This is a genomic window from Synechococcus sp. MIT S9452 (assembly GCF_047304245.1).
Taxonomy (GTDB): Bacteria; Cyanobacteriota; Cyanobacteriia; order PCC-6307; family Cyanobiaceae; genus RCC307.
Genome location: NZ_CP138956.1, coordinates 109,990 through 162,482, shown reverse-complemented (window position 1 = coordinate 162,482; position 52,493 = coordinate 109,990). Strand labels below are relative to the sequence as shown.

Genomic DNA, 52,493 nt, shown 5'->3' with positions numbered 1-52,493 from the left:
GAGCTTGGGCACCAGGTCTGCGCCCAAGACATCAGCCCGGTGGGGCTAGGCAAAGCCGAGGAACTGGCGCAGCGACGGAGCGTCAACATCCACACCCTCTGCTGCGATCTAGCCGCGTTTCATCCCGAACCAGCCAGCCTTGATCTGATCGCAGCGATCTGGATGCACCTGGAGCCCGAGCTAAGGGCCACGGTGCTGCAACGGGCCGTTGAAGCCTTGCGGCCAGGGGGACACCTGCTGATCGAGGCCTATAGCCCCAAGCAGCTGGGATTCAGCAGCGGCGGGCCAACGCGGCGGGAGCTGTTGATCGATGCAGCCCAGCTGCAGCACGAGCTCGCAGCCTTGAAACCCTTGATCCTGCAAGAGGTCGAACGGGAGATCGCTGAAGGCAGCGCCCATCAGGGGCCTAGCGCCGTGGTGCAATTTTTCGGCCGCAAACCGTAGCGGTCGCTACCAAAAACTGCTATTCTTTTCCCACGTTGATCCCTAAGGGGATGCAGCTCGATTCCGGTCAGGCAACGGGGGCTGGAGCGCTGTCAAGAGAGTGATGAACATCCTCCATCTCGTCCGCAAGCAGGCCACCAAACAGCAGGCTCTGCACCAAGCACAAGTGTTGCTGGCCCGCCAGCAACACGGCGCTGCTTGATCCATCCAGCCCCGGCCCAGCCGGGGCTTTTTTTTGGGCCTAAAACTTGCGCAACTCCCGCGGTGGGCGCTGCTGCGCTGGGGCGGCCGGAGCCGCCGGAGCGGCTGCCGTGCCATTGCCCTGAGGCGGATCGCACTTGGGCTCTTTAATCGCCAAAAAAATCACCGCCAAGGCCAGCAACGCAATGGCTGCACTGTTCAGGTGGTTGCCCATGCTCACGGTGTAGCCATAACCAGCGGGTCTGCCAGATCACAACTGCGCAGGCTCTGCTCCCACAGCTGATCGGCGATCGCTTGGTGTTTGGCGCCGCTGGGCCATGGGACCCGCTTGGGGTAGCCGCGCATTTGCAACAGGCCATCGGGGCCGAAATAGTCCAAGGGCTCCACAGCGGGATCAGTGGCGGCGCGCAGGCTGGGCAGGGCACCCTGGGGGGCTGGCATCGCCAACCAAGCGGGCATGTTTTGCATGTTGGGGCTATGGCGTTGCAACTCCGTTGCCGTCACTCCCGGGTGAGCAGCGCAAGCCACCACCGATGAGCCGGCCCGTTTCAGGCGGCGCGCCAGGGCCTGAATGAAAAGCAAGTTGGCCAACTTGCTCTGCCCGTAGGCAGCCCATGGCTGGTAACCCCGGCGCTCGAAATTCAAATCGTCAAACACCATGCGGCCAAACAGGGCCGCACCGCTGGACACCGCAACAACCCGCGCCGCCGTTGCCGATTGCAGCAAAGGCAGCACTTGCAGCACCAGCGCGAAATGGCCCAGATGGTTGATGCCGAATTGCAGTTCAAAGCCATCGGCCGTGCGCCCCGCCGGCGGCACCATCACACCGGCATTGCAGATCAACAGATCGAGCTGCTGATGGGCCGCACGCAGCTGGGCGGCGGCAGCAGCAACGGAAGCGAGATCCGCCAGATCCAAAGGCAGCCACTCCACTGCCCCCTTGGGGGCTTCGACTTGGATGCGCTGGATGGCCTGTTGTGCCCGCTGCTCGTCGCGGCAGCCCAGCAGCACCTGAGCTCCCTTATGGGCCAGCTGCAGAGCAGCTTCATAACCAATTCCCGTATTGGCGCCTGTGACAAGGGCAAGCCGGCCGGCCTGATCAGCCATGGCATCAGCGGTCCAACGGGCCATCGCTCTGTCGCAAACCTCGTTGTCTTAGCGAACCCTTGCAGGGCCCTGACTTCATTCCTATTGGTGAGTTGAAGCACGCAGGCCGCCATGGGAGCTCAACAGCCACCGCTCTGGCGGGTGATCTTGGCTGGCCTGATTGGCAACGTCATGGAGTGGTACGACTTCGCCCTCTATGGCTACTTCGTTGGCATCTTTAGCGATCAGTTCTTTCCGTCCAGTGATCCCAACGCCTCGCTGATTGCCGCCTTTGGGGCCTTTGCCGCTGGCTTTCTGGTGCGCCCCCTCGGAGGTGTGGTGCTTGGACGCATCGGCGATCGGGTTGGCCGCCGCCAAGCCCTCACCCTCTCGGTGATGGCCATGGCGCTAGCCACGGTATTGATGGCGATCCTGCCCACCTACCAGCAGGTGGGCCTATGGGCACCGGTCGCCCTGGTGTTGCTTCGCATCCTCCAAGGACTCTCTGCGGGCGGGGAATACACCACCTCGATCGTGTTTCTGGCTGAGCATGCCCCGGCCAATCGCCGCGGCCTGGTCACCATCTGGGGACTGTGGGGATCGGTGTTGGGCATGCTGCTGGGCTCAGCTGCTGGGACGCTGCTCTCAAGCAGCCTGAGCGCTGCACAAATGCACAGCTGGGGCTGGCGTCTGCCCTTTGCCTTGGGTCTGATGGTGGCGCTCACCGGCTTCGTTCTGCGGCGGGGGCTGAATAGTGAAACGCCTCCGGCGGCTGGTTCCCGCCCCGTGCAGGCCTTGGCTCACCACAGCGGCGCCGTGCTGCGGGTTCTGCTGCTCAATGTCGCTAGCAGCGTTGCCTTCTACACGGCCTTTGTCTACGTCATCACCTACATCCAAAGCGAAGCAGGGCAAAGCGAAAGCGTTGCGCTGGCCCTCAACACCCGCGTGATGGGATTGCTGCTGATCTTTTACCCCATCGCCGCCTGGGTCTCGGATCGGCTGGGACGCAAGCCGCTAATTATCGCTGGCTCCCTGCTGCTGCTGCTCGCTGGCCTGCCGATTTTTGAGCTGCTGCACAGCGGCAATCCCACATGGATCAGCCGGGGCGAAATGCTGCTGATGCTGGCGGTGGCCCTGTTGGCCGGAGCCAAAAACCCAGCCAATGTCGAGTTGATGCCGCAAGCGGTGCGCTGCACAGGTTTGGCCTTGGCGTTCAATGTCGCTGAGGGGTACTTCGGTGGCACCACCCCACTGATCGCCAGCTGGCTGGTGAGCAGCAGTGGCAATCCGCTGCTGCCTGGCTACTGGGTTGCCTTCGCTGGAGCGATCACCTTGATCACCGCGCTGTGGTTCACCCCCGAAAGCTGCCGGCTCCCCTTGCAGCGTTTATGACAAAGAAGCCGCCGTTGAGCCTCCCATGAAGAAGTGGCTCCCAATCCTGGTGCTGGGGCTCACTCAATTCGTCATGGTGCTCGATGGCACGGTGATGAACGTCTCCATCACTGAGGTGGTGGGTGATCTGGGCACAACCACCAGCAACATGCAGCTGGCCATCGCCACCTTCACGCTGACGATGGCGGCGTTGATGCTGGCTGGCGCTGGCCTTGGCACGCGCCTTGGACTGCGGCGCACCTTTGTGATTGGCAATGTCATCTATGCCATCGGCTCATTAACCACCGCCTTCGCCCCTGGCTTTGCAGCCCTGTTTATCGGCTGGTCGTTGGTGGAGGGTTTAGGGGCTGCCCTGGTGGTGCCTGCCATCGCTGCCCTGGCGGCCGTGAATTACAGCGGCCGTGAGCGGGCCATGGCCTATGGCGTTCTCGGCGGCATTGCTGGAGCGGCTTCAGCCGCAGGCCCCCTGATTGGCGGCTGGATGACCACCTACCTCTCCTGGCGCTGGGTGTTTGGGTTTGAGACGCTCATCATCTTGCTGTTGGTGCTGCCCTTGCACCGGCGCATCGTTGACCAACGCCCAACGGCGGTTCAAGGGAGATTTGATTGGCTTGGCGTTCTGCTTTCAGCGCTGTCGATGGGGCTGATCGTGCTGGCTTTGGTCTCCGCCAGCACCTGGGGCTTAATTCAACCGATCAATCCACCGTTCACGCTCTGGGGGTTCTCACCAACGATGCCGATGGTGGTGGTGGGAGCCCTGGTGGCCTGGGGCTTCTTCAGTTGGCAGGAGCACTTGCAAACCCATGGCGGCGCCCCCTTGGTGGGACTGGATCTGCTGAGCCTGGCCAGCCTGCGCGCAGGCTTGGCCTCGCAACTGGTGCTCTATTTCATCGTCGCGGGAACGTTCTTTGTGATCCCGCTGTATCTACAAACCGTGCTCGAGCTCAACGCGCTGGAGTCGGGGATTCGCATGCTGCCGATGTCGGTGTGCCTGTTTTTGGTAGCCCTGATTGGCTCACGGCTAGCCCGCCGTCGTTCCCCGCGGCAATTGATCCGCGCGGGCCTTTTGATCGCCTGCGGGGGGCTGGTGTTGATGATCAGCGCCATCCGCCCCCAAGCCGACAGCATGCTGTTCAGCTTGGCCATGGCCTCGATCGGCATTGGCATCGGTCTGGCCATCTCCCAAATCGGCAACGTCAACCTCTCATCAGCCGATCAAAGCCGCAGCACCGAAATCGGTGGCATGCAAGGCACAGCGCAAAACCTGGGGGCCTCTCTTGGTGTTGCCATCGCTGGTACAGCCCTGTTCATTGCCCTCGGCAATCAGCTCACCACCACGGTGAACAACAATCCTTTGATCAATCCAGTGCTCAAGCAGGCCACTGAAGCGGCCCAAAAGAAGGGAATTCAAGTGGTAACGCCAGAACTGCTGGCCAGCCATTTGCAGCAGGCCGGTGTGCCCAACGACCAAATTCAGCTCATCTCAGAGGACTACACCAGCAGCAAGTTGCAGGCCCTGCGGCTTGGCCTGGGCCATGTTCTGGTGGCTGCCTTGTTGGGGCTTCCGCTCACGCGCGGGCTTCCCCGCCGTCCGCTTTAACAAAGCGCATGAGCCCCCAACTCAACCGACCCGCTTCACCACCTTCGACCCAGTGACCAAGGCCAGCATCCATCCGACTGAGGTAACCAGCGCTGATGCGGCCCACCAGATCATCATGTCGATGCCGTAGTTCCTGGCGCACACGGTCGTAATGGCGCACCAGCATCGGCGTCTTGTCTTGCCAGACCTCGCGAACCAAACCCACCGCCTCAGCCCACTGCAAGTAACGCTGCGGAGAGGCCAAATCTGGAAGATGAATGCGATCGAGAATCGGCTGCAGCAAATCCATGGCCACCCCATCAGCAGCCATGGGGTCGGTGAGCACAAAAATGCCGCCTGGCTTTAACAGCCTGGCCACCTCTTCAAGAACGCGCGCCCGATGACCAGAGTGGAGAATGGCATCTTGGCTCCAGATCAAATCAGCGCAGCCATCGGCCAAGGGAACCGACTCAAACGACGCATCGTGAACCGTGATGCGATCAGCGAGGCCCGCCTCGACGTTGAGCTGGCGATGGCGTTGGTTCTCGACGGCAGAAATGTTGATCGCCTGAACCTGCACCCCATAGGTCGCCGCCAGCAAACGCGAGGCACCGCCATAGCCCGAACCCAAATCCACAACACAGCCACCAGCCGGAACGGGGCCAGCCAACTCCAGCAACGCTGAAACAGTGCGTCGACTGGCCGTTGCGATGGCCTCGGTGGGGTTGTCGTATAAGCCGATATGGATATCCTCCCCGCCCCAGACCTCGGCATAAAAATGATCAGCATCCGCGCTGTCGTAGTAATCGGCGGCCACAGTCGCCGCAGCGGAGGTATTCGGAAGACTCACAGCGGCAGGCTCAAATCTGGGGTGGTTCGTCGTCGAAGCGGTAGGCCTTTTGCGCCACATGAACATAAAAGTCTGGGTTGTTATGGCTGTGCTCGTAATCGCCATAGCTGTTAATGGTCTGGAAGCCCACTTCTCCCATCAACCGGCGCACGTAGTCATAACGCAAGGGGAACATGTTGAGGTGATAGGTACTGCCATCGCTGAAGGAATAACGGAACCTCGCCAACCCATCATCAACATGCTCAGGCCCCACCTCAACATCGCTGCCGCAGTACACCGTGGCCTTGCCATTACCGACAGCTGAGCCGCCCTCAAGCAGGCGGTCGTAATTGCGATGATCAAGGATGAGCAGCCCATTGTGCTTGAGCACGGCGTAATACTCAGCCAAAGACTTGCGGCGATCACGCTCACGGAACAGATGGGTAAAGGAATTACCCAGACAAATCACAGCGTCGTATTGGCCATGGATATCGCGGTTTAAAAAGCGCCAGTCGGCTTGAGCAGTGCGCAGCAACAAGCCTTGATCCCGAGCGTTTTTAAAGGCTCGGGCCAACATGTTTGGACTGCCGTCGGCGCTCACAACATCAAACCCTTCCTGCAGCAAACGGATGGAATGAAAGCCAGTGCCGGTGGCCACATCCAGCACCCTTTTGGCCCCATGTTCGCGTAGCAGGCGAACAAAGAAGTCGCCTTCGGCTTTCGCCCTTGCCTGCCAATCGATTAAGCGATCCCAACGATCAGCAAACTGCTCAATGTATTCCTGCTGATAGTGATCTGTTTCACGAACTGTTTCAGGAAGATCACCAAATCGCTGAGCATCATCAGTGCTAGAGAACTTGGAATCGCGAACAAAAGTCATACCAAATTCAAGAAAATGAAACCACTTAAAAACAACAAAAGCACGTTAATGCTCGTCAGTTAAGCGGGGTTTCAGGCAACTGGTCCTCGCTTTAAAAAAAGCAAAACCAATTGCCCTCTTGAACACTAAAAAGAACAAAAGGGATTGTCAGCATCGACCTCCCCCTAGGTTGTGTTTCTACAGAAACGTCTAATGCCTCTGTTGCGCGTCGAAAATCTTTCGAAGTCGTTTGGGGCGCAGCCAGCCGTTCGCGGCGTCAGCTTGGAGATCAACCGTGGCGAGATTTTTGTCGTCATGGGGCTCTCTGGCTCGGGCAAGTCAACGTTGCTGCGCATGCTCAATGGCCTCATCCACCCCAGCCAGGGCGATGTTCAAGTCGACGGGCAATGGCTGTCACAACTCAGCGGGCAAGAGCTGCGCGAGCTCAGACGCAGCCAAATGGCCATGGTCTTCCAGTCGTTTGCGCTGTTCCCGAATCGAACAGCCCTCGAAAATGCCTGTTTTGGGCTGGAAATTGCAGGCGTGAGCGCAAGCCAACGCCGCGAACGGGCTCGCTTGGCCCTCGAACGTGTGGGCTTAGGGGAGGCTTTGCAGAAACGCCCCCATGAACTCTCCGGGGGTATGCAACAGCGGGTTGGCCTGGCACGCGCCTTGGCACTCGATCCCCCCATCCTGCTGATGGATGAAGCTTTCTCAGCCCTCGATCCATTAATCCGCCGGGAGATGCAAGACCTGCTGCTGGAGCTTCAACAACAACAGCGGCGCACCGTGATTTTCATCACTCATGACCTCGATGAGGCGGTGCATGTGGGAGACCGTGTGGCCTTGATGCACAGCGGTTCTCTACTGCAGTGCGGTAGCCCCAGAGAACTGCTGTGTCGTCCTGCCAGCGAGCAAGTGCGTCGCTTTTTCAACAGCGTTGACCCAACCGGTGTGCTCTGCCTGGCTGACCTGGAGCTCCAACCGATCAGCGGCGCTTCATCCCAATCCCTGCAACGGCTTCCATCGAGCACCCTGCTGCGCGAAGCGATCGACGTCGTTGCTCAAACGCAGGCCCCCTTGGCCGTGGAAGACGCGCAGGGGACTGTGATTGGCACGCTGGATTCGCAAGGGCTTTTGCGGGCGATGGTGAAGCCATGAGTGCCGTGCTGTCACAAGTTGGCCCCGTGGGGAGCGGTGCCGATTGGCTCGTGAGCTGGTTGCTGGACAACGGGGGTGGCGCCTTTGCCCTGATCCGGCAGCTGGTGGATGGGCTGCAGCAGGGGGTGAATGGGGTTTTGGCCGCTCCACCGCCTTGGCTCTTTGCTGTTGCCGTCGCAGCATTCGGGCTTTGGCGCATCAGCGGCGGTTTTGCCCTGTTCTGCCTGCTAGGGCTGAACCTGGTCTTATGGATGGGGTTGTGGTCACCGATGCTGGCCACATTGGCTTTGGTGATCTCCGCCTCCCTGTTGGCGTTGGCCTTGGGATTGCCGATCGGAATCCTGGCCGCGCGTCAGAGATTGGTGTGGAGATTGACCCGGCCGGTGCTGGATTTGATGCAAACGATGCCCGCCTTCGTTTATCTCATTCCCGCAGTGATGTTTTTCAGCACAGGGCAGGTGCCCGCCATCATTGCCACATTGATCTTTGCCATGCCTCCTGTGGTTCGCCTCACGGTGCTTGGCCTCAAACAAGTGCCCCAAGATCTTCTGGAGGCAGGACAAGCATTTGGCTGCAGCTCTTGGCAGTTGCTGCTCAAGGTGGAATTGCCGAGCGCCTTGCCCACCTTGATGGCCGGGGTCAATCAAACGATCATGTTGTCGCTCTCGATGGTGGTGATCACCTCGATGATTGGAGGAGGGGGTTTGGGAGATGTGGTCCTGCGGGGTATTCAGCAGCTGAATGTGGGGCTTGGCTTTGAAGGAGGCTTGGCCGTGGTGATTCTCGCGATCATTCTCGATCGGCTCAGCCAAAGCCTCGTGAAGGCTCCGCAACGACCATGAACCACTGGGATCGCTGGCGCCGGCGGGGCTTGCTGATGGGTGGATTAGCTCTCGCGAGCGCTTCGGTGCTGAGCATGATCCAGCTGAGCGCCAGCCAGAACGGCCCCATTAATCGAGGCACCATCGCCAATAGCGGCCCAGAGGGCGCAACGGGCAGCGAGATGATTCGGCTGGGGTGGACGGCTTGGGCGGATGCGGAATTGATCAGCCTGATGGCTCAAACCCTGATCCAAGAGCATTTCGATGTTCCAGTGGAACGGGTGATGGCCGACATCGGCATCCAGTTTCAATCCGTGGCACGGGGCGACCTCGATCTCATGCTGATGGCCTGGCTGCCGCGCACCCACAAGGAGTATTGGCAGAGAACCCGCGATCAGGTGCAGGATCTCGGGCCGATGTACACCGGCCGGCTCGGCCTGGTGGTGCCGGACTACGTGCCTGAAAGCGAGGTCGGCAGCGTTAGCGATCTCGCCAATCCAGAGATCGCAGCGCGATTCGGCAATCGCATCCAGGGCATTGATCCTGGCTCAGGGCTGAACCAAGCCAGCGAGGAGGCCCTTGAGGCTTATCAGCTCAACGACATGCAACTGGTTGCAGCCAATAGCTCCGCCATGGCGGCCGTGCTATCGCAGGCCATCAAGGAGGAACGCTGGACCGTCGCAGCGAGCTGGACTCCCCATTGGATGTTTGCCCGTCATCGGCTGCGTTTCCTCGAGGATCCCCTGGGCATTTATGGAGGCACTGAGCGCATTCATGCCGTTGCACGCCAAGGCTTTGATCGCCGTTATCCAGAGATTGCCGCTTTTTTGAGCCGTTTTGAACTCTCGGAAGATGAGCTTGCCGCCGTGATGCTTGAAGCCCAAGAGAGCTCACCGCAACAAGCTGTCGATCGCTTTTTGGCTGAGCACCCGGAACGGGTGAGCTATTGGCTCACTGGCACCATCAGCCGCTCAAGGCAGCGCCCGATCAACGATGTCGCTGATTTCACCGGCCCGGTGCATCGACATCACAGTGACGTTGATGGGCTTGCGCAAGGGGCTGCCTGAACGCACCGCAAAGCCATAGGTCTGGCTCGCTAGATCAAACGGCGCCAGCTGAAGATCGGTTTTGGGGTTTTGAGCGATGAAATAGCGCAGGGCCGGGCGGTCATAGATCACCCCTTCAGCCCGTTTCTGCTGCACCAAATCGATCGCTTGCTTGAGGTTGTCAGTCGCCACGGGCTTGGCCCCCATGCGATCGGCCCATAGCTCACTGGTGGTGCCGCGAACCACGGCAATCACAGCGCCGCGCAGCTGAGTTGGATTGGTGATCGGGGCTGTGCTGTTGCGAGCCAACGCAACAGTGAATGCTGAAGCCAAGCCAGCGGTAATCGAAGACACGGCGATGAGTGACACCACCATCCAAACCGCGGTGATGGCGCGCCCGGTCTTGGAGACCGGAGCGCGATCGCCATAACCAACGGTGGTGAGCGTCACCAGGGCAAACCACATGGCGTTGCCAAGGCCATGGAGGTATTGGCGCGGGAATTGCGAATGATTGGAGCGTCGCTCGGCAAGCCAAATCAAATTGCCGACCGCAAAGAGGGACAGCAGCAACACCCCTACGGAACTCAGCGCCGCCACCCCAACCAGTGGCCGCAGCCGCACCAGCAGGTTGGCGCGCTCGCGAAGCACCAACACAGCTTCTTCGGCGTAGAAGTAGGGCTGGGTGAAATCAAATCCAGGCTGGGCAACCCGCTGCGGGGTGATCGTGATGGGGCCAATGGCCACATCCAACGCTCCGGCCGCCAGAGCATCAAGGTTGGCTTGCGCATTGGGTTGCGGCACCAACTGGTAGTCGAGGTTGTTGATCCCTGCGATCTCGCGCCAGATCGTCAAGCTGATGCCGCCGAATTTGTCGCCTGAGCGCTCAACAAATGGGGCTTCGCCGCTGACACCCACCTTCAATGGCGCCGCCACGGCGACCGCCGTGATCAACAGCGACCACAGAGGAGCTGTAAACAGCAGCCGCACGAACCCCCGCAGCAAAGAACCCCCGTACGATCCATACCAGCGGCAGCAGCGTCAATGCCTGAGCCCCAAGACTGGCGAGAGGAGGACGAAGAACTCAGCGGCGGGCGCAGCCGCAAAGCGCAGGCAGGCCTGCAGCTGGGGGCCGGATTGGCCTTGATTGCCCTGCTGATACCACCAGTGCTGATGGTGCTGGCCTTGCTGGAGCAGGAAACACAACCGCCAAGACCTCAACCGCCAATCAACCCAAGCGCGCTGAGCTGAAGCGGGTATTGAGGACGCGAATGAGGCCTACCAGGATCACAACCGAAATCAAGCTCGACACAGACTCTTCGGAGAGGGATTCATGGTCTAAGGGCTCAGTCCGCAAACAACTGTGGCCATTGCCACAGCTTTGCTCGTCAAGGCTGGTTGATCTCCATACAGTGCGCCCATGGCTGATGCCCCCAATCCATTTGACCTGCGCAGCAAAGCCGGTTGGCGCGCCGTGATCGGCGTTGTTTATCTCCTGGTGGGTGGGGTGATGGTGGCCGTGATTTTGCGCAGCTGAGTTGATGACCTCCTCCCCTGAGCCCCGCTGGTTTGTGCTGGCCATGGCGAGCCGCTGGCCAGCTGCCATCGTGCTGGCCGCCTGGGCCATTGCTGTTGCTGCGATTCAGATTCTCAAGCAGCCGTTACCCGTTGCCTTACCGCAGCAAAAACCCTTCCCAGTGCGCCTGGTTGGTGGCGTCACCGTACGGCACATCGATCTGCCCGTCGTAAAAGTCTCCGCGTCAGAGCCATTGCCCGTCAGTGGCGAGGTCAGCGTTGAGAAAAGCGTTGCCGTTGAGGTGAACAGCTTCGACCAACCCATTGATGTGGGCAGCTTCGGGCAGGCTGTTCCCGTGACCCAAAACGAGCCGTTTGATGTCACAGGTGCCGTCACCGTCAAACAGATCCAGGGCAAGTTGGATGTGAAGGTCAATCCCCTCCCAGGCGGGCTACCACTCCCTTAAGAGACCGAGCATGGATGTCAGCAACCAACCGCCGGTGAGCTCAGATCGTTTGCAGCAGGCCTACGCCGCATTGATGGAGCGAGCCCCATCGGCCCTGTTTCGCAAAGCCCGCCAGCTTTATCTCAACAAGTATTGCCTCGATGGCCGCGAGCCCCAGGGGCCGCTCCGTCTTTACGTGCAACAGGAGAAGACCGAGGAACGCATCGAACCCTGCCTGGTGGAGCAAGAGCCGCGTCGCTTGGCGATCTACACCGTGCAGCCGATCACCCTGGCGCTCGTGCACTGGCAGCAACCCAACGCCGCTGAGCCTGTGGTTCAAGAGGCCTATCTGCAGCAATGGGGCCTGGGCGGCATCACCTTGCAACCGCAAAGCGAATCATGGTTCCGCCAAGGCGGGCACCAGGCGCTGCTGGCTGCACCCAGCGATCTGCTCTGGCGCAAGGAGAGCCTGCTGCCCGAGCTATCGAGGGAACAGGATTAAGTCTTCACCAGGAGACGGCGTTGACCTTGAAGTACGAAGGGGCGTCTTTCTGTTCAGCAGGCTTCTCAACGCTGATCAGATGGGCCTCATCGAGAACGGGCTGAGCAGCCTCCATCCGATTGGCCTCGGTCACCGAGGTGGTCGAGATGCCCATGACCAGCAGGCCGACACTGACGGGATCCATCGCCTCTTTAAGCAAGTTGACACCCTTGCGTCTAGCCACGAGACAGCTGGCACCTATTTCCTTTTCACGGAGAAAAAAGATTTGCCCAGTCACTGCCGCCTTGCCGCGGCAGTGGTAGCTTCCGCGCATCAACCCGAAAGCCATGACCTTGCGCCGGATGCTCTACTGCGCTGCGTTAATCCCGGCGCTGACGGCCTGTGGCGGCCCAGGCGGCGAGCAAGGCAGCGGCACAAGTGATTGCACGATCACCCTGGCCAGCCTGGAGCAGGTCAAGACCGGCATGGACCTCGCCCAAGTCGAAGCGATCCTGGGCGAAGGCAGCAAAGATTCCAGTTACACCGCAGCCGGTGAAGTCACCGACGGCTACACCTGGTGTGGCGATGTGGCGCGCGATTACCTCAATGCGCCGGTTGTTGAGGTCACCTTTGTCAACGGCAAAGTCGACATTGTTCAGCCCTACAACATTCCGGCCAACTGATCGCTACTGGGCAGCAGCCCCTTTGATCGCTTCAACGCCCTGACGAGCTGACTCTTTGAGGGACTCCACTCCTTCTTTGATCACCTGGCCATTGCCCTGGGGCACGACCTTTTGATGCGTTGACCACACATTGACGACGTAGACAGCCCCGCCCACCAGAATCAACGCCGCAATCACGAGCCCAAGCCCATTGCCGCCTTGGCGGATCACAATCGGCGAATCGTTGTTGTCAGGGTTGGCCACAGGTCAACTCAGGTTGCTTGCCTCCCGTTTCTAGCCATGGCTCTCAAACAAACCTCCAAACAGGTCTCCCCCCTGCGGCTCAAAGTGATGCTGCTCATTGCGGCCATTGGCCCACTGCTGGCCATTGGGCTCTTTTTGCAATCCAAGGGTTTCTTCGGCTAGGGCCAGGTGTTGCTAGAGCTGAAGCACCTGTGGCTTTGGCATGGGCCAGTCCCCCCAACCCTCTGACCGCCAGGGCCCACGCGGCCTGGGCTATGTGGCCCTCACCATCGTGGCGATTGGTGGCATCGTTTATGGCCTCAACAGCCTGCTGGAGAGAGAAAGCAAAACACCGCCACCCAAAATTCAAGACGCGATCACCAACCCCGTGGCTCCCCCGACGGTGAGCAAGACCAAGCTCGATCAATTGCGCATCGGAATGGGCCTGGACGAGGTCGAAAGCGTCTTAGGCAAAGGAAAGTTGGCGACTGAAAGCAAAACCAGCAGCCACACCTACACGATTTACTCCTGGGGGGACAACCTCAATGGCCCGAACCTCAGCGTGACCTTCATCGACGGCAAAGCCAGCGACATCACGGCCGACAACCTTTCAGCCGACTAGGAGCTGCAGTTGTTATTGGGCATCGTGCAAGGGTCGGGCGTATCGGTCTCAGCGAACAAGAACACCTGCGCCGCAATCGCCAAGCCAGCCAGAGCAAAGGCCACAACAGCCCAAAAGCCATAGTTCGGACCGCCGAGCTGGGGAGGCTTCATGCCAATCAATCCAGGCCCCTAAAACCTAGACGCGCCAGCGGCCTGCGCACCATTGTCAAGATCCGTTTACAAGGCGTTACAATTGCCGCAACCAGATTTCAGATATGGACAACTCCACCACCTCTTCCAACAGCAAGTGGTTCCAAGACGCCGCTGCCGCCCAAATTCATATGGAGCAGCTCAAGGATGTTGAGCGTTTCAACGGCCGCGCCGCCATGCTCGGCTTCGTGATCGGCGTGATCACCGAGGGCCTGACAGGCCAAGGCATCATTCACCAAATCGGCCTGGGCCCCCTGGTGGATGGCTACGCCGCCTGCCACACCTCACTGCTTCCCTTCTGCGGCTGAATCTTGTGAGCTTTGTTGTTGGCGAATCAACTTCGCCAACATTTCAAGGCGCTCAGATTCGGCTTCACTGCCGCGCTCAGCCAGCCAGCGACTCGCGGCTTGTTGTTGCCCCAATCGCGTGAGCAGCGACAGGGCAATGACCCGCAAATCCTCGAGATCGCTGCACTCTTTGATTATCCGGGCCAATCGCTCGGATTCAAAGGTTTGCTCCAGCTTGGGCTCGATCGGATCAATCGCCATCGCCAAGCTGATGCATCGCTGAAGTCAGCCTAGAGTCGGCATCTTGTGAAGCGCCGATGGCTGAGCAGGTCTTCCTCTTTCGCAAAGCCGTCGAGTTTGGCGAGCAAACCCTGCGCGAGCTGCGCGGGCGCGGACTCGAAGACGAGGAAATTGGCCTCGTCAGGCTGTACTTGAAATACAAAGGCATCGGCTTCCGTTACGAGAACTGGGAGCTCGGCTTTGCCTACTACATGAAGTACACCCGAGAGGCCTACAACGGCGACGGCGAACTCAAGTTTGTCCTGGAGGATGAAACCGAAGTTCCCGACTGGCAGCTCAGGGTTCGAGAGATCGACGAAACGCTGCGGCTGATGGACGACGAACTCGAGACCAACAGCGGCTCAGAGTTTTTCGCCTGGATGGCAGCCACCCTGAACAAACTCAAGAACGTCGCCCGTAGCTAATCCAGCGACCTCACCCCAGCGAGGCAACACCATCGCGCTTGGGAGCGCGCCAACTCCCATGCCTCCGGTAGCCATCCAGCAAAACAATCATCAACCAAAGGAAGGGGACACCAAACTGGGCAGCAAACACAGGTGGAGAGAATTCCATCAGCGCAGTCGCAGAGGTCTTACTTTCAATCTGCTTTTGAGTCTCAGGTTTTCGGCAACTGGACTCAAAATGAGACGCTTAATTGAGATTTCTTAGTGCTGTAGCGGGGGCGCCGGCCCCGTCTCCATGGCCTGCGAATCGCTTGGGTGAGATCAGATGAACGCCTTGGATTGGGCATGCGCCGCTGGTCGAGGAAATAGCCCTCATTGGCCAACAAGCGAACCAAAATCAGCATCTCCAGAGCGAGGATTCGCACGGGACGTCAACACCTGTACCAACCAAAGCGAGCTTTTTTCGCCGTTGACGTGTTGATTGCGACGACTTTTCGCCTTTAACAATCCTTTCCACTCACCATCAATCGAGCAGGCTCCAATCAAAGCTGAAACTTCAGATTCAGTCTGATCGGGTTAGGCTTTCGGGCCCAGTCATGCCGTTGTGTCGTCAACACTGAGAGGAGTTGGTTACGTCTCCGTTTGGGTGATCGTGTGGGGCTTTGTGGGCTCAGTCATTGATTGGCCCCTGCTGCAAAACGACATCTACAACGTCTATTCCCTCGGCCAAGCCATCACCTTTGGCGGCACCGCCCTGGCCTGCATTGCCCTGGCCATCAAATTGGCCCCCCGTTGGCTCAACAGCGATGACTAAGCCGTCGTTTCAATACGAGCCCGTCGAGGCCTTCGGCGAAAGCCTCACCACTGCCAAGCCTTGGAACAAGCAGGCCTTGGTGCTTGTAGAGCGTCTCAATGGCCGCGTGGCCATGGTGGGCTTCGCCGCCGCTGTGGTGGGCGAGTGGATCAGCGGCAAAGGAATCACTGGCCAGCTGCTCGGCGTTCTGCAGTGGTATCTGAACCTGGGCTAAGCATGGACGTTCTCGAGCTGTTCCCCCGGCACATCCTGGAAGGGGATTTGGAGCCGGCCCTGTTGAGCCCGTTGCAGCGCCATGCCGAGGCCGTGCTGCAACAACCGGAGCGCAGCCCCGATGCCTCTACCAAGTTGGCAGGGCAGCTCACCCAGCAACGGGAGCTCTCCTTGCAGGAGCCGGCCATCGCCGAGCTATGCAACAGCGTTTTGCTGCCTGGTTGTGAACGCTGGATCCGCCATGTGATCGACAAACAGCCCCCCCAAGGGCGCGGGCCATGGACTCCGGGCCGTTATCAGCTGCGGATGGTGGATGTTTGGCTCAACAGCCAGCAAGCCGGTGATTACAACCCCACACACACCCACGGCGGCAGCTTTTCAGGGGTGATTTTTCTGCAGGTACCGCCGCAGATCAGCGGCGAGAGCTTCGATGGCCAACTCTGTTTCCATGGCCCGGAGGAGTGGCACATTCAAAGCTTCCGCACGGGAATGGCCCACTATGTGCTGCCTAAACCGGGACGCTTTTACATCTTTCCGGCATGGCAACCGCATTCCGTGATGCCATTTCGAGGCGATGGGGCGCGGTGGTCTTTGGCCTTCAATGTGATGGCTATTCCTCAGCCGGCAGCCAACACGACAGCACGCAATCTCTCGCTATCCAGCAATCGCCCGCGCCGGCAAGGATTTTGAAATCCAAACAAAGTCAATCAATTGGTGTTTTAAAACACCCTTTTTTGGTTCTTAGTCACTAAAAATTGAAGTCCCCATCACATCACCATGACCAAGTCGTTTTGGCTTGGGCTGGACGGCACCTTCAGTCGGCCCAAGAAAAAGAAAGAGAAAACGCTCACCTCCTTAGGTCACAGCCAGCCTCAAACCACAGCTGCCGGCAAAGCCGCTGAGCTGAACTGGGAAGACCTGCTAGGCCGCAAGTAAGCCCTGCTCAGCTCTTGCACTGAATGGATTGAGGGCCTGTGCCCTGGGAGAAATCCAAGCTGTAAGGGGCAGGCACCTTGGCAATCAGCCAACTCTCGCCGAAGTTGTCGACCGCCTTGCCTCCGCGCGGAGGGGAGGTGTCAACAGCGAAGTGATAGGTGGCTGTTTCACCACTGGGCTGATCGACTTCAATCGCAAAGCCGTAATCCACCACGCGGGTGTTGCGCCAACCACCGCCGTTGAAGCGGCAGGAGAGTTGCCGTGTTGTGGGCGGCTCAGGCTCACTGGCAGCAGCAACAGCCGCCATGGGTGTGAGCAGCGCTGAGACCGCAACAAGGGAAAGCCAGCAACGCACGATGAGTTGTCGTCTCACCCATTAATGGCAACAAACCAGCCGTGCGGCCAAAGCGGATCGAAATCAGCGCTGCCGCTGATTCCACTGCTTGATCCAACGCTGGTGCCAAGGGGTGATGTCGATGGGCCGGGTGGGATCCAAATCAAAGGATTCACGTAGTGGAGATTGCTCCACTTCACGGCGCAATTGACGCAAGGCGAAAAACAAAACGATCGCTCCAATGCCCGCAAACAACAGCAAAAACGGCAGCGCTGAAATCAGCACCATCGCCAGCAGGACCGCGCCACTGAGCTGGGCCAAAACCACCAGCCAACGCGCCTGAGGTTGAGAGGGGGGGAGGTACGGCATTTGCTCAAGCCTGCCATGGTTCGGCTGCCTTGGCAGAGAGGAGTGCCGTACCTCTGGATACGGAACTCCTGCATGGGGCGGCCTTTATGGGGAGTGCCTTATGCGAATTGACTTTGAGATAGCGGCTGTGCCATGACCCAATCAGCCTGCCCCTGGCAGGCGTCGAGCGACTTGCCGTTCCTCGCGAGGTGGAGGAACGGCTTTCTTTTAGGCGCAGATCTCCTCCACAATCGGTGGCATTCGCAAGCCGCCACGGTCAATGAAAGAAACGGGTTTCACCGAAGTGGCACTGCGGACAGCTGCCAAAATTTTTGCCGCTGCAGGCTTACTGGCACTGCTGTTTTGGCTGGGCTGGGTGATGATCGATGTTGAGCACATGAACTCCGGCTTCACCCTGCCCTGATTCCTGCTTGTCCTGACAGGTGGAACACAGCACTTCGCCGCGCAGGCGCCGGTAGGTGGCCATGGATCGCTCAATCGATAGCCCGCAGCCGCAGCAGCTGAACAATGGGGGCATCGGCCAGCAGCGAAGGACTTGATCCTGACTCTGCACGAGCCAACGATCGGTAGCCGGTAAGGCAAATCACAGCATCGGCTTAATGGTCAAAGCCGCCGTTGCAAATGCGCTCGGGGATCGCCACGTTGCCAAGCCTGTATTCCAGGGGAATGTTGCTGGCCTTGAGATGGGCCTCGATGCCATCAACGCAGCGGTTAAAGCGACGGGCTTGCTGCGCCATCGGAGCCACTTGAATCGCGAAATAGATCACTGAAAACGTGGCCAGCACCGGATACAGGTGCGCATTGATCAAATCGCGAGCCGAAGACATGGCAGAGGCAATCTCTGCGCTCATGCTGGCTCACTCGATCAGCAGAAACAGCGCCAGGCCAAACACGATCAACAGAACAGGCTTGAGAACAGCCACCAGCGCATAGAGCCCGGCCAGCAGGGCCGGAAGCCCCACCAGCCAATCCACAACTCCACTCACAAAATCCAGCAGTGGCATCAGCCGATGGGCTCTGGCCTGGTTATAGAGCTCAAGCCACCTCCGGGCACCACCCCTGCTCCAGCTCCCGGCGCACCAACCACTGATCACAACGCCTGGTGAGGTGATCACCACTGACGATCAGCCGTTGCTTCCAACCGCACGCCAGCACCGTGTGACCGTCGCCATCAGCGCTGAAGCGAAAGTGCTGACAGGTGATGCACACGCGACTGCAACGGGAGCGCCTGAGCTCTGTTGGCTCCAAATAGCTCCAAGACTCGCCCGCCATCGCCAATGCGCTTTAGTACACCCGTACTAGCCGCAACGACGAGGTGCGGCAAGCACCCTGCTTGCACTTTTTTTATGTCGCCAACAAACAATCCCGCCATCATGAAATCAGTGACGTGGGCGCGGCCATGCGCGTTGAGTTGTTGCCCCTTGGGTTGGCGGCCTTGCTGGGATTGAGCGCCTGTAGCGCCATCCAAACCAGCGGCCAAGACCAACCCACCATCAGCATCGAGCTCGATGCAGCTGATCCCGCCAAGAGCGAGGGCACCTTGCAAACCAAGCCAACGCCTGTGAGCTTTCAGGTGGGCTATGGCCGCTACGGCATCGCTTGCGCCGACACGAGCTTCAGGGAAGGTGAAACCCCCTTGGGCACTTTCAAGGTCAACGCGATCTTGACCCCCGACCGCTTTGAGATGGACCCGGCCTTGATCGAGCAATCAGGCAAATCCAAGGCTTACCTCAAAGAGAACCTGTTCAAGAACATGAGCGCCATCGACTTCAAAGGCGATGGTGAAACCGGCGAATACGGCAAGGGCTACATCAGCCTGGAGCCCCTGACCGACACCGAGCAGCCGTTCAAGTTCAACGAGTACGACGGCAAGTTCCGCTGGTACAGCTTTGCGATCCACGGCACCAACAACAAAAGCCGGGTGGGGCAAAAGGTCACCGGCGGCTGCATCAATGTCGACGACGCCACGATGAGCACGCTGCTCGAAAGCGTGAAGCTCGGCGATGAGGTCGTTATCAGCAGCGACGGCCCCTGCAACGAGTAGAAAGCCTCCCCCCTGTCCAAAGCCGCTGGGCTAGAGCTGGGGAATGAAGAACGTGATTTGCTCGAGCTGCGGTATCCGCGTGCAGATCCCAGCTCGCTCAGCAGCTTTTGTGGGACCAGACACGATCTGCCCCAGCTGTCTTTACAAGCGGAGTCAAGCCACGTCGATGATTAAAAAAGCTGAGCGACCACTGTCGAAGTCGCAACGCTGGGGCTGGCTCAAGCGACCATGGCGACGCAACAAGGCGACGTCGTAAACCCCCACACCTCAGCCGCATGAACCCCAAAGTCTTCTGGAGCCTGATTGCGATCCTGGCCGCCCTACAGGGATGGTTCTGGCTCAGGGCCGGCCACATCTAGGCAAAGAACCATGATTCGCCTCCTTTACTTGAGCCTCCTGGTTTACCTAGCCGTGACGCTATGGAAGCTGATCAGCCGTCAGCTGCAGGCATCGCAGCAGGACGAGACACCAGCCAGCCAAAGCGTGATTGACGTGGAAGCCAAAGATGCCGACCAATAGGCTTAATCACGCACCAAAAGTTGAGCAGCAAAGCATTAAAAAAGGAGCTGCAATTGCAGCTCCTTTTGATCCATCGGGGCGATAGGATTCGAACCTACGGCATCCGCCTCCCAAAGACGGCGCTCTACCAAGCTGAGCTACGCCCCGTTGGGAGACCACACCCTAGCCGAGAGCCTCCACGCAGCAAAGCTTCAAAGCAGCCAAATGGGTTGCTGCCAAGCCATTTGCTCCCTGACATGGCGCTGAACCACGCTGCGATAGCCGTGAGCGCCGCCAGGCAAACGGGCGGGCTGCATCAGATAAGTGAGTACGAAAGGAGCCCAGATCAAATGCAACCAAGCCATGGGTAGCAGGTCGAATTTAATTTCAAGGTAGCCAAATAAGACCAGTCGGACCCAGGCTCAGATTGAATTAATTATTGGCCAGAGGAAATACTCAAAATCAGGCCAACTTGAGCTGCTCGGCTAATGCCATAGCGCTGCGCAATGCGCCCTCCCCGCAGCCATATCCCGGGCCCAGGATCCAGTCACCAGCCAATCCCACCGAACTCTTGGAACACCACTGCAACTCCGCCGGCAATCCACCAGCAGTTGGAACCGCAGCACCCCAGCGCATCACTCCATAGGACTCGGCCTGCTCAAGGGCATGTTGCAACTGAGGCCATGGCTGCAACACCTCTGGCAAGGCTGCATGCAAACGCTGCTCGTGGTGGCGCAGCAAAGCGGGCTGACTCTCCGGCGTAATGCTTTGGCCGTCATCGAGGCCATGCACCACCAGCCCAAGGCGGCCATCACTTTGCAGTTGCAGCACCAGCCGCTCGATGCCCCAACGCTGTTGCGCTTGTGGGATCAACCAGATCTGACGCGGACAATCCTTGATCTCGATAGCTGGCAACGCCAGCATCCAATTCCAGCGAACGCTGGCTTCAATCCCAGCGATGGCCTGCAAAGCGGCATCCAACTGCGGATCGGCTCCGATCGGAATGGCTGTGCGCAGCGGCGGTTCCCCCCAAGCCAGCATCGCCAGCGAACGGGGATGGGCCAACAGCGTTCCTGTCAACGCGAGACGTTTGGCTGCAAACACCTCCGTGCGCTCGGCGTTGGCCAGCAACCAGCGCCCTGAGCTGCGCTCGAGCCAACGCAGGCGACAACCAAACACGCTCTGGTGCCGACCGGGGGCTTGGGCGAGCAGGGCTTCACAGACGCTGGCCATGGTGGGCGAGCCCGCATAACTGAGCCCCTGGGGCGGCCCATCGATCCGCTGAGCCGCCCCATCAAGCCAGACGAGCGGACGCTGCTCCTCCACCAACACCCCTTGATCAAGCAGGGGTTGCAACAGCTCAGCGATGCCCCCTTGCGGAGGGGCGGAGAAATTCAGTGCTGGAGCTCCATGGTCGAGCCGCCAAATCAAATCGCCACGATGTCTGCGGCTGGATGCACGACCACCAGGGCCACGGCCCGCTTCAATCAGCAAAGTGCTGCCATCAAAGCCGTTACGCCCCAAGCAGTGCGTCAAAGCACAACCGGCAAGGCCAGCGCCAACAATGGCGAGATCAACCTCAATCACCAGAGAGCCGCGTCAGCAAGTCAGACAATGAACTAAGACCCGACAGGCTTTTAAAGCCAATGACACCCGCGTCCCAGGGATTGTGTATCACCAAACGGGATAGAAGAGTCCAGAAATTAGCTCAGTGCCTAATGAAACCGTGAACCTCAAAAAACAATCCAAAGAAGAGAAGCACAAACGCAGTTTCAAGAAGGCAAGCTGACTGGCCTGCAACAACGCACAAGAAAGAAGGCTTAAAAGTCAGCCGCGCCATCAAACGAAAAATAACAATTCATGTTGTTTGACATCAGCCACCAGAGGAGCGCCTAAGGTCAGCCTCATAACCTGCAAGCCCGATGGCTTACTACATCTTTTTTATCGCCGTTCTGCTGATTGCATTGGTTGGCGGCCTTGCTGGACGCATCGTTGCCGAACGCTATTGGATGTGAAGCAAGACCCATTAATTGAGGCCGCGACGATCAAACAATATCAATTACACGCCTTAAGTTAGCGGGCACTACGACCGACTACTAGCAACTTAAAGTTCACCCTGCAGCAGCAATTAACTGACTGGATTTGAAGTCAGGCTCTCCTAGTCTGAAGAGCAATTTCAAAGTAGTCAAAAAACCTCTTGCAGGCCATAGCAATCACCGCTGCAAAAGCTGCACTCGGCACAAGCAGGGTATACATAGGGCAAATGCATTTCGCGATGATCAGCAAAGCAAAAGCCCAAACTCAATGAAGACCCTTCAAAAGAGCAACTCAGCACATTCAGCCTTGATATAGAAGAGCAGCTTCACCACACATCTTTTACCAATAGAATCTCCATGACATAGCCGATCATTTTTCAATATTTGCCAGCCCCTGTTGGCAACCTATCTGCTATTTAGAACTCAATAACCTATTTGCCGCTAATACCTAGGTGACTAGCCATTGATGCCACTTTGGACTGATACCGCTCAAAAAATGTTTTAGCGGTCAAAGCACTATTCAGCCGGAGTGGATCACCCCGGTCTTTATTAGACGTGACACAAAGCAAGCCTGATGCCCTTTCGGCCTTAGAGGGTGATCAGACTGACTAGGCAGAGAGGGAGACCTGGCGAAGGCCTCAACAAAATGGGTCGCCTGAGATTCGAACTCAGGACCAGCCGGTTAAAAGCCGGATGCTCTACCGCTGAGCTAGCGACCCATGCCCCGAGGGGCGAAACGAAAAATTATCACGCGCACGTCCCCAGACCATGAGCACTGCCGCCTGGCCGCAACCCAACCTCAGCAATGCCGCCTGGGTGGCACCGAGCGCTGTGGTGATTGGTGATGTTCAGCTGGAGGCAGGCGCCAGCCTCTGGCCAACCGCCGTGGCCCGTGGGGACCTCGCCAGCATCCGCGTCGGCGAAGGAAGCAATGTTCAAGACGGCGCCGTGCTGCACGGAGATCCAGGGGATCCGGTGCTAATTGGCCGCGACGTGACCATTGGCCATCGGGCCGTGATTCATGGCGCCACCCTCAATGACGGCTGCCTGATTGGGATTGGAGCGATTGTGCTCAATGGGGTCACCGTGGGAGCTGGCGCTCTGGTCGCAGCGGGAGCGGTGGTCACCAAAGATGTTCCTGCCGGCGCCCTGGTGATGGGCGCACCAGCAGCAGTCAAGCGAGAACTCAGTTCTGACGCGGTGGCCGGGCAACGCAGCCACGCTCAGCGCTACCGCCAGCTGGCTGAGCAGCATGCAAAGGCGGGCTGAACATCCACTTTTTGCTGCGAATTGGGACAGCTTTGGGCCAAGTTCGCGGCAGGCTCGGTACGTTCCGTAATAATCACCGGGTCATAAACCACTCGATCATGGGCCTTCTGCGCATTTTGTTGGGCGGCTTCCTGGTGCTCGGCGTCGTCGGCTTTTCCGCCTACAGCGTGATCACCACAGGCCAGTTCCTCGGTATCGATGCTCGTCTGTTCGTCGTGGTCGCCCCGGTACTTGCAGCCGTGGGCTGGGCAGGATTCAACATCGGTCGTGCCGCCATTGGCCAGCTGCAGCTCATGCTGAAGAGAGCACAGGGCTGATCGTTTGAACGTTCTGGTGATCGGAGCCGGCCTCGCCGGCACCGAAGCCGCCTGGCAGGTGGCTCAAGCAGGTCTCCCGGTCACCTTGGTGGAAATGCGGCCGCTGCGCCGCTCCCCAGCGCACCACAGCAGCGAATTTGGTGAGCTGGTTTGCAGCAACAGTTTTGGCGCTCTCAGCAGTGATCGGGCCGCCGGCCTGCTGCAGGAGGAGCTGCGTCGCCTGGGGTCATTGGTCATCAGTACTGCAGACCACCACGCCGTGCCAGCAGGCGGCGCCCTGGCCGTTGATCGCGGCCGCTACAGCGCAGCACTCACCGCAGCGCTCGACGCCCATCCCCTGGTGACGATCGAGCGGCGCGAGCAGCAGCGCCTGCCTGAAGCTGGGCAATTCACGGTGCTGGCCACCGGCCCGCTGACCAGCGAACCGTTGGCAGAAGACCTGCGCGCCTTCACCGGCCGCGAGGACTGCCATTTCTTTGATGCCGCTAGCCCCATCGTGGAAGGAGAGAGCATCGATCTGGAGGTGGCGTTCCGCGCCAGCCGCTACGACAAAGGCGATGCGGACTACATCAACTGCCCGATGAATCAAGAGCAGTACCTCGCCTTCCGCGAGGCACTGCTGTCGGCAGAACAAGCCGAGCTCAAAGACTTCGAAAAAGACAGCGCCACGTTTTTTGAGGGCTGCCTGCCTATCGAGGAGCTGGCCCGCCGCGGGGAAGACACCATGCGCTACGGCCCGCTCAAACCGATCGGGCTTTGGGACCAGCGCTGGGGAGATGTCACCGACCGCGATGTGCGCCGGGCCAAGCGCGCCTATGCCGTGGTGCAACTGCGTCAGGAGGACAAAGACGGGCGGCTGTGGAACCTGGTGGGCTTCCAGACCAACCTCAAATGGGGTGAGCAAAAGCGCGTGTTGCAGCTCATCCCCGGACTGGAGAACGCCAGCTTCGTGCGCTTTGGGGTGATGCACCGCAACACCTTCTTGGAAGCCCCGCAGCTGCTTGAGCCAACCCTGCAATTCCGCCAGCGGCCCAGCCTGCTGGCGGCAGGTCAGATCACAGGCACCGAGGGCTACGCCGCCGCTGTGGCCGGCGGCTGGCTCGCGGGCACCAACGCAGCCCGGCTCGCCCGCGGTGATGCCCCCATCGACCTGCCGGCCACCACCATGGCGGGAGCCTTGACCCACTTCATCAGCGAGGCCCCCAGCGGCAAATTTCAACCGATGCCCCCCAACTTCGGCCTGCTGCCGGAGCTGCCTGAACGCATCCGCGACAAGCGCCGCCGCTACGGGGCCTACCGAGATCGGGCCCTGGCCGACCTCGCCCCCTTCAGCTCAGCCCCTAAGGTCGCCGAAGCCACTGCAGCGGCCCTGTGAGCAGCAGCCCCGATTGGGACGTCATCGTGATCGGCGCCGGGATTGGCGGCCTGGTCACCGCCAGCCAGCTGGCAGCCAAAGGGGCCAAGGTGCTGGTGCTGGAGCGCTATCTGATTCCTGGAGGCAGCGGCGGCAGTTTCAAGCGAGCCGGCTACACCTTCGATGTGGGCGCCTCGATGATTTTTGGCTTCGGCCAAAAAGGCCACACCAACCTGCTGACCCGTGCCCTCGCCGATGTGGGGGAGCACTGCGACACCATCGCTGACCCAGTGCAGCTGGAATACCACCTGCCAGGCGGCCTGAACGTGGCCGTTGATCGCGATTACGAGAGCTTTGTGGAGCGGCTTAGCGCCCTGTTTCCCCACGAAGCCCAAGGGATCCGCGCCTTCTATGACACCTGCTGGCAGGTGTTCCGCTGCCTCGATGCGATGCCGCTGCTCTCGCTCGAGGATCCGGCCTACCTCGCCAAGGTGTTTTTCAGGGCTCCACTGGCTTGCCTAGGCCTTGCCCGCTGGCTGCCGTTCAATGTGGGCGATGTGGCCCGCCAGCACATCAACGATCCCCAGCTGCTCCAATTCATCGACATGGAGTGCTTCTGCTGGTCGGTGATGCCAGCGGATCTCACCCCGATGATCAATGCAGGCATGGTGTTTTCCGATCGCCATGCCGGCGGCATCAACTACCCCAAAGGCGGCGTTGGCACGATTGCTTGCAAATTGGTGAATGGTCTCGAGCGCCACGGCGGCCAGATCCGCTACAAGGCCCGCGTGACGCGCGTGTTGATGGACGGCAGCCAAGCCGTGGGCGTTGAACTCGCCGATGGCGAGACGATCCACGCCCGCCGCGTGGTCAGCAATGCCACCCGCTGGGACACCTTCAGTGGGGAGGGTTCAGCCAAAGCGCCGCTGGTGGATGCCGAGCACACGCCCGCACGAGAGGCCCGTTGGCGCAAGCGCTATAAGGCCTCGCCCTCGTTCCTCTCGCTGCACCTGGGAATCGATGCCGCCTTGGTGCCCAGCGGTTTCCACTGCCACCACCTGCTGCTGGAGAACTGGCAAGCCATGGAAGACGAGCAGGGGGTGATCTTTGTCTCGATGCCCAGCCTGCTGGATCCTGAGCTCGCCCCCAGCGGACGGCAGATCCTGCACTGCTTCACGCCTTCAGCAATGGAGCACTGGCAGAGCCTCGGGCCCGAGGCCTACAAGGCCAAAAAACAGGCGGATGCCGACCGCTTGATCCAACGCCTGGAGACCTTGCTCTTGCCTGGCCTCAGTGGGGGAATCCATCACCGCGAAGTGGGCACCCCGCGCAGCCATCGCCGTTTCCTGGGCCGCCACCAAGGCAGCTATGGCCCGATTCCTGCGATGCGGCTGCCAGGCCTGCTGCCGATGCCGTTCAACCGCACCGGCATCGATGGCCTCTACTGCGTTGGCGATTCCTGCTTCCCCGGGCAAGGGCTCAACGCCGTGGCCTTCAGCGGCTTTGCCTGCGCCCATCGCATCGGCGCCGATCTGGGCCTGAATCCCTGGGCTTTACCCCAATGACGCCAGGGCCCCATCGCGCAGGTTGAGGTAGATCGCCCCCAGCCCCTTGGTGAGAAATTCCACGCCAATGGCCAGGGTGAACAGGCCCATCAACTTGATGAAGATCGTCACCCCCACCTCCCCCAGCCAAGCCATGATCCGGCTGCTGAAGCGAAAGATGGCGGTGTTCACCAGCACCAAGATCACAATCGCGGCCAGCAGGTTCAGCGCGGTGCCACTGCGGTAAGCCGTTTCGGCAAACAGCACCACCGCCGAGAGCGTTCCAGCGCCAATGGTGAGCGGGATACCGATCGGCACCACCGCCGCGGAATAAAACTGCGCATCACTGAGATCAGGCTCCGGCGGGCTGGCAGCCGATGCCGCAGCACGAGTGGGCAATGGCGAGCGTGAGTTCATCATCTCCAGGCCCACGCCGCCGAGCAGCAAACCGCCTGCGATCTGAAAGGCGCTGACGGAGATGCCAAAAAAATCGAGGATGCGCGTGCCCACCACCATGAACAGCACCAGCGTGATCAAGCAGGCCAAGCTGCTCATCAGGATCAGGCGCTTAACCTTGGCGCGCGGCATGCCCTGGGTATGGAGCAGAAACGCGCCCAATGCCGACACGTTGTTGCCGATGGCCAGCAGACCAATCAGGTAGTGCTGAAACGAACTGGTCTCCATCAATGGTGGAAGGGCCGATGCTCAGGATTGGGATCGGGCATCGGGCTGCTGAGTTGCTGGAACCAATCCACCGCGTTCTGAAGATCCCGCAGCAATAGATCGGCCATATCGCGCGTGAAACCAGCTCGGATCACAAAGCGCAGCACGGCGAGATCCTCACAGGCCGCCGGCATGGTGTAGGCGGGAACTTGCCAACCACGGGCCCGCAGGCGTTCGGAGAGCTGAAACACCGTCCAGGTCTCCACCGAGTCCTCGAGGGTGACGGCAAAGACCGGGAGCTGCCCGCGGGGATGGCTCAGCAATTTCATCGGTGCCATCGCCGCAATCGAATCAGCGAGGTAGGAGGCGGTGGTTTCCAGGCAGGCCATGCGCTGGCAATAGCCGGCATGGCCCAAATGGATGAAGTTGAAGTATTGCGCCACCACCTGGGCTCCCGGCCGGGAGAAGTTCATGCCGATCGTTGGCATCTGGCCGCCGAGGTAGTTGACGTTGAAGCGCAGCTCCTCGGGCAGATCGGCCTGCTCTCGCCACAACACCCAGCCCACACCGGGGAGAACACCGCCATATTTATGGCCGCTGGTGTTGATCGACTTCACGCGGGGCAGGCGGAAGTCCCAACGCAGCTCAGGGGAATTAAACGGCGCCACAAAGGCACCGGAGGCGCCATCAACGTGGATGGGAATGTCGAGCCCCGTGCGCTCTTGCAGCTGATCGAGGCCCTGCTGGATGGCTTCAATCGGCTCATAGCTGCCATCAAAGGTGCTGCCGAGCACACCCACCACGCCAATGGTGTTCTCATCGCAGGCCGCCACCGCACCCTCGGCGGTCATCTGCAGGTGTTCACGTGAAATCGGCACCATGCGCGCTTCCACGTCGAAGTAGGCGCAGAACTTGTCCCAGCAGATCTGGGTGTTTGTGCCCATCACCAAATTCGGGCGGCGATCATCGAGGCCCTGGGCAGCGCGGCGTTGACGCCAATGCCAGCGCAACACCATGCCGCCGAGCATGCAGGCTTCGCTGGAGCCGGTGGTGGAGGTGCCAACGGCAGCCTCGGGATCAGGCGCATTCCAGAGCCTGGCCAGCATGCGCAAACAGCGATTTTCCAGCTCGGCGGTTTGGGGATATTCGTCCTTATCGATCATGTTCTTGTCGGCGCACTCGCGCATCAGATGCAGCGCTTCTGGCTCCATCCAGGTGCCGACAAAGGTCGCCAAATTGAGCATGGCGTTGCCATCCAGCATCAAGTGGTCGTGAATGAGCTGATAAGCCAGATCGGCGTGCAAGCCGTGCTTCGCCAGCTGATCGCGCGGCAACACGGCATCGGTGTGATTGCGTTGATGCAGGCGATGGCCGAGGTTGGTTTCAAGGTCAAGGCCAGGGCGAGAAGTCTCCACAGGGAGTGCACATCGAGATCAGCCCCCTCAGTGGTAGCCACCGCTCCAGGGCAAAGGAATCATTCCTAAAGTCGTCGCCATGACCGAACACCCCAGCAGCACTGGCGGGCCGCACGTCTACCCGATGGCTCCGCTGATCCGCGGCACCTTGGTGCTGCTGTATCTGGCGCTGGTGTTGCCACTGCCTGCCTTCGCCTCTGGACCGATGCGGCTCTGGCTGCTGGTGATGGTGGCGTTGGGTTTGGTGTTGGTGCTGGCTTTGGTGAGTGAACGGGTGGAGCTCAGCGCTGAAGGCTTGCGGGTGGGCCCCGCTCCCTGGTGTGCCGCAGTGCTCAAGCGGGGGTGGCAGCTGAGCTGGGGTGATGTCAAAGCCTTGGTGCCTGTGGGCACCAGCCAAGGCGGCCGCGTGTATTACATCCGCGGCGGCAGCCAGGCCCACCTACTGCCCCAGCGCGTGGAGCGTTTTGACGATTTCCTCGTGCGCTTCAGCAGCGCCAGTGGGCTGGAAACCAGCAGTGTGCAACGGCTAACGCCACCTTGGACCTACCAACTACTGGCGATCTCAAGCGGGTTGATGTTGGCCATTGAGCTGTTGGCTGGCCTCCGCTGGATCACCCAGGTCTAAGGAGCGTTCCGGCAGGTTGTCGAGACTGAAGCGATAGCCCTGCTGGCGCACCGTTTCGATCCCGCCGCCTTCACCAAGACCGGCCTGCTCCAGCTTGCGGCGCAGGGTGAGCACTTGGGTGTCCACAGAACGGGGGCCACCACTAAAGGGGGGCCAAGCCATGGTCAACAGCTCTTGGCGGCTGCGCACATGACCAGGGGGCATCAACAGCGCGCAGAGCAGAGCGAATTCCCGCGGACTGAGCTCCACGGGTTGATCACGCAGGGTGACTTGGCGCAGCAGCAGGTGAACGTTCAGCGGGCCAACGGTGACCTGCTCTTGCAAACCGCCACTGCGGGTGAGCAACTTGCGGCAACGGGCCGCCATTTCCTCCAAACCAAACGGCTTGCGCAGCACATCTTCAGCGCCGGAGTCGAGCAGGGACACCACCGCCTCAGCCCCTGTGCGGGCCGTCAACACCATCACCGGGCAGCGCAGCTGAGCGCCCAACTTGAGTGCTGTGGTTTCCTCGAGCAATTCAGCACTCACCAGCAGATCGGGTTGCTGATCGAGGCACAACTGCATGGCCTCAGCGGCTGATGCCACGGCAGCTGTCATGTGCCCGTCTTGACGCAAACGCTGCGCCAGCACCATCCGCAGGGTGGGATGAGGCTCCACCACGAGAATGCAACTGGAGTTGGACGCCTCAGAGGCAGACACACATTTAGACCTGTTCCGTCTACCGTAAGCGGGTTTTATCGGCATGCTGGTAACAGGCGATGCCTTCCCAGCTGTCCCCCATGACTGCGTTACAGGACCCTGACGCAATACGTCACTTTCAGAGCCTGATCGACGCCTGTCAGGAACTGACCTTGCGGCACCACAGCCCATCGGAACTGAGGCTCTATGCCGATGGATTCATCCATGCCCTGCGCCGCAGCCAACAACTGGACTCCCTCAGCCAGCGGCGATTCGAGGAATTCATTGATCGCTGGCTGATGGATCCATCCAGCTTCTTTGGCCCTGACGGGGATCCGCGCGCTCTGTTTGAAACCGAGCGCCGCTAATCCTCAGCCAAAGCAATAGTGCTTACGCACGGCTTGGTGCACCTGCCAGGTGCAGCGCAAACCAGCACTGAATTCCACAAAATCCCCTGCACCAAAGCGAACGGGTTCTCCGTTCTCTGGCGTCACGGTCACATCACCCGCGAGCAGCAAGCAGCGCTCACGCTCGTCGTATTGCCAAGGGAAGGTGCTGGCCTCACAGCTCCAGATGGGCCATTGGCGCACCTGAAGCGCATCAATCTGCTGCTCAGAGCAAGCGCGGGTGACCTCAATCAAAGTCAGCTAGCCAGGGCCACCGTCACGGTTTCGCGCAGCTCACCGGAGTTGTACATCTCGATCATGATGTCGGAGCCGCCCAGGAATTCACCGTTGAGGTACACCTGGGGAATGGTGGGCCAATTGGAAAACTCTTTGATCCCCTGACGAATCTCCATGTCGGAGAGCACGTCGAAGGTTTCAAACGGAACCCCCAGCGAGTGGAAGATTTGCACCACGTTGTTGGAGAACCCGCACTGGGGCATGAGCTTGCTGCCCTTCATAAAGATGAAGACAGGGCTCGAGGCGACCAGGGTTTCGATCCGGCTTTTGAGCTGAGCGTCCATAACGGGATTGGCTAGATGGAAACCCTACGAGGGGCAAGAGGTGGAGAGGGCCAAGGCGTGAATGGCCTCACTGGCCAGCTCCTGGCTGAGGGCGCCATAGACGAGTTGATGCTGCTTCACCCGCGTGAGGTCACGAAAGCCCTCGGACACCACGGTGACCTGCAGGTGATCACCGCCTCCGGTGAGATCTTCGACTTGAACCTGCGCATCAGGCAGGGCTTGGCGGATGGCCGCCGCTACAGCATCGGGTTGAACCATGGAATGCCCTGAAAATCAGTTGGACCGCGGAGCAGGTGCGTTGTAGGGGATGGAGACAAAGCCAATCTCCAGCAGCTGCTGATACGCCTTGCGGCCATCTTCGTTGGCAGGGGTCATCAACTTGATCACTTCCACCAGCAGAGGCACAGCCACCTCAGCCTGATTTTCACGGCGATAGGCCGCGGCCAGACGGAGGTTGGCAGAAGCCAGTGCCTGAATCGCTTCACGGCCTTTGGCATCCATCGCCCTGGGGATTCGCGCATCGAGGCCGCGGAAGGCGCCGCTCAGATCCCGGTAGAAAGACAACAACGAACGGGCCGCATTGCGGGCCTTGTCGTAAGAATCGATCGCAGCACTCAGATCACCACTAGCGGCTTCAGCATCGCCTTGGGCCAATAGCTCGTTGACGGCACTGATGTTGAAGGTGTCGCCGCTGGAGTTGGCAACAACCTCTTGCACGCCTGTTTGAGCCTGGGCCAACGCGGGCACCGGGGCGAACAGGAGGGCCAGGCTGGCCGAAAGCAGAAGACGGCGCATAGGCCTGAGAACTCCGAGCAATGGCGGGAATCTAGGCCTCGTTTTCACCAGCGACGATGCAGCTGCGGGCCGCTTCCTCAGCCGAACGCATGCCCTGTTCGATGCGTTCGGCCAAGGCCAACGCCGCCGCTTTGCCACTGCCTTCCAAGCGCAGCTGGGGACCAAAACAGAGCGCGGCGCAATCACCCCAACGGGGCAGCCGCCGGCTGTAGGCAATCCCAATTGGAATCACAGGGACAGAACCCAGACCTTTGGTTTGAGCCAGCGACGCCAAACGGGGCAATCCCGGAGCCACGGTGATGGGGGCTCCATCACGGTTGATTCGCCCCTCGGGGAACAGCACCACCTGCTGCTGATCGGCCAACAAATCCAAGGCGTAGCGAAGGCTGGCGGTGCCTGGCTTGCTCTGATCGATGGCAAAGCAACCCAGACGGCGTAGAAACCAGCCCTGTAATCCGCTCATCTCGGTGGTGGTGACCATGAAGCGGCAATCGCGGCCGCTGACGCGCCGGCCGGCCGCTTTGGGCAAGATCAAGGCATCCCAACGGGCGCGATGGGTGGGTGCCAGCAGCACCGGGCCGTCGGTTGGTAATTGGTCCGCGCCAAGAATGGAAACCCGACGAAAGAACAGCCGTAAGGCGATGTCTTCTGTGGTGAGGATCGCCAGGGGCGCGAGCCACGGCACAACGTCGCTATGAACCCGCTGCGCCCGCGCCAGGCGACTCGCTGCCATGGGATCGCTGGAGCTGGCCATAGTCCCGACCTTATCGAGCGACGGCCTTCCTTAAATTGAATGCTGGACAGCAGTTGCGATGGCCAGTCTCGGCATCAACCTGGATCACATCGCCACGGTACGGCAGGCCCGCCGAACCGTGGAACCAGACCCTGTGAATTTGGCGTTGCTGGCTGAATTGGGCGGCGCCGACGGCATCACGGTGCATCTGCGTGAAGACCGGCGCCACATCCAAGACCGCGATGTGGAACTGCTGCGTCAAACCGTGCGGACGCGGCTGAATTTGGAGATGGCCGCCACCGCTGAAATGGTGACCATCGCCCTAGCGATCAAGCCCGACATGGTGACCCTGGTGCCGGAAAAACGGCAGGAGGTCACCACCGAAGGCGGCCTTGATGTGGTGAGCCAAGAAGCCGCGCTGCAAGGACAAATCGGTCAACTCCAAGGAGCCGGGATCCCCGTCAGCCTGTTTGTGGATCCCGAGCGTGCACAACTGCAAGCCAGCCAACGCAGTGGGGCGCGCTGGGTTGAACTGCACACCGGCAGCTATGCCGAGGCGAGCTGGAGCCAGCAGCCCCTTGAGCTCGCACGCTTAATCGAGGGCACCACCGAGGCCCGGCAACTGGGCTTGCGCGTCAACGCAGGACACGGCCTCACATACCAAAACGTCGAACCGATCGCAGCCATCCCCGGCATGGAGGAGATCAACATCGGCCACACCGTGATGGCCCGCGCCATGGCCGTTGGCCTGCAAGAAGCCGTCAGGCAACTGAAGGAATTGGTGAGCTCACCGCGCCAGGAGCCCCTCTTTGGAGCCGGGCTTGCTGCAGAATCCTGAGCTGCTCGAGAAGCCGATGTCCACCTATTACTTCGTGGCCGCTAGCGAAGCGTTCCTGACGCAGGAGGAACCCCTGGAGGAAGTGCTGCGTGAGCGCGTGCGTGATTACAGCGAAAAAGGCAAAGACATCGACTTCTGGCTGGTGCGACAGCCTGCCTTTTTGAATGCCCCTGAATTCAAAGAGCAAGCCAGCTCCATCCCTCAACCAGCGGCAGCGGTGATCTCCACCGACGCCGTGTTTATTGACTTCATGAAACTGCGCCTTGAGTACGTGCTCAAGGGGTCGTTTGAGGCTCCGAGCAACTCGATTCCAGATCCTCTAGCTGGGGCTTGAAGGCCTCGGAGAGAGCCTGAAATTCCAAGTCAGGGCCATTGAGCTGGTCCACGAGCAAACTCTGCAATTCAGCCAATTCCTCGGGGTGAAGCTCACCGTCACAACCCCATTGCAGATGCGTGGGCACAGCCGTTGTTGTCCTATCAAATAGTCCTATTAGTGTGTCAGCGAAAGCGGTTGGTTCAGGGCTTTATTAACTGCTCAAACCTTGAAACAAACCAAAGAAATAGCGCCTGAACGGAGAGTGCGGTGCTCCGCCTAATCAGCAGCAACAGCATCGAAGATTTGGCGACTGCGTTGGCCTCGGAGCTCAGCCGCCACAAGCCCGCCAATCCGCTCACGCCCCAACGGGTGCTGATCAGCACCAACGCCATGAGCCGCTGGCTGGCGCTGGCCTTGAGCGAGCGCATCGGCATCTGCGCTGGGATCGAATTCGACTTCGCTGGCCGGCACCTGCGCCAGCTGATTCTTGAACTCGATGGGCGCCTACCGGCCGGCCAGAGGGACCCCTGGGATCCAAGCCAACTGCGCTGGCAGTTGACCCAAGTCATCCCCGCCCTGCCACAGACCAAACTCTGGGAACCGCTGCTGCAGCTATGGCATCAAGGCCCTGGGCAGCAGGACAACGGCCTGGACACCCAACGGCTGCAGCTGATCCTGCAGCTGAGCGACACGCTCGATCAATACGGCCTGTACCGGCCGCAAATGGTGCGCCGCTGGCTCAATGGCGAGAGCGTTGATGGCAGCAACGCACCACTGGCGGCCCATCAGCAATGGCAACCAGCCCTGCTGCGGGAGTTGGCGCACCGCCTGGATTCCAGCGGGGTGCCGCATCCGGCCGAGCGACTGCTCCAGGCCCTGGAGCAATCTCGCCAGCGGAGCCATCCCCAGGAGCCGCTCCACGTTTTTGGCTTATCCAGCCTGCCGCCAGCGCTGTGGAAACTGCTGGCGCAACGGGCCAGCAGCAGCGATTCGCCCGTGCTGCTCTACCAACTCAGTCCCTGCCTCGACCCCTGGGGGTCCCTGCCTCCCAGCCACCAGGAGGAGGGCGATGCGCTCGACAGGCTCGAGCGGCGGCTCTTGCACCAGGGGCATCCGCTGCTGGCCAGCCTCGGACGCACCCAACGGGACTTCCACTGGCAATTGGAGCTGATTGCCGCTGATCTGCAGGAGCAATTCGAGCGGCAACAACGGCCAGCTCCCCCCTGCCCGGCAGAGGCTGGGCTGCTGCAACAACTCAAGGCTGATCTGCTGGTGGGCAGGCCGCGGGGGGAGGGCTTACCAGGGATTGAGCCTCCTCAGGAGCTGCAGCGCAGCCAACTGAACCTGGAGGTGCTGGCCTGCCATGGCGATCGGCGGCAGGTGGAAGCCGCCCATGAAGCCCTGCTGCGCTTGATGGCGGGCGACCCCTCGATCGAGCCACGCCACATCCTCTTGATGACGCCCGATGTGGCGCGCTTCACGCCCCTGGTGCTGGCGGTGTTTGAACGGCCGGGGCGCTCCAGCGATCCGCGCCACCTGCCGGTCCGCGTCACCGACCGCACCCTGCGGCAACGCAACCCCCGCGTTGATTTGGTGTTCCGTCTGTTGGCACTGGCCAGTAGTCGTCTCACTCGGGACGACGTTCTCGATGTGTTGTTGCTGCCTGAGCTGGCCGAGCATCTCGAGCTGAGCGGCCTAACGCAGCCCCAATGGCGCGAGCTGCTGGATCAAGCCGGAATCTGCTGGGGCCGTGATGGCGACCACCGCCAGAGCTGGGGGTACCCAGCTGGCAATGCCTACAGCTGGCGATGGGGGCTTGATCGCTTGCTGCTCGGGCTGGAGCTCAGCGATGGCTTCCCTGAGCTGGAGGCCACCAGTGGTGAATGGGCAGGCCTGGCGGCTTGTAACCAAACCCTGGCCTCTGCCAACGATGTGCTGGCTTTGCACGACGCCTGCAGCCGCCTTTTCGAACAACTGCAAGCCCTCAGCGGACCGCTGCCAGCTGAGCGGTGGAACGAGCAGATCGGCAGCGCCATCCACCAGCTCAGCGGCGGTGACGACGAGGGCTGGCAGGCCCCCGAGGTCTATGAATTGCTCACCCCACTGCGCGATCCCGAAGCCAGCGGCCTCACCTTGGATCGGGCGGCGGTGGTGCGCCTGCTGGAAGAGGCCGAAACCCAACAACAAGGGCGCTATGGCCATGTCAGTGGTGCGGTGAGCCTCAGCGCCCTCGAGCCGATGCGCTCCATTCCCCACCGGGTGGTGGTGCTACTGGGCATGGACGAGCAGCGGCTGCCGCGGCGCGATCAACGGCCGGGCTACGACCTGATGCTGCAACAGCCATGGCGGGGTGATCGCGATCGCCGACAGGAGGACCGGGCGATTTTGTTGGAGGCATTACAAGCCTGCAGCGACCACTGGATCGCCACCTACAACGCCATCGATCCGCGCAGTGGGGAAGAACGCAATCCAGCGGCGCCGTTGAGCGATCTGCTGCGTTGCCTCGAGCGCAGCTATCGCACCGCAGAAGGCGAGCCGATCACCACGTGGGTGCTGCAGCAGCAGCCCCCTCTACCGCCCCTCACCGCACGGGAAGCGGTGGGAGTGCCCTGGCCAATGGATCAGCGCTGGCCCGTGGATGAACAGCAGCCCGCCAGCTTGGAAGAGCTGCAGCAATGGCTGCGCGATCCAGCCCGCGCGCTGCTGCAGGCCCATGGCATCCATCCACAGCGGGGCGGTGATGAGAGCAGCGATCCCGAAGAGAGCGCCCCCGATGGCCTGCAGCGCTGGACGTTGGGGCAACTTCTGTTGAACCTGGGCAGCGAGCGGCTCGAGGACGATCAATGGCCGCAGCAGCGTGATGCCCTCGGCCGCCGCGGCCACCTCCCCCCTGGCCCAGCGGCCATAGTTGCCAGCGACCAGCCATGGCAACGCTGCCGTGCGCTGTTGGCCAAACAGGCCGAGCTGCAGCTCGCCGATGGCCAGGCGGTGGTGCTGATGAGCAACAGCCGCTTCAAACCCAAACGGCTCCTCGATGGTTGGCTGGAGCATCTCTGGGCCAATGCCGAGCGCCCGCAGCAGACCCTGCTGCTAGGCCCCATGCAGCAAAAAGGCGAAGAGCGCGCGGCGGTGTGGACCCTGCCAGCGGTAGAAACCCAACAGGCCAAAGCCTGGATCGACGATTGGCAGCAGTGGCGGCAGGAGGCGCTGCAAAGACCAATCGCCTGGATTCCTGAACTCAATTGGCAGCTGCTCAGCCAACAGCAGGACGGCTCACTGCCAGGACTCAGCGCGCAACAGCTCAAAGAGCTCAATCCCCCAGCCCCAGGCGACTACCAATGGCCCAGCGCCTGGCTGCAATTGCTCGGGGGTGAACCGCCCAGCACCGCGAGCTGGCTCGAGCACCCTGAAGCCGAGCAGCTGAGTCAGCGCTGGTTGCTCCCCTTGAGCGAGGCCCTAGCCGCCGGAGGCCGGCAGCTGTGATCGAACCGCTCGATCTCAATGGCCCCCTCACCGGCGGCACCGTTGTGCTGGAGGCCAGCGCTGGCACCGGCAAGACCTATGCCCTCAGCCACAGGGTGTTGCGGGAGGTGGGCGAAAACGGCCGAGCGATCGATCAGATCCTGGTAGTGACCTTCACCCGCGCGGCCGCCGCGGAGATCCGCCGCCGGATTCGCACCCGCCTGGAGGAGGCCTCAACGCTGCTGGCCTACCGGCTGGCCAAGGAGGACAGGCCCGCCAGCGATCCCACCTTGAACGAGCTGATCAGCCGCTGGGCGGCATCGCCTCAGGGTGTGGAGGTGCTGCTGAATCTGCTGCAAGCGATTGATCGCATCGATCTGGCGCCAATCACCACCATCCATGGCTTTATCCAACGCCTCATCCAAGACAACGGCACACTGCTGGGCCTCGATCCCCAGCTACGCCTACGTGAAGGCGGGCGCAGCCTGCTGCAAGAGCTGGTCAATGACTGGCGCCGCAGCGTTCTTTCCCCGGCTCCAGCTCCATGGCAGGCCTGGGTTCAAAGCCACAGCGACTTGAGCCTCGATGGGCTGATGAAGTTGGCCCAGCTCGTCGACGACGACCGCGACATGCTGCTTCCAGAACCGTTGGAGACCGGCGCCTCAGCCGCAGATGGCTGGCAACAAAGGCATGAACGCTTCGAGCGTCTGCTCGCCAGTGATGGCATCAGCACCGGCGAAGCGATGCAGCAACTCTGCAAAGGCACAGGCATCAAGAGCCCAGCCGGAACGCTGCTGGGAAAAACCAAGCTGGCCCAGCTGCCGGATTTGATCGCCATCGCCCGCGATCGCAACGACATCAAGACCTACCGGAAATTGGTGCAAGCCTTCAGCACCAGTCAGCTCAAGCGCGTGTTGGCTGATCCCGACCAGGCCCCCAGCAGTGGTCTACACGGGGCAGCTGAGCGGTTGTGTTTTGAACCCATCGAGCAGTTGCTCACCGACTTGGTGCACGCCTTGAGACAAGGGGCTTGGCAACGGCGACAGCTCCAGCAGGAGATGAGCTTCGGCGATCTGCTGGAGCGGGTTGATCCCGCTCGCTTGAGTCCGCCTGTGATGGCCGGGTTGAAGCAATGGCGACAACAGCAGTTGAGCTGCTGCTTGATCGACGAGTTTCAAGACACCGACCCGATTCAGTGGCGCCTGTTTGCCGCCCTGTTTGATGGCGAGGCTCCCTTGACCCTGATCGGGGATCCCAAGCAGGCGATCTATCGCTTTCGCGGCGGCGACATCCGCACCTACCGGGCCGCCGTTTCAACGCCTGAGCGGCAGCGGTTCTCACTGGACACCAACCGCCGCAGCGACCCAGCCCTATTGAGCGTGCTGAACCGTTTGTTTGCCGGGGAGGGCAGCTTCGGCAGCCCAGCCATCGACTACCGCACGGTTCAGGCACCCGAGCACGCCAGTCCATCGCGGCTGCGTTGCGCCGATGGCAGCCCAGCCCCACCGGTGCGCATGCGCTGGCTCGGAGAGGCCGAGGGGGGCAAACCCCTCAAGTTGGGGGAGCTGCGCGATGCCTTGCCGCAACGGGTCTGCGATGACCTGCAGCGCACCCTCGCTAGCGGGATGGAACTGCAGCAGGGCGATGGCTGGCGAGCGCTGCACCCGGGTGATCTCGCGGTGCTGGTGGGCCGCAATCGCGACGCGGTGACCTTGCAACGGGAACTGCAACGCCGGGGCATCCCTGCGCGCATTGGCCGGGGAGGTGATCTCTGGCAGAGCCCAGAGGCCGCCAGCCTCAGCCTGTGGCTTGAAAGCAGCGAGCGCCAGGGGGATCGGCGTGCGGCCGCTGCCTTGGCCCTCTCCAGCGTGGGCGGCTACCTGGCCGCTGAGCTCAGCAGCTGGAGTCCCAGCGACTGGGGGGCCTGGCTGCAACAGCTGGAGCAAGCGCGCCAGCGCTATGCCCTGGTGGGTCCTTTGGCGGCGCTGGAGGTGCTGCAAGCCGCAGGGCCAGGTCTGCCGCGATTGCGGGCGCAGACCAATGGTGAGCAGCGCCTCAGTGATCGGCGCCAAATGGCAGAACTGCTGCAGCAGAGCTGGCAAGACCAGGGCCGTCCATCGGCCGCCAGGCTGTTGCACTGGCTCAACGAGCAGCAGTTGTTTGGCGGCGAGGGGGAAGACGCGCAGCAACGGATTGTGGCCAGCGCGTCGATGGTGACCCTCACCACCCTGCATTCGAGCAAGGGGCTGGAGTTTCCCCTGGTTTGGTGCCCCACCCTCTGGGAAGTCGATGGGGGCGTCGACGTAGAGGCCCCATTCCGCGCTTGGGATTCCAACCAACAGCGTCGGGTGCTGGAGCTCAGCCGCCGCAGCGGCAGCAGTCCCCGGGCCGAACGCCTCGTAGAAGCGCGCCTTGAAGGATGGCAGGAACGGCTTCGTTTGGGCTACGTGGCCCTGACCCGCGCCAAGCATCAGCTCTGTTTGGACTGGGGCCGGATCAAAGACAGTGGCGCCAGCTTGCCGGCCTGGTTGCTGCATCCAGAGCTGCGGCAGCAGGAGGCGGAGCAGCCCTGGCAGGCCATTGCTGATCACATCAACCGAGCCAGCGATTTACGCCAGGCCGTGCAACACCGCTGCGATGAACTCGGCATTCAGCTGGAAGACCTCGACCCAACTGCGCCGCCGGCCTACCGCCCAGCTGCCTACGCCCATCCCTTGGCCGCAGCGGTGATTCCGCCCAGGCGCCCTGCCAGCAGCTGGGGACGTTGGAGTTACAGCCGGCTGCAGGATCAAAGCCAAACCCTCAGCCCCTCGGCGCGCGAGGAGGAGGGCTTTGATCCCGACCGCGAGAGCAGCCCAGAGGATCCCGGCGGCGCTGAAGATCCCTGCTGGCGGGAGTTACCCGGTGGAGCCAGCTTTGGAACCCTGGTGCACGCCATCCTCGAGCAGCTGGATTTCCAGGCCGATCTGGCCAGCCCCGAGGTGCGTCAACTGGTGCGCGATGAGGTGGCCCGCTCTGGCCTCGATCCCCAACTGGGCAGCGGCCTGCTGAGTGCCCTTGAGGTGCTGCTGCAACGCCCCCTTGGCGGGCCGCTTGGGGATTGCCGCCTCGATCAAATCGCCGACAGCGACACCCTGCGGGAGCTGCCGTTCGACATCCCCCTGAGTGGGTTTGCAGCCTCCCCCAGCAGCGATGTGCTCGGCAAGGCGCTAAAGCAGCTCGCCGCCCACCACGACCCGGTGGTGCAGACCTACGCCCGCGAGCGCCTACAGCAGCGGCAAGCGCAACTGAGCAGCGGCTTTCTCAATGGTGTGATCGATCTGATCATCCGCCGGCCAAGCCGTGATGGGATCCAACACTGGGTGGTGCTCGATTGGAAAACCAACCGGCTGGTGCGCCCCATCAACGACTTGATGGCCGCTAAGGACTACTGGCTGCAGGCCCAGCTCTACCGGCATGCCGTTCAGCGCTGGCTGCACTGGCGGCTGGGGGAGCAGACCCCCTTGCGCATTGATGCGGTGATGCTCTTCACCCGCAGCGGCGAGGGGGCTTGGCTGCTGGATGAGGCGGGGCAACCATGAGCGAAGCCAGTCGCTGCCAGCGGGCTGCTGCCCGACTCCTGAGCCTGGCCCCAGCCGCGGTGCAGGCGGAGGCCAAGACCTTGCAACCCCTGCTCGAACGCCTGCTGCTCTGCCAACTCCAGGGCCGTGAACCCCTACAGCTCACTGCAGCCGAGCTACCTGAACTCACAGCGGCAGCCCAAACCGCCCTGCAGCAACTGCCCGTGGTGCTGATTGAACAGGGCGCGCAAGGCGCTGAAGTTTGGAGCCGGCGGCAACACCAGCAGCAGCAGCACCTGCTGATGGATCTCGAGCAACGGCTGCATCAACACCAGGGGCTGCTGCTCACCGGCGGTGCTGGAACGGGGAAAACCACCCGCGTTCGGCAACTGCTCGCCGATGAACGCGAACGCCAAACCCTGCTGCTAGCCCCCACCGGCAAAGCAGCAGCACGGCTACGGGAAGCCCTCAGCCCGCTGCCCGCCTCCATGCAGTGCTCCACCTTGCACCGAGCCCTGGAAGCCAATCCCAGTGGGGGGTTTGGCCGCAACCAGCAGCGCCCTATCGACGCCGAGGTGGTGGTGGTCGATGAGGTGTCGATGGTGGACACCCAATTGATGCAGGCCCTGCTGGAGGCGCTGCCGAGCAACACCAGGCTTGTGTTGGTGGGTGATTCCGCCCAATTGCCGCCGATTGGCGGCAGCAGCGTGCTGGAACCGCTCGAACAGCAGCTCAAGCAACACCGGCCGCAACTGGTGTTGCAGCTGGAGCGCTCCCATCGCTTCAACGACTCCACAGCGCTGGGGGGCTTTGTGCAACAGCTGCGCCGAGGCAGCCCCACCGCTGAACTGCAGCAACAATTGGCCGCAGACGCTGAGCACAGCAACCTGCAGTGGTGGCCGCTGCAGCAGGGATGGCCCCTGGCCTTGCAACAGCGCATCGAGCAGCACCGCCAACGGCTGGAGCAGCAGGCCCACAACACGGCTCTCAGTGATGCCGAGGCCCTGGCCTGCCTCGAGGACTTGCTGGTGCTCTCGCCCCGGCGCAGTGGCCGTCAGGGGGTGAGCCAACTCAACCGCCGCTGGCTGCCGCTCACCCAACGGGAGCCCTGGCATTGGCCTGCGGGCACGCCCCTGTTGGTGGGCCGCAACGATGCCTCCTTGGGACTCGCCAATGGTGACCGCGGCCTGGTGCGGCCAGGCCCACAGGGGCGGGAGGCCGTGATCGCCACAGCCGAAGGCCCCAGACGGCTGCCTTTAGAGCTATTGCCTTGCCCCGAACCAGCCCTTGCGCTCACGGTGCACAAAAGCCAAGGCAGCCAGGCCCGCGAGGTGATCGTGGTGCTGCCAGCGGGCAGCGGATTGGATCGCCGCTTGCTCTACACGGCCCTAACGCGTGCCCAAGAGCGGCTGGACCTGCTGAGTCCGCCGTTGGACAGCCTCGAGGCGTAACGCTTCTCGCCAAGGGCTGGCCTCAGGGCAGGACGCTCTGCCAGGTTGCCAATGGACCGCTGATGCTGGGCATGGATTCCGATCTCTACCTACTGGCCTGGAGCAAGCTGCAGGAAGCAGCCTTCCTTTGGCTCAGTGATGTTCCCCTGTCCGTGAGTGCCCGCGAAGAACTGCAGGGGTTGATGCAGCGGCTCTCTCCATCGGAACTGGCGGCCTTTGGCGCCAGGCTCAAGCCCGTGCTCAGCGACAGTCAGCATGTGCAGAGGTTCATTGAAATGGTGCTAGCCCCTCGCTCTCAGGCCTGCTAAAAGCAGCCTATGGAGCGCTGCACCCGTCCCTGGGGTTGGTACGAAACCCTCACCGAAGGAGAGGGTTATCTCGTCAAACGGCTGTGGTTAGAACCCGGCCAGCGCCTATCACTGCAGCGCCATCAGCACCGGCTTGAGCATTGGTATGTCGCCGCTGGCGAGGGCGTGGTGAACCTCGATGGCACCCAACACAGCGCCCAAGCCGGCAGCAGCTTTGATGTGCCCTGCAGCTGCGTGCACCGCGCCACCGCAGGCGATCAAGGGCTGCTGATCGTGGAAGTGCAGCGCGGCAGCATCCTGCGCGAAGACGACATCGAACGCTTTGCCGATGACTACGGCCGGGTGGCGGCACCGGTGGGGTGATAGTTTTCGGGAGTTGAAATTCCTGCAGACAAGGCAAGGCAGTTCAGAACGTGGGTCTGCCGGCCTGAACAAGGACTTTCAGGCCAACCCGCGGCGTTTACGCCTTTTTCTGTGACCCAAACAGACCAACTTGTTGTGTCGAACGAATCCACCAGCGGTTTTGCTGGTTTCGGTTTGCCCGACTCCCTGCTCGAAGCGCTGAGCAAGTGCGGCTACGAGCAGCCCTCACCCATCCAAGCGGCAGCGATCCCTGAGCTCATGCTCGGCCGTGATCTGCTCGGCCAGGCCCAAACCGGCACCGGTAAGACAGCCGCCTTTGCCCTGCCCCTGCTGGCGCGCATCAATCTCGAAGCACGCCACCCGCAGGTGCTGGTGCTGGCCCCAACACGAGAGCTGGCGATTCAGGTGAGCGAGGCTTTCCAGCGCTATGCGTCCTGCACCCCTGGGCTGCACGTGCTGCCGCTCTATGGCGGTTCCGATTTCCGCGATCAGATCCACAAGCTGCGCCGCGGCGTTCATGTGGTGGTGGGTACCCCAGGCCGTGTGATGGATCACATGCGCCAAGGCACGCTCAACGTCTCCCAACTCGAGACATTGGTGCTCGATGAAGCCGACGAGATGTTGCGCATGGGCTTCATCGATGACGTGAAGTGGGTGCTTGAACAGCTCCCCAGTGAGCGACAGGTGGTGCTGTTCTCGGCAACGATGCCGCCGGAAATCAAGCGGATCTCTCAGCAGCATCTGCAGAACCCCGCTGAAGTGATCATCCGCACGCAGAAAGCGGACGCCAGCAGGATTCGCCAACGTCACATCCTGCTGCCCCATCAGCAAAAGCTGGGCGCCCTACTTCGGGTTCTCGAAGCCCATGGCCCTGGCGGGGTGATCATCTTCGCCCGCACCAAAGCCGTAACGGTGACGGTGGCTGAAGCCTTGGAGGCCGAGGGCATCGCCTGCTCGGTGCTCAATGGTGATGTGCCCCAGTCGCTGCGTGAGCGCACAATCGAGCGCCTCAAGCAAGGACGCATCGACGTGCTCGTGGCCACCGACGTGGCGGCCCGCGGTCTCGACGTTGATCGCATTGGCCTTGTGGTCAACTACGACGCCCCCTTCGATAGCGAGGCCTACGTGCACCGCATCGGCCGCACCGGACGCGCCGGACGGCAAGGCGACGCCATCCTCTTCCTCTCGTACCGGGAGCGCCGGTTGCTCCACAGCCTCGAGCGCGCTGTGGGCAGCAGCATCGACGCGATGGATGTGCCGAGCGACGCGGAGATCAACCAGCAGCGTCTCGACAACCTGCAGCAGCAGCTCAATGATCTTGTCAGCGAACCGGTCCCGGAAGACCGGCAGCAGGAAGTGGCCTTGATGGGCGAGATCCTGCAGCGCCTGCAACGGGAATCGGATGTCACCCCCGATCAGTTGGCTCTGGCCGCCCTGCGCTTGGCTCAAGGGGATTCACCACTGCTGGTCGTGCCGCAACCACCGATGCCGGTCAACAGCCGCAACCCACAAGGTCGCGGCCAAGACCGCCGCAGCCCAGGCCGGGTGCCCCAGTCGATGGAGCGCTTCCGCGTTGAGGTGGGCTGGCAAGACCGCATCAAGCCGGGCCACCTGGTGGGCGCGATCGCCAATGAAAGCGGCCTAGACGGCCGTCAGATCGGCAAGATCACGATCTTTGATGACCACAGCACTGTGGACCTGCCCGAGGGGATGCCACCGGAATTGATGAAGCGCTTGCAAGGGGTTCGGGTGATGCAAAAGGAATTGCGCATCAGCCGCCAGGCCGTGGGCTGATTAACGAGCTGCCCCGCCGGCGCTGACAAGCCCCACGCCCTGCCTTTAGACCGATCGCACTTAAGTCCTAACCATGACCGCTTGGATGGGTTGCCTCCCTGTGGCGTTGCTCTCTGTTGGGCTGGGATTCCTCCCGATGCCAGCGCGCGCTGAAGTCAGCGCCAGCGACATGCAACTGATCCAGAAGCTGTGCGTGGCGAGCTTCAACAATGCCTTTGCTCAGGCCGGCAAAGAAGCGCCTGAAGGCATGGGAGCGTTCACCTGTGACTGCCTGGGGGAGCGCATCAAAGCCGGTGATGGCCTGGGTACGGCCCGTGAAACTTGCACGATGGAGGCCACGCGCCGTTTCCCGACGTCTCAGAGCTGACCTGCAGAGTGCAGGCCTTGTCGAGGGCGGCATCGGCCTGCAGTAAGTCGTAGCGATCGTGATTGGCGAGCTCCCCATTGGCGTCCCAAGTCAGGACCCAAGGGAGAGGGGACCGGCTGTTCATCACGGCCTCCTGATTGTGTGAGTTTGCTGACATTGCCCGGACTCCTTGGGGATCGCCCTGGATTCCGGTTTTCCTTCATGATCACGAAATCTTTGGACATCAAGGCCCTTACTGCACAGCAAAAAGGGCTCGAGAACATGAAATTCTCATTCACAAGAGCACACAGTTAGAAACAGCAATTTCTCCTATTGGCTTTGCTGCGCGAATCAGCAACACTAAAAACATCAACACAGGGAGGGTCCAATGACGGATGCCACTCCACCCGAGAGCGGGCGATCACCACGACAACGTTGAGCATGGATCAGTGAACAATCCCTGCTTTGCTTTGAGCTAACAATCTCTCTAAAGTCAGCTGTTCCGGGGTGAACTGGCCCCTTCGATGAACCTGTCGCAAGAGGTTGTGGTGTTATCCAACACCGTTTCAAAGCCAGTGATTGTGTGCTGCTTTTCGCCTCAATCCATCGCGCTGCTTACCAGTTTTTATTCTCTAGCGCGGTGACGTTGAGGGAGGGCAATCATTGCACCCACGTGAAGTCGTTGGATCCTGACTTCTTGACTGAAAAACAGGATTAACGCCTTCCCGCTTGGATTCACCATCCACCAACGCCGCCATGGTTTCAGGGGCAACGACATCTCAGCAGTGCGCAGCACTGTCTTGGGCCGCAGCCAAGGGCTCATCGATGAGGGGTCTCACACAACCAGTGCCCTGTTTCCGTTCTGTTCCAACCGTTTGAGCATCGATTTCGGAACGCTCTGCGCGTTCCAACAACAGCGACAACGCTTTTATCGATACCGCCCTCGGGCGCCATCACACCGTTAGGGACCAGGCCATCAGGCCTGAGCATGAGAGGGGCCTCCGCCTGGCGGGGGCCCTTACGCTTTTGGCATGACCTTGCCACTTCCTGCTTACGAGCCGCTGCCCGAAGCGCCCAAAGCAGCCAGTGATCTGATCGAAGTGGCGATCGCGGCGCTCCATCCCACCCAACTGTGCGTGGGCATGGCTGAGATCCAGCACCGCATCGCTGACTTTCAAAACGAAGACCCCAAAGAGCGCCGGCGGTATTTGAAAACCAGGCCAATCCCCCTGGTGCGCAGCTCAGCCGGTGAGCTCTGGATGGTGGATCGCCATCACCGCCTGCGGGGGCTGCTGGCGGTGGATCCCGAGGCCACCGGCTGGGGCTACATCGCCCTGGATCTGCCGTTCAACAACCGCAGCGCCGTGCTGCAGGCCTTGCGACAGCGGGGCTGGCTTTACCTCTACGACGGCCGAGGCCTTGGCCCTCTGGAACCCGAAGAGCTCCCCGAGACCCTGCTGGGCTGCCAAGACGACCCCTACCGCAGCTTGGTGTGGAAGCTGAAGCGCGAAGGCGTGATTGATCGCGCTCCGCTGATCCCCTTCCATGAATTTCGTTGGGCGGCCTGGCTCAGGCGCAAAGCATTGCCGCCCTTCAACTCACAACAACTGGAGCCAGCCCTGCCAGCAGCCAGGGCCTATGCCCGCTCGGCTGCTGCTTCTCGCATGGCCGGCTGGAAAGGCTGATCAAAAGCAAAACGGAAGCCAGCGAAACTGAGCCAATTTCATGTCAAGAATAAAAAGACTTAAACCAATACCTGGGAGGGTCCTGCGATGACTCCCACGAAGCAAGAGCGGCGGTTCAGATTCCTGACTCCATTGATCGGCATGGGGATTGCCCTGGTGGGTGGCCTCGGCTTTGGCGCCACTGCTGTTGAGCCTTTATTGCTGCGGCTCAGCAGCTCGAGCACCAGCACTGGCGCCAATCAGCTCCAGCAGGTGCTGGCCCCCGTTCCGCAGGAGGTGTTGCTGCTCGGCACCGATGCCGAAGGCCGGCGCACCGATGTCATTGCCAGCTTGCATCTCACCGGCGAGGGCGCCCACCTGACGCAAATACCGCGCGACACCTTCATTCGCTCCAGCCAATACGGTGAGCTGAAGGTCAACGCTCTCTATGCCTTTGGGGGCATTGATGCCATTAGTGCCGGGGCCGAAGAGCTGATAGGCCGGCCCATGCCGCATTACATCGTGCTCAATCTCAAAACCCTCAGGGAACTGGGGGACGCCCTGGGCGGGCTGGAGATGACAGTGGCCAAACGGATGCGGTACAGCGACCGCAGCCAGAACCTGGAAATCGATTTATTGCCAGGCCATCAGCGCCTGCGGGGGCGCGCTCTCGAGGGCTACTTGCGCTTTCGAAATGATGGCGAAGGGGATCTCGGCCGGATGCGTCGGCAAAGGCAAGCGGTGGATGCGCTGATGGGGCAACTGGCAACCGCCGAAGCCATGACCAAATTGCCCCAGCTCCTCCACATCGCCAACAGCAACATCAAGACCAACCTCAACCTGTTCCAGCTCGCCAGCCTGGCCAAGGTGCTCTCCGGCCAACAGCTCAGCGCCTCCTCGCTGCCGGGGCACTTGGGGTATCGCAACGGCTTCAGCTACTGGTTTGTGACGAACCCCGAGCGATCCCTGTGAAGCAACCGTGGTCGCTTGGCAGGAACCAGAGCTAAGAAGGGAAGTTGATGGAGATTGCGGTTGCAACTGCTTAAAGAGAGCGGCCAGCGGGAGGTTTTCTGCGGCCTCACCTCCATTGTTTGGCTGCACCGGCGGATGCCGGATGCCTTTTTCCTAGTGGTGGGCTCACGCACCTGCGCGCACCTGATCCAAAGCGCCGCCGGCGTGATGATCTTTGCCGAACCCCGCTTTGGCACCGCCATCCTTGGCGAACGGGATCTCGCTGGCCTCGCTGATGCCAATGAGGAGCTCGATCGGGTGGTGGCTGATCTGCTGCACCGGCGGCCCGAAATCCGCACCCTCTTTTTGGTGGGATCGTGCCCCAGTGAAGTGATCAAGCTGGATCTCAGTAAAGCCGCTGAGCGCCTCAATCAGCAGCATCGCGGCCGCGTGCAAGTGGTGAACTACAGCGGCAGTGGCATCGAAACCACTTTCACCCAGGGGGAAGACCAGGCATTAACCGCCCTGGTGCCATTGATGCCGCAAAGCACAACACCCCAGCTGCTGTTGGTGGGCACCCTGGCTGATGGCGTGGAAGAGCGCTTCCTCACGCTGTTTGAGCGTCTTGGAATTGGCCCTGTTGCGAGCCTGCCGCCAAGGCGTTCCACCGAACTGCCAGCTGTTGGCCCCGGCACCAAGCTGCTGCTCACCCAACCCTTTTTGGGGCAAACAGCCCGGGCCCTGCAAGCCAAAGGCGCTGAGCTGATCAGTAGCCCCTACCCACTCGGCGTGGAGGGCAGCGAGCTGTGGTTCCGGGCTGCTGCCAGGGCCTTTGGCATCAGCGATGAGCACACCAGCTCGGTGCTTGAGCCGCTGGTGAACCGGGGGCGCGCGGCTTTGGAACCCCACCGCAAAGCCCTCGAAGGCAAACGCCTCTTTCTCTTGCCGGATTCCCAAATGGAGCTGGCCCTGGGGCGCTTCCTTCAACGGGAATGCGGCATGGAGTTGGTGGAGGTGGGAACCCCCTATCTCGATCGCAGCCTGCAGCAGCAGGAGCTCGATCTACTGCCCGCTGATGTGCAACTCAGCGAAGGCCAAAACGTGGAGGAGCAGTTGCAGCGGGTTCGTCAAAGCCATCCCGATTTGGTGGTCTGCGGCATGGGACTCGCCAACCCGCTGGAAGCCGAGGGGATCACCACCAAATGGTCGATCGAGCTGGTGTTCAGCCCGATCCATGGCTGCGATCAAGCCGGCGATTTGGCAGAGCTCTTCGCCCGACCCCTGCGCCGCCGGGGCGCCCTCACCTTCGCCTGATCGCCATGGAACTCACCCTTTGGACCTACGAGGGCCCACCCCATGTGGGCGCCATGCGCATCGCGGCCTCGATGCAGGGTGTGCACTATGTGCTCCACGCCCCCCAAGGCGACACCTACGCCGATTTGCTGTTCACCATGATCGAGCGGCGCGACCAGCGCCCCCCGGTGACCTACACCACCTTCCAAGCCAGAGACCTGGGGGGTGACACCGCCGAGCTGGTGAAACGCTCGATCCGCGATGCAGCCGATCGCTTCCAGCCCAAGGCGCTGCTGGTAGGGGAAAGCTGCACCGCTGAACTGATCCAAGATCAACCGGGTGCCCTCGCCCAGGGCATGAATCTGCCAATGCCGGTGGTCACTCTGGAGCTGCCCGCTTACTCCAAGAAAGAGAACTGGGGCGCAGCGGAAACCCTCTACCAACTGATTCGCACCCTGCTCAAGCCGCAACTGCCACCGGCGGGGTTGAGCAAACCCGACCCCAAGCGCTGGCAGGAGCAAGGCCGGCGGCCCCGGGTGAATCTGCTGGGGCCAAGCCTGCTGGGCTTCCGCTGCCGCGATGACGTGCGGGAGGTGCGGGTGCTACTCGATGAGCTCGGCATCGACACCCATGTGGTGGCGCCCTTGGGCGCCAGCCCGGAGGATCTATGCCGCATCCCCCAAGCTGAGGCCAACATCTGCCTCTACCCCGAAATTGCCGATAGCAGCTGCCGCTGGCTGGAGCGGCAATTCGGCATGCCAACGGTGAGCACCGTGCCGATTGGCATCGGCGCCACCGAGACGTTCTGCAGGGAATTGCAGGAGCTGCTGGGGCTCGAGCCCACAAGCCAAGGCAGGGGCCAGAGCCGTATGCCCTGGTATTCGCGCTCGGTGGATTCCACTTACCTCACCGGCAAGCGGGTGTTCATCTTTGCCGATGCCACCCATGCCATCGCCGCGGCCCGCATCGCCTCCCGCGAGCTGGGCTTTGAGGTAGTGGGCCTGGGGAGCTACAGCCGCGAACAGGCCCGCGCCGTGCGGGCGGCAGCTGAGGAACTCGGGCTCACCGCCTTGATCAGCGACAACTACCTGGAGGTGGAAGCGGCCATGGCTGAAGCCGCCCCGGAGCTGGTGCTGGGCACCCAGATGGAACGCCACAGCGCCAAGCGCCTTGGCATTCCTTGCGCCGTGATCTCGTCCCCCCTGCACGTCCAAGACGTGCCGGCTCGCTATGCCCCCCAAATGGGCTGGGAGGGGGCCAACGTGATCTTCGACAGCTGGGTTCACCCGCTGATGATGGGCTTGGAGGAACACCTGATTGGGATGTTCCGCCACGACTTTGAATTCGTCGATGGCCACATGAGCCACAAGGGCGAGAAACCACCCGGGCCCGAGGCCGCTGATCCCATCACCCTGGCCGCTGAGGCCAATGGGGTGGATGAGGCAGAGCTGCTGCGCTGGGCCCCCTCAGGGCAGGCGGAATTAAGCCGTATTCCCTTCTTTGTGCGCGGCAAGGTGAAGCGCAACACCGAGAGCTACGCGCAAGAGCGCGGCATCGTCAGCATCACCGATGAAGTGCTCTACGAAGCCAAGGCTCACTTTTCCCGGTGAGTCTCCACTGAGTAACGCGGTATCAACTTTTGATCCGCCGGATTTTTTGTTTACCCCCCAGTTGCTGTTGGCTGGCGTGGGTACCTGTTGAAAAGGCCCCTCCGTTCCGGTTCATGCCATGACCACAACCTTGACGCCACCAAGCAGTCGCCGTGAAGACGGGGATGGCAGTGTGCAGGTGCACCAGGACGCCTCGATGAAAATCGAGGAGGGGGCTCTGGTCATTGCGGTCTATGGCAAGGGGGGAATCGGCAAGTCCACCACCTCATCGAATCTCTCGGCTGCTTTTTCCAAACTCGGCAAGCGGGTGCTGCAGATCGGTTGCGATCCCAAGCACGACAGCACCTTCACCCTCACCCACAAGATGGTGCCGACGGTGATCGACATCCTCGAAGAGGTGGACTTCCACAGCGAGGAGCTGCAGCCCGACGACTTCGTTTTTGAGGGCTTCAATGGGGTGATGTGTGTGGAGTCCGGCGGGCCACCTGCGGGCACCGGCTGCGGCGGCTACGTCACAGGGCAAACCGTGAAGCTGCTCAAGGAGCATCACCTGCTGGAAGACACCGACGTGGTGATCTTTGACGTGTTGGGGGATGTGGTTTGCGGTGGCTTTGCTGCACCGCTGCAGCACGCCAACTACTGCTTGATCGTTACGGCCAATGATTTCGATTCGATCTTCGCGATGAATCGCATCGTGCAAGCGATCCAAGCCAAGGCCAAGAACTACAAGGTGCGTCTCGGCGGTGTGGTGGCCAATCGCTCAGCGGAAACCGATCAGATCGACAAGTTCAACGAGCGCACCGGCCTGCGCACCATGGCCCACTTCCGCGATGTGGATGCGATCCGGCGCTCACGCCTGAAGAAGTGCACGATCTTTGAAATGGACAAAGACGACGACGGGGTGGAGGCCGTACAAAACGAATATCTCCGTCTGGCGCAAAACATGCTCGACAACGTCGAGCCATTGGAAGCCGAATCGCTCAAAGATCGCGAGATCTTTGATCTGCTGGGTTTCGACTAAGCCGCACGGATCGTCAGCAACTGCCCACAAGGGCAGGCTGAATTCGTACGTTTAGGCACGACCAGCGAGAAAACTGCACGGCACGCTCGGGGTACTTCTAATTACCCCTATGCGTTCGCCAGCGAGGGTTGAAATCCTGCCGATGCAAGCCAGCCAAGCTGGCTCCACCCTGTTTTCATCGCCCCAACCCAGTGACGAGACCCTGATCGCCACGGTGGGCACAGCCCCATCCCACGAACTCTTCTGCCACCGCAAGCAGACCGATCAGCTGCTACTGCTGCAAGGCGAGGTGGATCTTGTGGTGCTGCAGAACAAACAGCTGCACACCATCCCCATGCGCGTGGAGAACGCCTGCTGGATTCGCATCCCCCCTGGGATTCCCCATGGCGCCATCAACCGCGGGGGATCACCGGCGCTGATGGTGAATGCGGTGCAGCGTCACGGCGAACCCGATGCCCGTGACTACCGGCCGATGCCCATCCCCATCAGCCTGCAGCAGGCCTGGATCAGCTTGGTGAACGGGCCGGCTTAAGCGCTGCTGGCACTGCCGTCTTGTGGAGAGGCGCCGCGCAAAACACAATGTGCTCATCTCTGACCTCCAGGCCAACGATGAGCAGCTCCACACCAGTCGATGTGCTGGTGCTCGCCGCCAGCAATGGCGAGAACCTCAAATTGGCCGAACGCTTTGCCGATGAAGCCCGCAAGCTGGGATCCAACGCCGAGGTGCTGGATCTCACCCTGCTGGATCTGCCCCTCTATCGCCCCAAAGCCGAAAAAAATGGCAATCCGGCTGATTTAGCGCGCTTGCAAGAGCGACTGATGGCCGCTCCCCACTGGGTGATCTGCGCTCCGGAATACAACGGCTCAATCCCACCGGTGTTCAGCAATGCCGTGGCCTGGCTCTCGGTGCAGGGGGATGACTTCCGCGCCCTGTTCAACGGACGGCCCATTGCCATGGCCACCTTCTCTGGCGGCGGCGGCATGGAGCTGTTGCTCTCTTTGAGGATCCAGCTCACCCATCTCGGCGCCCAGGTGGTGGGGCGTCAGTTGCTCAGCAATTTCGCCAAGCCAGCCAAAGACGACTCCATCCAAGATGTGCTGCGCCGCCTGATGCAGATGCAACCGCTCGAGCTGGGTGCCTAAGCAGCGATGACCACAACCCACCAGGGCAGCCTGGGCCGCTTGCGGCCAGCAGCAGAGCGCTTCCACAGCCAGCTCAATTGGCTTGATAGCTGGCACAGCTTCAGCTTTTCTCACCACCACGACCCCGATTGGATGGGCTTTGGTCCGCTGCGGGTCATCAATGACGACACGATCGCCCCAGGCCAAGGCTTTGGCATGCACCCACACCAGAGCATGGAGATCAT

At 61.1% G+C, this 52,493-nt stretch carries 67 protein-coding genes and 2 tRNA genes (2 of these 69 only partly in view); 43 read left to right on the top strand and 26 right to left on the bottom strand.

Annotation, left to right across the window (positions count from 1 at the left end):
• Window positions 1-444: the 3' portion of a class I SAM-dependent methyltransferase gene (locus SIB46_RS00745; protein WP_413296646.1), read on the top strand. The gene continues 171 nt to the left of window position 1, outside the view; 444 of the gene's 615 nt are visible here — the last part of the coding sequence; its start codon lies off the left edge, out of view; its stop codon occupies window positions 442-444.
• Between the two features lie 241 nt (window positions 445-685).
• Here the strand turns inward: SIB46_RS00745 and SIB46_RS00740 are convergent, their stop codons facing one another.
• Together SIB46_RS00740 and SIB46_RS00735 are read right to left on the bottom strand one after the other, a co-directional pair.
• Window positions 686-859 (bottom strand): hypothetical protein, encoded by a 174-nt coding sequence (locus SIB46_RS00740; RefSeq protein WP_413296645.1) that lies wholly within the window; start codon window positions 857-859, stop codon window positions 686-688.
• A 2-nt stretch (window positions 860-861) separates the two neighbouring features.
• The gene (locus SIB46_RS00735; protein WP_413296644.1) at window positions 862-1,776 is read right to left on the bottom strand and encodes an oxidoreductase; all 915 of its coding nucleotides are present in this window, start codon (window positions 1,774-1,776) and stop codon (window positions 862-864) included.
• 87 nt (window positions 1,777-1,863) lie between these two features.
• Here SIB46_RS00735 and SIB46_RS00730 point away from each other — a divergent pair, with 87 nt between their 5' ends.
• Window positions 1,864-3,123 (top strand): MFS transporter, encoded by a 1,260-nt coding sequence (locus tag SIB46_RS00730; protein WP_413296643.1) that lies wholly within the window; start codon window positions 1,864-1,866, stop codon window positions 3,121-3,123.
• Between the two features lie 25 nt (window positions 3,124-3,148).
• Window positions 3,149-4,723, top strand: a complete 1,575-nt coding sequence (locus tag SIB46_RS00725) for an MFS transporter (RefSeq protein WP_413296642.1) — start codon at window positions 3,149-3,151, stop codon at window positions 4,721-4,723.
• On the opposite strand, the gene SIB46_RS00720 is transcribed toward SIB46_RS00725, so the two are convergent.
• On the bottom strand, window positions 4,692-5,552 hold the full coding sequence (locus tag SIB46_RS00720) for a methyltransferase domain-containing protein (protein WP_413296641.1): 861 nt from the start codon (window positions 5,550-5,552) through the stop codon (window positions 4,692-4,694). The genes SIB46_RS00725 and SIB46_RS00720 overlap by 32 nt on opposite strands.
• A 10-nt stretch (window positions 5,553-5,562) precedes the next feature.
• Complete coding sequence (locus tag SIB46_RS00715; protein ID WP_413296640.1) at window positions 5,563-6,411, bottom strand: class I SAM-dependent methyltransferase; 849 nt, start codon at window positions 6,409-6,411, stop codon at window positions 5,563-5,565.
• A gap of 192 nt (window positions 6,412-6,603) precedes the next feature.
• Here SIB46_RS00715 and SIB46_RS00710 point away from each other — a divergent pair, with 192 nt between their 5' ends.
• Genes SIB46_RS00710 through SIB46_RS00700 form a run of 3 tightly spaced genes read left to right on the top strand, consistent with a single transcriptional unit; the run spans window position 6,604 to window position 9,439 of the window.
• Complete coding sequence (locus SIB46_RS00710) at window positions 6,604-7,551, top strand: ATP-binding cassette domain-containing protein (RefSeq protein WP_413296639.1); 948 nt, start codon at window positions 6,604-6,606, stop codon at window positions 7,549-7,551.
• A complete protein-coding gene (locus tag SIB46_RS00705; RefSeq protein ID WP_413296638.1) occupies window positions 7,548-8,393 on the top strand; it encodes an ABC transporter permease in 846 nt (281 codons plus the stop codon). Before SIB46_RS00710 ends, SIB46_RS00705 begins: the two co-directional genes overlap by 4 nt.
• The gene (locus SIB46_RS00700) at window positions 8,390-9,439 is read left to right on the top strand and encodes a glycine betaine ABC transporter substrate-binding protein (RefSeq protein WP_413296637.1); all 1,050 of its coding nucleotides are present in this window, start codon (window positions 8,390-8,392) and stop codon (window positions 9,437-9,439) included. Before SIB46_RS00705 ends, SIB46_RS00700 begins: the two co-directional genes overlap by 4 nt.
• On the opposite strand, the gene SIB46_RS00695 is transcribed toward SIB46_RS00700, so the two are convergent.
• On the bottom strand, window positions 9,344-10,405 hold the full coding sequence (locus tag SIB46_RS00695; protein ID WP_413296636.1) for a transporter substrate-binding domain-containing protein: 1,062 nt from the start codon (window positions 10,403-10,405) through the stop codon (window positions 9,344-9,346). The genes SIB46_RS00700 and SIB46_RS00695 overlap by 96 nt on opposite strands.
• A 54-nt stretch (window positions 10,406-10,459) precedes the next feature.
• On the opposite strand from SIB46_RS00695, the gene SIB46_RS00690 reads away from it, so the two are divergent.
• From SIB46_RS00690 to SIB46_RS00680, 3 genes are all read left to right on the top strand, one after another.
• Window positions 10,460-10,666: a hypothetical protein gene (locus tag SIB46_RS00690; RefSeq protein ID WP_413296635.1), complete on the top strand. Its 207-nt coding sequence runs from the start codon at window positions 10,460-10,462 to the stop codon at window positions 10,664-10,666.
• Window positions 10,667-10,956: 290 nt separating this feature from the next.
• Window positions 10,957-11,397: a hypothetical protein gene (locus tag SIB46_RS00685; RefSeq protein WP_413296634.1), complete on the top strand. Its 441-nt coding sequence runs from the start codon at window positions 10,957-10,959 to the stop codon at window positions 11,395-11,397.
• Between the two features lie 10 nt (window positions 11,398-11,407).
• Window positions 11,408-11,878 carry a hypothetical protein gene (locus tag SIB46_RS00680; RefSeq protein WP_413296633.1) on the top strand — a complete coding sequence of 157 codons (471 nt, stop codon included), beginning with the start codon at window positions 11,408-11,410 and terminating at the stop codon, window positions 11,876-11,878.
• A gap of 4 nt (window positions 11,879-11,882) precedes the next feature.
• Here the strand turns inward: SIB46_RS00680 and SIB46_RS00675 are convergent, their stop codons facing one another.
• Window positions 11,883-12,206 (bottom strand): hypothetical protein, encoded by a 324-nt coding sequence (locus tag SIB46_RS00675; RefSeq protein ID WP_413296632.1) that lies wholly within the window; start codon window positions 12,204-12,206, stop codon window positions 11,883-11,885.
• Here SIB46_RS00675 and SIB46_RS00670 point away from each other — a divergent pair.
• On the top strand, window positions 12,205-12,540 hold the full coding sequence (locus SIB46_RS00670) for a hypothetical protein (protein WP_413296631.1): 336 nt from the start codon (window positions 12,205-12,207) through the stop codon (window positions 12,538-12,540). The two genes, SIB46_RS00675 and SIB46_RS00670, sit on opposite strands and share 2 nt — an antisense overlap.
• Before the next feature lie 3 nt (window positions 12,541-12,543).
• Here SIB46_RS00670 and SIB46_RS00665 read toward each other — a convergent pair whose 3' ends face one another.
• Window positions 12,544-12,783 (bottom strand): hypothetical protein, encoded by a 240-nt coding sequence (locus SIB46_RS00665; protein WP_011935934.1) that lies wholly within the window; start codon window positions 12,781-12,783, stop codon window positions 12,544-12,546.
• Between the two features lie 36 nt (window positions 12,784-12,819).
• On the opposite strand from SIB46_RS00665, the gene SIB46_RS00660 reads away from it, so the two are divergent.
• Both SIB46_RS00660 and SIB46_RS00655 read left to right on the top strand, forming a co-directional pair.
• Window positions 12,820-12,945: a hypothetical protein gene (locus SIB46_RS00660; protein ID WP_413296630.1), complete on the top strand. Its 126-nt coding sequence runs from the start codon at window positions 12,820-12,822 to the stop codon at window positions 12,943-12,945.
• Between the two features lie 40 nt (window positions 12,946-12,985).
• Window positions 12,986-13,384: a hypothetical protein gene (locus tag SIB46_RS00655; protein WP_413296629.1), complete on the top strand. Its 399-nt coding sequence runs from the start codon at window positions 12,986-12,988 to the stop codon at window positions 13,382-13,384.
• On the opposite strand, the gene SIB46_RS00650 is transcribed toward SIB46_RS00655, so the two are convergent.
• A complete protein-coding gene (locus SIB46_RS00650; RefSeq protein WP_413296628.1) occupies window positions 13,381-13,536 on the bottom strand; it encodes a hypothetical protein in 156 nt (51 codons plus the stop codon). The genes SIB46_RS00655 and SIB46_RS00650 overlap by 4 nt on opposite strands.
• Window positions 13,537-13,640: 104 nt before the next feature.
• On the opposite strand from SIB46_RS00650, the gene SIB46_RS00645 reads away from it, so the two are divergent.
• The gene (locus tag SIB46_RS00645; protein WP_186547730.1) at window positions 13,641-13,883 is read left to right on the top strand and encodes a chlorophyll a/b-binding protein; all 243 of its coding nucleotides are present in this window, start codon (window positions 13,641-13,643) and stop codon (window positions 13,881-13,883) included.
• On the opposite strand, the gene SIB46_RS00640 is transcribed toward SIB46_RS00645, so the two are convergent.
• The gene (locus SIB46_RS00640; RefSeq protein ID WP_413296627.1) at window positions 13,860-14,123 is read right to left on the bottom strand and encodes a hypothetical protein; all 264 of its coding nucleotides are present in this window, start codon (window positions 14,121-14,123) and stop codon (window positions 13,860-13,862) included. The genes SIB46_RS00645 and SIB46_RS00640 overlap by 24 nt on opposite strands.
• Before the next feature lie 56 nt (window positions 14,124-14,179).
• On the opposite strand from SIB46_RS00640, the gene SIB46_RS00635 reads away from it, so the two are divergent.
• The 5 genes from SIB46_RS00635 (at window position 14,180) to SIB46_RS00615 (ending at window position 16,508) form a co-directional block, all read left to right on the top strand.
• Window positions 14,180-14,566, top strand: a complete 387-nt coding sequence (locus tag SIB46_RS00635; RefSeq protein ID WP_413296626.1) for a hypothetical protein — start codon at window positions 14,180-14,182, stop codon at window positions 14,564-14,566.
• A gap of 583 nt (window positions 14,567-15,149) precedes the next feature.
• Window positions 15,150-15,359, top strand: a complete 210-nt coding sequence (locus SIB46_RS00630) for a hypothetical protein (protein WP_413296625.1) — start codon at window positions 15,150-15,152, stop codon at window positions 15,357-15,359.
• Window positions 15,352-15,573, top strand: a complete 222-nt coding sequence (locus SIB46_RS00625; RefSeq protein WP_413296624.1) for a chlorophyll a/b-binding protein — start codon at window positions 15,352-15,354, stop codon at window positions 15,571-15,573. The genes SIB46_RS00630 and SIB46_RS00625 overlap by 8 nt, the downstream gene beginning before the upstream one ends.
• A 2-nt stretch (window positions 15,574-15,575) precedes the next feature.
• Window positions 15,576-16,262, top strand: coding sequence for a 2OG-Fe(II) oxygenase family protein (locus tag SIB46_RS00620; RefSeq protein WP_413296623.1), 687 nt, complete (start codon window positions 15,576-15,578; stop codon window positions 16,260-16,262).
• 87 nt (window positions 16,263-16,349) lie between these two features.
• The gene (locus SIB46_RS00615; protein ID WP_413296622.1) at window positions 16,350-16,508 is read left to right on the top strand and encodes a hypothetical protein; all 159 of its coding nucleotides are present in this window, start codon (window positions 16,350-16,352) and stop codon (window positions 16,506-16,508) included.
• 7 nt (window positions 16,509-16,515) lie between these two features.
• On the opposite strand, the gene SIB46_RS00610 is transcribed toward SIB46_RS00615, so the two are convergent.
• From SIB46_RS00610 to SIB46_RS00585, 6 genes are all read right to left on the bottom strand, one after another.
• Entirely contained in the window at window positions 16,516-16,815 is a 300-nt protein-coding gene (locus SIB46_RS00610; RefSeq protein WP_413296621.1) for a hypothetical protein, read from the bottom strand.
• Window positions 16,816-16,926: 111 nt separating this feature from the next.
• Window positions 16,927-17,211 (bottom strand): hypothetical protein, encoded by a 285-nt coding sequence (locus SIB46_RS00605; RefSeq protein ID WP_043737026.1) that lies wholly within the window; start codon window positions 17,209-17,211, stop codon window positions 16,927-16,929.
• A gap of 325 nt (window positions 17,212-17,536) precedes the next feature.
• A complete protein-coding gene (locus SIB46_RS00600; RefSeq protein ID WP_413296620.1) occupies window positions 17,537-17,728 on the bottom strand; it encodes a hypothetical protein in 192 nt (63 codons plus the stop codon).
• Window positions 17,729-17,807: 79 nt separating this feature from the next.
• Window positions 17,808-18,038, bottom strand: a complete 231-nt coding sequence (locus SIB46_RS00595; protein ID WP_186550899.1) for a hypothetical protein — start codon at window positions 18,036-18,038, stop codon at window positions 17,808-17,810.
• 30 nt (window positions 18,039-18,068) lie between these two features.
• Window positions 18,069-18,215, bottom strand: coding sequence for a hypothetical protein (locus SIB46_RS00590; RefSeq protein WP_413296619.1), 147 nt, complete (start codon window positions 18,213-18,215; stop codon window positions 18,069-18,071).
• A gap of 31 nt (window positions 18,216-18,246) precedes the next feature.
• Window positions 18,247-18,483 (bottom strand): galactose oxidase, encoded by a 237-nt coding sequence (locus SIB46_RS00585; RefSeq protein WP_413296618.1) that lies wholly within the window; start codon window positions 18,481-18,483, stop codon window positions 18,247-18,249.
• A 127-nt stretch (window positions 18,484-18,610) separates the two neighbouring features.
• Between SIB46_RS00585 and SIB46_RS00580 the strand changes: the two genes are divergently transcribed.
• Both SIB46_RS00580 and SIB46_RS00575 read left to right on the top strand, forming a co-directional pair.
• Window positions 18,611-19,255: a L,D-transpeptidase gene (locus SIB46_RS00580; protein ID WP_413296617.1), complete on the top strand. Its 645-nt coding sequence runs from the start codon at window positions 18,611-18,613 to the stop codon at window positions 19,253-19,255.
• Between the two features lie 369 nt (window positions 19,256-19,624).
• Entirely contained in the window at window positions 19,625-19,774 is a 150-nt protein-coding gene (locus tag SIB46_RS00575; protein WP_413296616.1) for a hypothetical protein, read from the top strand.
• Window positions 19,775-19,847: 73 nt separating this feature from the next.
• On the opposite strand, the gene SIB46_RS00570 is transcribed toward SIB46_RS00575, so the two are convergent.
• From SIB46_RS00570 to SIB46_RS00560, 3 genes are all read right to left on the bottom strand, one after another.
• Window positions 19,848-19,921 (bottom strand) — tRNA-Pro (locus SIB46_RS00570).
• Between the two features lie 294 nt (window positions 19,922-20,215).
• Window positions 20,216-21,340: an NAD(P)-binding protein gene (locus tag SIB46_RS00565; RefSeq protein WP_413296615.1), complete on the bottom strand. Its 1,125-nt coding sequence runs from the start codon at window positions 21,338-21,340 to the stop codon at window positions 20,216-20,218.
• A 1,096-nt stretch (window positions 21,341-22,436) separates the two neighbouring features.
• Window positions 22,437-22,508 (bottom strand) — tRNA-Lys (locus tag SIB46_RS00560).
• 49 nt (window positions 22,509-22,557) lie between these two features.
• Here SIB46_RS00560 and SIB46_RS00555 point away from each other — a divergent pair.
• From SIB46_RS00555 to crtH, 4 genes are all read left to right on the top strand, one after another.
• Window positions 22,558-23,058 (top strand): gamma carbonic anhydrase family protein, encoded by a 501-nt coding sequence (locus SIB46_RS00555; RefSeq protein WP_413296614.1) that lies wholly within the window; start codon window positions 22,558-22,560, stop codon window positions 23,056-23,058.
• A 194-nt stretch (window positions 23,059-23,252) separates the two neighbouring features.
• Window positions 23,253-23,375 carry a photosystem II protein Y gene (locus SIB46_RS00550; protein WP_413297803.1) on the top strand — a complete coding sequence of 41 codons (123 nt, stop codon included), beginning with the start codon at window positions 23,253-23,255 and terminating at the stop codon, window positions 23,373-23,375.
• Window positions 23,376-23,379: 4 nt separating this feature from the next.
• Window positions 23,380-24,750: an FADH(2)-oxidizing methylenetetrahydrofolate--tRNA-(uracil(54)-C(5))-methyltransferase TrmFO gene (gene trmFO / locus SIB46_RS00545; RefSeq protein WP_413296613.1), complete on the top strand. Its 1,371-nt coding sequence runs from the start codon at window positions 23,380-23,382 to the stop codon at window positions 24,748-24,750.
• Window positions 24,747-26,294, top strand: a complete 1,548-nt coding sequence (crtH, locus tag SIB46_RS00540; protein ID WP_413296612.1) for a carotenoid isomerase — start codon at window positions 24,747-24,749, stop codon at window positions 26,292-26,294. The genes trmFO and crtH overlap by 4 nt, the downstream gene beginning before the upstream one ends.
• On the opposite strand, the gene SIB46_RS00535 is transcribed toward crtH, so the two are convergent.
• Window positions 26,283-26,957 carry a MarC family protein gene (locus tag SIB46_RS00535; protein WP_413296611.1) on the bottom strand — a complete coding sequence of 225 codons (675 nt, stop codon included), beginning with the start codon at window positions 26,955-26,957 and terminating at the stop codon, window positions 26,283-26,285. The two genes, crtH and SIB46_RS00535, sit on opposite strands and share 12 nt — an antisense overlap.
• Entirely contained in the window at window positions 26,957-28,351 is a 1,395-nt protein-coding gene (locus SIB46_RS00530) for a glutamate decarboxylase (protein WP_413296610.1), read from the bottom strand. The genes SIB46_RS00535 and SIB46_RS00530 overlap by 1 nt, the downstream gene beginning before the upstream one ends.
• Before the next feature lie 79 nt (window positions 28,352-28,430).
• Between SIB46_RS00530 and SIB46_RS00525 the strand changes: the two genes are divergently transcribed.
• Window positions 28,431-28,976 (top strand): hypothetical protein, encoded by a 546-nt coding sequence (locus SIB46_RS00525; RefSeq protein ID WP_413296609.1) that lies wholly within the window; start codon window positions 28,431-28,433, stop codon window positions 28,974-28,976.
• Here SIB46_RS00525 and SIB46_RS00520 read toward each other — a convergent pair.
• A complete protein-coding gene (locus tag SIB46_RS00520; RefSeq protein ID WP_413296608.1) occupies window positions 28,914-29,720 on the bottom strand; it encodes a response regulator transcription factor in 807 nt (268 codons plus the stop codon). The genes SIB46_RS00525 and SIB46_RS00520 overlap by 63 nt on opposite strands.
• Window positions 29,721-29,755: 35 nt before the next feature.
• Between SIB46_RS00520 and SIB46_RS00515 the strand changes: the two genes are divergently transcribed.
• Entirely contained in the window at window positions 29,756-30,022 is a 267-nt protein-coding gene (locus SIB46_RS00515) for a DUF6761 family protein (RefSeq protein ID WP_413296607.1), read from the top strand.
• Between the two features lie 3 nt (window positions 30,023-30,025).
• On the opposite strand, the gene SIB46_RS00510 is transcribed toward SIB46_RS00515, so the two are convergent.
• The 5 genes from SIB46_RS00510 to SIB46_RS00490 are packed head-to-tail and all read right to left on the bottom strand — an operon-like array spanning window position 30,026 to window position 32,149.
• Window positions 30,026-30,295, bottom strand: a complete 270-nt coding sequence (locus SIB46_RS00510; RefSeq protein WP_413296606.1) for a cupin domain-containing protein — start codon at window positions 30,293-30,295, stop codon at window positions 30,026-30,028.
• Window positions 30,296-30,297: 2 nt separating this feature from the next.
• Window positions 30,298-30,621 carry a Grx4 family monothiol glutaredoxin gene (gene grxD, locus SIB46_RS00505; protein ID WP_011935966.1) on the bottom strand — a complete coding sequence of 108 codons (324 nt, stop codon included), beginning with the start codon at window positions 30,619-30,621 and terminating at the stop codon, window positions 30,298-30,300.
• A 24-nt stretch (window positions 30,622-30,645) separates the two neighbouring features.
• On the bottom strand, window positions 30,646-30,879 hold the full coding sequence (locus tag SIB46_RS00500) for a BolA family protein (RefSeq protein WP_011935967.1): 234 nt from the start codon (window positions 30,877-30,879) through the stop codon (window positions 30,646-30,648).
• A 15-nt stretch (window positions 30,880-30,894) separates the two neighbouring features.
• The gene (locus tag SIB46_RS00495) at window positions 30,895-31,416 is read right to left on the bottom strand and encodes a hypothetical protein (protein WP_413296605.1); all 522 of its coding nucleotides are present in this window, start codon (window positions 31,414-31,416) and stop codon (window positions 30,895-30,897) included.
• A 31-nt stretch (window positions 31,417-31,447) separates the two neighbouring features.
• Complete coding sequence (locus tag SIB46_RS00490; protein WP_413296604.1) at window positions 31,448-32,149, bottom strand: lysophospholipid acyltransferase family protein; 702 nt, start codon at window positions 32,147-32,149, stop codon at window positions 31,448-31,450.
• A gap of 79 nt (window positions 32,150-32,228) precedes the next feature.
• Here SIB46_RS00490 and SIB46_RS00485 point away from each other — a divergent pair, with 79 nt between their 5' ends.
• The 17 genes from SIB46_RS00485 to SIB46_RS00405 form a co-directional block, all read left to right on the top strand.
• A complete protein-coding gene (locus SIB46_RS00485) occupies window positions 32,229-32,987 on the top strand; it encodes a pyridoxine 5'-phosphate synthase (protein ID WP_413296603.1) in 759 nt (252 codons plus the stop codon).
• Window positions 32,988-33,003: 16 nt separating this feature from the next.
• Entirely contained in the window at window positions 33,004-33,321 is a 318-nt protein-coding gene (locus tag SIB46_RS00480; protein ID WP_413297802.1) for an MgPME-cyclase complex family protein, read from the top strand.
• Between the two features lie 249 nt (window positions 33,322-33,570).
• The gene (locus tag SIB46_RS00475) at window positions 33,571-36,786 is read left to right on the top strand and encodes an exodeoxyribonuclease V subunit gamma (RefSeq protein ID WP_413296602.1); all 3,216 of its coding nucleotides are present in this window, start codon (window positions 33,571-33,573) and stop codon (window positions 36,784-36,786) included.
• Window positions 36,783-40,346, top strand: a complete 3,564-nt coding sequence (locus tag SIB46_RS00470; protein ID WP_413296601.1) for a UvrD-helicase domain-containing protein — start codon at window positions 36,783-36,785, stop codon at window positions 40,344-40,346. The genes SIB46_RS00475 and SIB46_RS00470 overlap by 4 nt, the downstream gene beginning before the upstream one ends.
• Window positions 40,343-41,776: an ATP-dependent DNA helicase gene (locus SIB46_RS00465; RefSeq protein WP_413296600.1), complete on the top strand. Its 1,434-nt coding sequence runs from the start codon at window positions 40,343-40,345 to the stop codon at window positions 41,774-41,776. Before SIB46_RS00470 ends, SIB46_RS00465 begins: the two co-directional genes overlap by 4 nt.
• A 71-nt stretch (window positions 41,777-41,847) precedes the next feature.
• Window positions 41,848-42,084 (top strand): hypothetical protein, encoded by a 237-nt coding sequence (locus SIB46_RS00460; RefSeq protein WP_413296599.1) that lies wholly within the window; start codon window positions 41,848-41,850, stop codon window positions 42,082-42,084.
• Between the two features lie 9 nt (window positions 42,085-42,093).
• Complete coding sequence (locus SIB46_RS00455; protein ID WP_413296598.1) at window positions 42,094-42,447, top strand: phosphomannose isomerase type II C-terminal cupin domain; 354 nt, start codon at window positions 42,094-42,096, stop codon at window positions 42,445-42,447.
• Between the two features lie 135 nt (window positions 42,448-42,582).
• Window positions 42,583-44,241 carry a DEAD/DEAH box helicase gene (locus tag SIB46_RS00450; RefSeq protein WP_413296597.1) on the top strand — a complete coding sequence of 553 codons (1,659 nt, stop codon included), beginning with the start codon at window positions 42,583-42,585 and terminating at the stop codon, window positions 44,239-44,241.
• A gap of 73 nt (window positions 44,242-44,314) precedes the next feature.
• Window positions 44,315-44,608 carry a hypothetical protein gene (locus tag SIB46_RS00445; protein ID WP_413296596.1) on the top strand — a complete coding sequence of 98 codons (294 nt, stop codon included), beginning with the start codon at window positions 44,315-44,317 and terminating at the stop codon, window positions 44,606-44,608.
• Window positions 44,609-45,618: 1,010 nt separating this feature from the next.
• On the top strand, window positions 45,619-46,272 hold the full coding sequence (locus SIB46_RS00440; RefSeq protein ID WP_413296595.1) for a ParB-like protein: 654 nt from the start codon (window positions 45,619-45,621) through the stop codon (window positions 46,270-46,272).
• An 87-nt stretch (window positions 46,273-46,359) separates the two neighbouring features.
• Complete coding sequence (locus SIB46_RS00435) at window positions 46,360-47,223, top strand: LCP family protein (RefSeq protein ID WP_413296594.1); 864 nt, start codon at window positions 46,360-46,362, stop codon at window positions 47,221-47,223.
• 54 nt (window positions 47,224-47,277) lie between these two features.
• Window positions 47,278-48,516, top strand: coding sequence for a ferredoxin:protochlorophyllide reductase (ATP-dependent) subunit N (locus tag SIB46_RS00430; protein ID WP_413296593.1), 1,239 nt, complete (start codon window positions 47,278-47,280; stop codon window positions 48,514-48,516).
• Between the two features lie 5 nt (window positions 48,517-48,521).
• Window positions 48,522-50,105 (top strand): ferredoxin:protochlorophyllide reductase (ATP-dependent) subunit B, encoded by a 1,584-nt coding sequence (locus SIB46_RS00425; protein ID WP_413296592.1) that lies wholly within the window; start codon window positions 48,522-48,524, stop codon window positions 50,103-50,105.
• A gap of 118 nt (window positions 50,106-50,223) precedes the next feature.
• A complete protein-coding gene (gene bchL, locus SIB46_RS00420; RefSeq protein WP_413296591.1) occupies window positions 50,224-51,126 on the top strand; it encodes a ferredoxin:protochlorophyllide reductase (ATP-dependent) iron-sulfur ATP-binding protein in 903 nt (300 codons plus the stop codon).
• 142 nt (window positions 51,127-51,268) lie between these two features.
• The gene (locus tag SIB46_RS00415; RefSeq protein WP_413296590.1) at window positions 51,269-51,658 is read left to right on the top strand and encodes a cupin domain-containing protein; all 390 of its coding nucleotides are present in this window, start codon (window positions 51,269-51,271) and stop codon (window positions 51,656-51,658) included.
• Window positions 51,659-51,735: 77 nt separating this feature from the next.
• A complete protein-coding gene (locus tag SIB46_RS00410; protein WP_413296589.1) occupies window positions 51,736-52,269 on the top strand; it encodes an NAD(P)H-dependent oxidoreductase in 534 nt (177 codons plus the stop codon).
• 6 nt (window positions 52,270-52,275) lie between these two features.
• Window positions 52,276-52,493 carry the beginning of a pirin family protein gene (locus SIB46_RS00405; RefSeq protein WP_413296588.1) on the top strand. 496 nt of this gene lie beyond the right edge of the window, so 218 of the gene's 714 nt are visible here — the first part of the coding sequence; the start codon lies at window positions 52,276-52,278; its stop codon lies off the right edge, out of view.

Bases quoted from the DNA above. Each gene is read 5' to 3' on its own strand.
- SIB46_RS00740 (WP_413296645.1), bottom strand. From the start codon at position 859: ATGGGCAACCACCTGAACAGTGCAGCCATTGCGTTGCTGGCCTTGGCG.
- SIB46_RS00735 (WP_413296644.1), bottom strand. From the start codon at position 1,776: ATGGCCCGTTGGACCGCTGATGCCATGGCTGATCAGGCCGGCCGGCTT.
- SIB46_RS00730 (WP_413296643.1), top strand. From the start codon at position 1,864: ATGGGAGCTCAACAGCCACCGCTCTGGCGGGTGATCTTGGCTGGCCTG.
- SIB46_RS00725 (WP_413296642.1), top strand. From the start codon at position 3,149: ATGAAGAAGTGGCTCCCAATCCTGGTGCTGGGGCTCACTCAATTCGTC.
- SIB46_RS00715 (WP_413296640.1), bottom strand. From the start codon at position 6,411: ATGACTTTTGTTCGCGATTCCAAGTTCTCTAGCACTGATGATGCTCAG.
- SIB46_RS00710 (WP_413296639.1), top strand. From the start codon at position 6,604: ATGCCTCTGTTGCGCGTCGAAAATCTTTCGAAGTCGTTTGGGGCGCAG.
- SIB46_RS00705 (WP_413296638.1), top strand. From the start codon at position 7,548: ATGAGTGCCGTGCTGTCACAAGTTGGCCCCGTGGGGAGCGGTGCCGAT.
- SIB46_RS00700 (WP_413296637.1), top strand. From the start codon at position 8,390: ATGAACCACTGGGATCGCTGGCGCCGGCGGGGCTTGCTGATGGGTGGA.
- SIB46_RS00690 (WP_413296635.1), top strand. From the start codon at position 10,460: ATGCCTGAGCCCCAAGACTGGCGAGAGGAGGACGAAGAACTCAGCGGC.
- SIB46_RS00685 (WP_413296634.1), top strand. From the start codon at position 10,957: ATGACCTCCTCCCCTGAGCCCCGCTGGTTTGTGCTGGCCATGGCGAGC.
- SIB46_RS00680 (WP_413296633.1), top strand. From the start codon at position 11,408: ATGGATGTCAGCAACCAACCGCCGGTGAGCTCAGATCGTTTGCAGCAG.
- SIB46_RS00670 (WP_413296631.1), top strand. From the start codon at position 12,205: ATGACCTTGCGCCGGATGCTCTACTGCGCTGCGTTAATCCCGGCGCTG.
- SIB46_RS00675 (WP_413296632.1), bottom strand. From the start codon at position 12,206: ATGGCTTTCGGGTTGATGCGCGGAAGCTACCACTGCCGCGGCAAGGCG.
- SIB46_RS00660 (WP_413296630.1), top strand. From the start codon at position 12,820: ATGGCTCTCAAACAAACCTCCAAACAGGTCTCCCCCCTGCGGCTCAAA.
- SIB46_RS00655 (WP_413296629.1), top strand. From the start codon at position 12,986: ATGGGCCAGTCCCCCCAACCCTCTGACCGCCAGGGCCCACGCGGCCTG.
- SIB46_RS00650 (WP_413296628.1), bottom strand. From the start codon at position 13,536: ATGAAGCCTCCCCAGCTCGGCGGTCCGAACTATGGCTTTTGGGCTGTT.
- SIB46_RS00645 (WP_186547730.1), top strand. From the start codon at position 13,641: ATGGACAACTCCACCACCTCTTCCAACAGCAAGTGGTTCCAAGACGCC.
- SIB46_RS00640 (WP_413296627.1), bottom strand. From the start codon at position 14,123: ATGGCGATTGATCCGATCGAGCCCAAGCTGGAGCAAACCTTTGAATCC.
- SIB46_RS00635 (WP_413296626.1), top strand. From the start codon at position 14,180: ATGGCTGAGCAGGTCTTCCTCTTTCGCAAAGCCGTCGAGTTTGGCGAG.
- SIB46_RS00625 (WP_413296624.1), top strand. From the start codon at position 15,352: ATGACTAAGCCGTCGTTTCAATACGAGCCCGTCGAGGCCTTCGGCGAA.
- SIB46_RS00620 (WP_413296623.1), top strand. From the start codon at position 15,576: ATGGACGTTCTCGAGCTGTTCCCCCGGCACATCCTGGAAGGGGATTTG.
- SIB46_RS00615 (WP_413296622.1), top strand. From the start codon at position 16,350: ATGACCAAGTCGTTTTGGCTTGGGCTGGACGGCACCTTCAGTCGGCCC.
- SIB46_RS00610 (WP_413296621.1), bottom strand. From the start codon at position 16,815: ATGGCGGCTGTTGCTGCTGCCAGTGAGCCTGAGCCGCCCACAACACGG.
- SIB46_RS00605 (WP_043737026.1), bottom strand. From the start codon at position 17,211: ATGCCGTACCTCCCCCCCTCTCAACCTCAGGCGCGTTGGCTGGTGGTT.
- SIB46_RS00600 (WP_413296620.1), bottom strand. From the start codon at position 17,728: ATGCCCCCATTGTTCAGCTGCTGCGGCTGCGGGCTATCGATTGAGCGA.
- SIB46_RS00595 (WP_186550899.1), bottom strand. From the start codon at position 18,038: ATGTCTTCGGCTCGCGATTTGATCAATGCGCACCTGTATCCGGTGCTG.
- SIB46_RS00590 (WP_413296619.1), bottom strand. From the start codon at position 18,215: ATGCCACTGCTGGATTTTGTGAGTGGAGTTGTGGATTGGCTGGTGGGG.
- SIB46_RS00585 (WP_413296618.1), bottom strand. From the start codon at position 18,483: ATGGCGGGCGAGTCTTGGAGCTATTTGGAGCCAACAGAGCTCAGGCGC.
- SIB46_RS00580 (WP_413296617.1), top strand. From the start codon at position 18,611: ATGCGCGTTGAGTTGTTGCCCCTTGGGTTGGCGGCCTTGCTGGGATTG.
- SIB46_RS00575 (WP_413296616.1), top strand. From the start codon at position 19,625: ATGATTCGCCTCCTTTACTTGAGCCTCCTGGTTTACCTAGCCGTGACG.
- SIB46_RS00555 (WP_413296614.1), top strand. From the start codon at position 22,558: ATGAGCACTGCCGCCTGGCCGCAACCCAACCTCAGCAATGCCGCCTGG.
- SIB46_RS00535 (WP_413296611.1), bottom strand. From the start codon at position 26,957: ATGGAGACCAGTTCGTTTCAGCACTACCTGATTGGTCTGCTGGCCATC.
- SIB46_RS00525 (WP_413296609.1), top strand. From the start codon at position 28,431: ATGACCGAACACCCCAGCAGCACTGGCGGGCCGCACGTCTACCCGATG.
- SIB46_RS00520 (WP_413296608.1), bottom strand. From the start codon at position 29,720: ATGCCGATAAAACCCGCTTACGGTAGACGGAACAGGTCTAAATGTGTG.
- SIB46_RS00515 (WP_413296607.1), top strand. From the start codon at position 29,756: ATGACTGCGTTACAGGACCCTGACGCAATACGTCACTTTCAGAGCCTG.
- grxD (WP_011935966.1), bottom strand. From the start codon at position 30,621: ATGGACGCTCAGCTCAAAAGCCGGATCGAAACCCTGGTCGCCTCGAGC.
- SIB46_RS00500 (WP_011935967.1), bottom strand. From the start codon at position 30,879: ATGGTTCAACCCGATGCTGTAGCGGCGGCCATCCGCCAAGCCCTGCCT.
- SIB46_RS00495 (WP_413296605.1), bottom strand. From the start codon at position 31,416: ATGCGCCGTCTTCTGCTTTCGGCCAGCCTGGCCCTCCTGTTCGCCCCG.
- SIB46_RS00490 (WP_413296604.1), bottom strand. From the start codon at position 32,149: ATGGCAGCGAGTCGCCTGGCGCGGGCGCAGCGGGTTCATAGCGACGTT.
- SIB46_RS00485 (WP_413296603.1), top strand. From the start codon at position 32,229: ATGGCCAGTCTCGGCATCAACCTGGATCACATCGCCACGGTACGGCAG.
- SIB46_RS00480 (WP_413297802.1), top strand. From the start codon at position 33,004: ATGTCCACCTATTACTTCGTGGCCGCTAGCGAAGCGTTCCTGACGCAG.
- SIB46_RS00465 (WP_413296600.1), top strand. From the start codon at position 40,343: ATGAGCGAAGCCAGTCGCTGCCAGCGGGCTGCTGCCCGACTCCTGAGC.
- SIB46_RS00460 (WP_413296599.1), top strand. From the start codon at position 41,848: ATGGATTCCGATCTCTACCTACTGGCCTGGAGCAAGCTGCAGGAAGCA.
- SIB46_RS00455 (WP_413296598.1), top strand. From the start codon at position 42,094: ATGGAGCGCTGCACCCGTCCCTGGGGTTGGTACGAAACCCTCACCGAA.
- SIB46_RS00445 (WP_413296596.1), top strand. From the start codon at position 44,315: ATGACCGCTTGGATGGGTTGCCTCCCTGTGGCGTTGCTCTCTGTTGGG.
- SIB46_RS00440 (WP_413296595.1), top strand. From the start codon at position 45,619: ATGACCTTGCCACTTCCTGCTTACGAGCCGCTGCCCGAAGCGCCCAAA.
- SIB46_RS00435 (WP_413296594.1), top strand. From the start codon at position 46,360: ATGACTCCCACGAAGCAAGAGCGGCGGTTCAGATTCCTGACTCCATTG.
- SIB46_RS00425 (WP_413296592.1), top strand. From the start codon at position 48,522: ATGGAACTCACCCTTTGGACCTACGAGGGCCCACCCCATGTGGGCGCC.
- bchL (WP_413296591.1), top strand. From the start codon at position 50,224: ATGACCACAACCTTGACGCCACCAAGCAGTCGCCGTGAAGACGGGGAT.
- SIB46_RS00415 (WP_413296590.1), top strand. From the start codon at position 51,269: ATGCAAGCCAGCCAAGCTGGCTCCACCCTGTTTTCATCGCCCCAACCC.
- SIB46_RS00410 (WP_413296589.1), top strand. From the start codon at position 51,736: ATGAGCAGCTCCACACCAGTCGATGTGCTGGTGCTCGCCGCCAGCAAT.